The 52,412-nt window shown below is 55.6% G+C and carries 51 protein-coding genes and 1 rRNA gene; 37 read left to right on the top strand and 15 right to left on the bottom strand.

Annotated features, from left to right (window positions below; all coding sequences use genetic code 11):
* The first annotated feature begins 5 nt into the window (after positions 1-5).
* The 3 genes from rrf to DD606_RS12270 all read left to right on the top strand — a co-directional run bounded on the left by rrf (position 6) and on the right by DD606_RS12270 (position 2,161).
* Positions 6-121, top strand: a 5S ribosomal RNA gene (gene rrf / locus DD606_RS12280).
* 128 nt (positions 122-249) lie between these two features.
* Positions 250-702, top strand: a complete 453-nt coding sequence (locus tag DD606_RS12275; protein ID WP_006811623.1) for a DUF4385 domain-containing protein — start codon at positions 250-252, stop codon at positions 700-702.
* A gap of 151 nt (positions 703-853) precedes the next feature.
* Positions 854-2,161, top strand: coding sequence for an MFS family transporter (locus tag DD606_RS12270; RefSeq protein WP_048240394.1), 1,308 nt, complete (start codon positions 854-856; stop codon positions 2,159-2,161).
* Here the strand turns inward: DD606_RS12270 and DD606_RS12265 are convergent.
* The 5 genes from DD606_RS12265 to trxC all read right to left on the bottom strand — a co-directional run bounded on the left by DD606_RS12265 (position 2,158) and on the right by trxC (position 7,880).
* A complete protein-coding gene (locus DD606_RS12265) occupies positions 2,158-2,481 on the bottom strand; it encodes a YfiM family lipoprotein (protein ID WP_003860739.1) in 324 nt (107 codons plus the stop codon). The genes DD606_RS12270 and DD606_RS12265 overlap by 4 nt on opposite strands.
* Positions 2,482-2,527: 46 nt before the next feature.
* A complete protein-coding gene (pssA, locus tag DD606_RS12260; RefSeq protein WP_026094276.1) occupies positions 2,528-3,883 on the bottom strand; it encodes a CDP-diacylglycerol--serine O-phosphatidyltransferase in 1,356 nt (451 codons plus the stop codon).
* Between the two features lie 109 nt (positions 3,884-3,992).
* Positions 3,993-6,656: a protein lysine acetyltransferase gene (gene pat / locus DD606_RS12255; protein WP_048240395.1), complete on the bottom strand. Its 2,664-nt coding sequence runs from the start codon at positions 6,654-6,656 to the stop codon at positions 3,993-3,995.
* 35 nt (positions 6,657-6,691) lie between these two features.
* Positions 6,692-7,390: a tRNA-uridine aminocarboxypropyltransferase gene (gene tapT / locus DD606_RS12250; RefSeq protein WP_045894641.1), complete on the bottom strand. Its 699-nt coding sequence runs from the start codon at positions 7,388-7,390 to the stop codon at positions 6,692-6,694.
* 70 nt (positions 7,391-7,460) lie between these two features.
* Positions 7,461-7,880: a thioredoxin TrxC gene (gene trxC / locus DD606_RS12245; protein WP_003860733.1), complete on the bottom strand. Its 420-nt coding sequence runs from the start codon at positions 7,878-7,880 to the stop codon at positions 7,461-7,463.
* 204 nt (positions 7,881-8,084) lie between these two features.
* Between trxC and DD606_RS12240 the strand changes: the two genes are divergently transcribed.
* The gene (locus DD606_RS12240) at positions 8,085-9,170 is read left to right on the top strand and encodes a tRNA/rRNA methyltransferase (RefSeq protein WP_022651671.1); all 1,086 of its coding nucleotides are present in this window, start codon (positions 8,085-8,087) and stop codon (positions 9,168-9,170) included.
* A gap of 39 nt (positions 9,171-9,209) precedes the next feature.
* On the opposite strand, the gene ung is transcribed toward DD606_RS12240, so the two are convergent.
* Entirely contained in the window at positions 9,210-9,899 is a 690-nt protein-coding gene (gene ung / locus DD606_RS12235; protein WP_003860729.1) for a uracil-DNA glycosylase, read from the bottom strand.
* Between the two features lie 314 nt (positions 9,900-10,213).
* Between ung and grcA the strand changes: the two genes are divergently transcribed.
* Positions 10,214-10,597 carry an autonomous glycyl radical cofactor GrcA gene (grcA, locus tag DD606_RS12230; RefSeq protein WP_129258693.1) on the top strand — a complete coding sequence of 128 codons (384 nt, stop codon included), beginning with the start codon at positions 10,214-10,216 and terminating at the stop codon, positions 10,595-10,597.
* Between the two features lie 52 nt (positions 10,598-10,649).
* Here the strand turns inward: grcA and srmB are convergent, their stop codons facing one another.
* Positions 10,650-11,978 carry an ATP-dependent RNA helicase SrmB gene (gene srmB, locus DD606_RS12225; protein WP_003860725.1) on the bottom strand — a complete coding sequence of 443 codons (1,329 nt, stop codon included), beginning with the start codon at positions 11,976-11,978 and terminating at the stop codon, positions 10,650-10,652.
* Positions 11,979-12,110: 132 nt separating this feature from the next.
* On the opposite strand from srmB, the gene DD606_RS12220 reads away from it, so the two are divergent.
* Positions 12,111-12,848 (top strand): tRNA1(Val) (adenine(37)-N6)-methyltransferase, encoded by a 738-nt coding sequence (locus tag DD606_RS12220; protein ID WP_045894642.1) that lies wholly within the window; start codon positions 12,111-12,113, stop codon positions 12,846-12,848.
* On the opposite strand, the gene nadB is transcribed toward DD606_RS12220, so the two are convergent.
* A complete protein-coding gene (nadB, locus tag DD606_RS12215; RefSeq protein WP_045894643.1) occupies positions 12,833-14,452 on the bottom strand; it encodes an L-aspartate oxidase in 1,620 nt (539 codons plus the stop codon). The genes DD606_RS12220 and nadB overlap by 16 nt on opposite strands.
* Before the next feature lie 425 nt (positions 14,453-14,877).
* Here nadB and rpoE point away from each other — a divergent pair, with 425 nt between their 5' ends.
* From rpoE to acpS, 11 genes are all read left to right on the top strand, one after another.
* Entirely contained in the window at positions 14,878-15,453 is a 576-nt protein-coding gene (gene rpoE, locus DD606_RS12210) for an RNA polymerase sigma factor RpoE (RefSeq protein WP_006176728.1), read from the top strand.
* 31 nt (positions 15,454-15,484) lie between these two features.
* Positions 15,485-16,135, top strand: a complete 651-nt coding sequence (gene rseA, locus DD606_RS12205) for an anti-sigma-E factor RseA (RefSeq protein ID WP_003860719.1) — start codon at positions 15,485-15,487, stop codon at positions 16,133-16,135.
* Positions 16,135-17,088, top strand: a complete 954-nt coding sequence (gene rseB / locus DD606_RS12200) for a sigma-E factor regulatory protein RseB (RefSeq protein ID WP_003860717.1) — start codon at positions 16,135-16,137, stop codon at positions 17,086-17,088. Before rseA ends, rseB begins: the two co-directional genes overlap by 1 nt.
* Positions 17,085-17,561, top strand: a complete 477-nt coding sequence (gene rseC / locus DD606_RS12195; RefSeq protein WP_045894645.1) for a SoxR-reducing system protein RseC — start codon at positions 17,085-17,087, stop codon at positions 17,559-17,561. Before rseB ends, rseC begins: the two co-directional genes overlap by 4 nt.
* Positions 17,562-17,746: 185 nt before the next feature.
* The gene (gene lepA, locus DD606_RS12190; protein WP_003860714.1) at positions 17,747-19,552 is read left to right on the top strand and encodes a translation elongation factor 4; all 1,806 of its coding nucleotides are present in this window, start codon (positions 17,747-17,749) and stop codon (positions 19,550-19,552) included.
* Positions 19,553-19,567: 15 nt separating this feature from the next.
* Positions 19,568-20,542, top strand: a complete 975-nt coding sequence (gene lepB / locus DD606_RS12185) for a signal peptidase I (protein WP_003860712.1) — start codon at positions 19,568-19,570, stop codon at positions 20,540-20,542.
* Positions 20,543-20,765: 223 nt separating this feature from the next.
* Positions 20,766-21,446 carry a ribonuclease III gene (gene rnc, locus DD606_RS12180; protein ID WP_003860711.1) on the top strand — a complete coding sequence of 227 codons (681 nt, stop codon included), beginning with the start codon at positions 20,766-20,768 and terminating at the stop codon, positions 21,444-21,446.
* A complete protein-coding gene (era, locus tag DD606_RS12175; RefSeq protein ID WP_003860709.1) occupies positions 21,443-22,348 on the top strand; it encodes a GTPase Era in 906 nt (301 codons plus the stop codon). The genes rnc and era overlap by 4 nt, the downstream gene beginning before the upstream one ends.
* 17 nt (positions 22,349-22,365) lie before the next feature.
* Positions 22,366-23,073 carry a DNA repair protein RecO gene (gene recO, locus DD606_RS12170; protein WP_045894647.1) on the top strand — a complete coding sequence of 236 codons (708 nt, stop codon included), beginning with the start codon at positions 22,366-22,368 and terminating at the stop codon, positions 23,071-23,073.
* Positions 23,074-23,148: 75 nt separating this feature from the next.
* Positions 23,149-23,880 (top strand): pyridoxine 5'-phosphate synthase, encoded by a 732-nt coding sequence (gene pdxJ, locus DD606_RS12165; RefSeq protein ID WP_023314662.1) that lies wholly within the window; start codon positions 23,149-23,151, stop codon positions 23,878-23,880.
* A complete protein-coding gene (acpS, locus tag DD606_RS12160; RefSeq protein ID WP_003860706.1) occupies positions 23,880-24,260 on the top strand; it encodes a holo-ACP synthase in 381 nt (126 codons plus the stop codon). Before pdxJ ends, acpS begins: the two co-directional genes overlap by 1 nt.
* Here acpS and DD606_RS12155 read toward each other — a convergent pair.
* Together DD606_RS12155 and DD606_RS12150 are read right to left on the bottom strand one after the other, a co-directional pair.
* The gene (locus DD606_RS12155; protein ID WP_003860704.1) at positions 24,257-24,517 is read right to left on the bottom strand and encodes a YfhL family 4Fe-4S dicluster ferredoxin; all 261 of its coding nucleotides are present in this window, start codon (positions 24,515-24,517) and stop codon (positions 24,257-24,259) included. The genes acpS and DD606_RS12155 overlap by 4 nt on opposite strands.
* 56 nt (positions 24,518-24,573) lie before the next feature.
* Positions 24,574-25,422, bottom strand: a complete 849-nt coding sequence (locus DD606_RS12150; protein ID WP_003860702.1) for a MurR/RpiR family transcriptional regulator — start codon at positions 25,420-25,422, stop codon at positions 24,574-24,576.
* A 118-nt stretch (positions 25,423-25,540) separates the two neighbouring features.
* Between DD606_RS12150 and murQ the strand changes: the two genes are divergently transcribed.
* Genes murQ through tadA form a run of 4 tightly spaced genes read left to right on the top strand, consistent with a single transcriptional unit; the run spans position 25,541 to position 29,014 of the window.
* Positions 25,541-26,437 carry an N-acetylmuramic acid 6-phosphate etherase gene (gene murQ, locus DD606_RS12145; RefSeq protein WP_003860700.1) on the top strand — a complete coding sequence of 299 codons (897 nt, stop codon included), beginning with the start codon at positions 25,541-25,543 and terminating at the stop codon, positions 26,435-26,437.
* 9 nt (positions 26,438-26,446) lie between these two features.
* The gene (locus DD606_RS12140; protein WP_023314660.1) at positions 26,447-27,811 is read left to right on the top strand and encodes a PTS transporter subunit EIIC; all 1,365 of its coding nucleotides are present in this window, start codon (positions 26,447-26,449) and stop codon (positions 27,809-27,811) included.
* Positions 27,812-27,814: 3 nt separating this feature from the next.
* On the top strand, positions 27,815-28,450 hold the full coding sequence (gene yfhb, locus DD606_RS12135; protein ID WP_003860696.1) for a phosphatidylglycerophosphatase C: 636 nt from the start codon (positions 27,815-27,817) through the stop codon (positions 28,448-28,450).
* Between the two features lie 24 nt (positions 28,451-28,474).
* Complete coding sequence (tadA, locus tag DD606_RS12130) at positions 28,475-29,014, top strand: tRNA adenosine(34) deaminase TadA (protein ID WP_022651606.1); 540 nt, start codon at positions 28,475-28,477, stop codon at positions 29,012-29,014.
* Here the strand turns inward: tadA and mltF are convergent.
* Positions 28,902-30,452 (bottom strand): membrane-bound lytic murein transglycosylase MltF, encoded by a 1,551-nt coding sequence (gene mltF / locus DD606_RS12125; RefSeq protein WP_022651605.1) that lies wholly within the window; start codon positions 30,450-30,452, stop codon positions 28,902-28,904. The two genes, tadA and mltF, sit on opposite strands and share 113 nt — an antisense overlap.
* 267 nt (positions 30,453-30,719) lie before the next feature.
* Between mltF and purL the strand changes: the two genes are divergently transcribed.
* From purL to glnB, 5 genes are all read left to right on the top strand, one after another.
* Positions 30,720-34,607 carry a phosphoribosylformylglycinamidine synthase gene (gene purL / locus DD606_RS12120; RefSeq protein WP_058659561.1) on the top strand — a complete coding sequence of 1,296 codons (3,888 nt, stop codon included), beginning with the start codon at positions 30,720-30,722 and terminating at the stop codon, positions 34,605-34,607.
* 532 nt (positions 34,608-35,139) lie between these two features.
* On the top strand, positions 35,140-36,573 hold the full coding sequence (gene qseE, locus DD606_RS12115; RefSeq protein WP_003860691.1) for a two component system sensor histidine kinase QseE/GlrK: 1,434 nt from the start codon (positions 35,140-35,142) through the stop codon (positions 36,571-36,573).
* Complete coding sequence (gene qseG, locus DD606_RS12110; protein WP_003860689.1) at positions 36,570-37,322, top strand: two-component system QseEF-associated lipoprotein QseG; 753 nt, start codon at positions 36,570-36,572, stop codon at positions 37,320-37,322. Before qseE ends, qseG begins: the two co-directional genes overlap by 4 nt.
* Positions 37,319-38,656, top strand: coding sequence for a two-component system response regulator GlrR (gene glrR, locus DD606_RS12105; protein ID WP_003860687.1), 1,338 nt, complete (start codon positions 37,319-37,321; stop codon positions 38,654-38,656). The genes qseG and glrR overlap by 4 nt, the downstream gene beginning before the upstream one ends.
* Positions 38,657-38,736: 80 nt before the next feature.
* Positions 38,737-39,075, top strand: a complete 339-nt coding sequence (gene glnB, locus DD606_RS12100; protein WP_003860685.1) for a nitrogen regulatory protein P-II — start codon at positions 38,737-38,739, stop codon at positions 39,073-39,075.
* A gap of 76 nt (positions 39,076-39,151) precedes the next feature.
* Here the strand turns inward: glnB and hmpA are convergent, their stop codons facing one another.
* Positions 39,152-40,342 carry an NO-inducible flavohemoprotein gene (gene hmpA / locus DD606_RS12095; RefSeq protein ID WP_032665849.1) on the bottom strand — a complete coding sequence of 397 codons (1,191 nt, stop codon included), beginning with the start codon at positions 40,340-40,342 and terminating at the stop codon, positions 39,152-39,154.
* A gap of 304 nt (positions 40,343-40,646) precedes the next feature.
* Between hmpA and glyA the strand changes: the two genes are divergently transcribed.
* The gene (gene glyA / locus DD606_RS12090) at positions 40,647-41,900 is read left to right on the top strand and encodes a serine hydroxymethyltransferase (protein ID WP_129258691.1); all 1,254 of its coding nucleotides are present in this window, start codon (positions 40,647-40,649) and stop codon (positions 41,898-41,900) included.
* 53 nt (positions 41,901-41,953) lie between these two features.
* On the opposite strand, the gene DD606_RS12085 is transcribed toward glyA, so the two are convergent.
* Positions 41,954-42,376 carry a DoxX family protein gene (locus DD606_RS12085; protein WP_003860675.1) on the bottom strand — a complete coding sequence of 141 codons (423 nt, stop codon included), beginning with the start codon at positions 42,374-42,376 and terminating at the stop codon, positions 41,954-41,956.
* Positions 42,377-42,548: 172 nt separating this feature from the next.
* Between DD606_RS12085 and DD606_RS12080 the strand changes: the two genes are divergently transcribed.
* Positions 42,549-43,688, top strand: coding sequence for a 3-phenylpropionate MFS transporter (locus tag DD606_RS12080; protein WP_003860673.1), 1,140 nt, complete (start codon positions 42,549-42,551; stop codon positions 43,686-43,688).
* On the opposite strand, the gene csiE is transcribed toward DD606_RS12080, so the two are convergent.
* On the bottom strand, positions 43,689-44,966 hold the full coding sequence (csiE, locus tag DD606_RS12075; protein WP_045345467.1) for a stationary phase inducible protein CsiE: 1,278 nt from the start codon (positions 44,964-44,966) through the stop codon (positions 43,689-43,691). It abuts the gene before it with no gap.
* Positions 44,967-45,091: 125 nt separating this feature from the next.
* Here csiE and DD606_RS12070 point away from each other — a divergent pair, with 125 nt between their 5' ends.
* Positions 45,092-45,730 (top strand): DUF1007 family protein, encoded by a 639-nt coding sequence (locus DD606_RS12070; RefSeq protein ID WP_045345469.1) that lies wholly within the window; start codon positions 45,092-45,094, stop codon positions 45,728-45,730.
* Positions 45,721-46,701, top strand: a complete 981-nt coding sequence (locus tag DD606_RS12065; protein ID WP_129258689.1) for a nickel/cobalt transporter — start codon at positions 45,721-45,723, stop codon at positions 46,699-46,701. Before DD606_RS12070 ends, DD606_RS12065 begins: the two co-directional genes overlap by 10 nt.
* 61 nt (positions 46,702-46,762) lie before the next feature.
* On the opposite strand, the gene suhB is transcribed toward DD606_RS12065, so the two are convergent.
* On the bottom strand, positions 46,763-47,566 hold the full coding sequence (gene suhB / locus DD606_RS12060) for an inositol-1-monophosphatase (RefSeq protein WP_003860668.1): 804 nt from the start codon (positions 47,564-47,566) through the stop codon (positions 46,763-46,765).
* A 132-nt stretch (positions 47,567-47,698) separates the two neighbouring features.
* Here suhB and trmJ point away from each other — a divergent pair, with 132 nt between their 5' ends.
* From trmJ to DD606_RS12025, 7 genes are all read left to right on the top strand, one after another.
* Positions 47,699-48,424: a tRNA (cytosine(32)/uridine(32)-2'-O)-methyltransferase TrmJ gene (gene trmJ / locus DD606_RS12055; protein ID WP_003860666.1), complete on the top strand. Its 726-nt coding sequence runs from the start codon at positions 47,699-47,701 to the stop codon at positions 48,422-48,424.
* A 216-nt stretch (positions 48,425-48,640) separates the two neighbouring features.
* Positions 48,641-49,132, top strand: coding sequence for a Fe-S cluster assembly transcriptional regulator IscR (gene iscR, locus DD606_RS12050; RefSeq protein ID WP_003860665.1), 492 nt, complete (start codon positions 48,641-48,643; stop codon positions 49,130-49,132).
* Positions 49,133-49,249: 117 nt separating this feature from the next.
* Complete coding sequence (gene iscS / locus DD606_RS12045) at positions 49,250-50,464, top strand: cysteine desulfurase (RefSeq protein ID WP_003860663.1); 1,215 nt, start codon at positions 49,250-49,252, stop codon at positions 50,462-50,464.
* A 24-nt stretch (positions 50,465-50,488) separates the two neighbouring features.
* Complete coding sequence (gene iscU, locus DD606_RS12040; protein WP_003860661.1) at positions 50,489-50,875, top strand: Fe-S cluster assembly scaffold IscU; 387 nt, start codon at positions 50,489-50,491, stop codon at positions 50,873-50,875.
* Positions 50,876-50,888: 13 nt separating this feature from the next.
* The gene (iscA, locus tag DD606_RS12035; RefSeq protein WP_003860659.1) at positions 50,889-51,212 is read left to right on the top strand and encodes an iron-sulfur cluster assembly protein IscA; all 324 of its coding nucleotides are present in this window, start codon (positions 50,889-50,891) and stop codon (positions 51,210-51,212) included.
* Positions 51,213-51,288: 76 nt separating this feature from the next.
* Entirely contained in the window at positions 51,289-51,804 is a 516-nt protein-coding gene (hscB, locus tag DD606_RS12030) for a co-chaperone HscB (protein WP_032609855.1), read from the top strand.
* 14 nt (positions 51,805-51,818) lie between these two features.
* On the top strand, positions 51,819-52,412 hold a 594-nt coding region (locus DD606_RS12025; RefSeq protein WP_176691440.1), incomplete at its 3' end, for an Hsp70 family protein.

Here is a 52,412-nt window from a genome sequence, read left to right as displayed (position 1 = left end):
ATTTGCCTGGCGGCTTTAGCGCGGTGGTCCCACCTGACCCCATGCCGAACTCAGAAGTGAAACGCCGTAGCGCCGATGGTAGTGTGGGGTCTCCCCATGTGAGAGTAGGGAACTGCCAGGCATCAAACAAGAAAAACCCCGTACCGTAAGGTACGGGGTTTTTTGCTTTGGGCGCGGAAAACATGCCGGATGGCGGCTTCCCCTTATCCGGCCTACAATTGTTAAAACAATTTTAACAATGGTGCCGCTTTGACTCGTCCCTTTGATTATCAACAAGATTTTGCCAATATTAATTTTCGCGAACATCCCGAACGGTATCAGGTGGGCCGGGGTGAGCAGGGCGTATTGATGGTCGAGCCTTATAAAAGCGAAATCCTTCCACACTGGCGTTATAAAAATGCTGAAGTCGCAGCGCGTTCGGCAGAAGAGATCTACGCCCTCTTTGAAGAGTACCGCAGGAATAACGATTTTGTAGGTATGGATATGGCGCGTAAATTCATACAGATGGGATACACCCGTGCCCGGCGATACGCCAATCATAAAGGCGGAAAAAAGTATGATGAGAAGCGCCAGGTCAAACCCCTCGATCACGATCCAGTAAAAGCAGAGGCCGCTGCGGTATTCAAAACGTGGTGGGATAAAATTCGTGCCGATGAAGATTATTTGCAGCGAAAAAAGGCTCACCAGCAAGCGTGGGGATAATTACTACGTCCGCTAATAATTCGATACCTGATCGAGTTCACAAAATCCAATGAAACATATTGGAAACATTTTATTTACCTAACGATTCGTTTTAAATCCGGTTTTACTGTTTGTGGGCAATGGCCCGCAATGTGAGACAGGGGATTTTAAAATGACAGAAACCGTAGCCAGTGCAGATACGGATAACACAAGTTTAGCAGGCAAGGATACTCGCCGTCGGGTTTGGGCAATTGTTGGAGCCTCATCGGGGAACCTTGTAGAGTGGTTTGATTTTTACGTCTATTCATTCTGTTCACTCTACTTTGCGCATATCTTTTTCCCATCAGGGAACACCACAACGCAGCTTCTGCAAACCGCAGGCGTTTTTGCCGCCGGGTTCCTGATGCGTCCCATTGGCGGATGGCTGTTCGGCAGGATCGCGGACAGGAAAGGGCGCAAGACATCCATGCTCATCTCTGTGTGCCTGATGTGCGTCGGCTCGCTGGTGATTGCCTGCTTGCCCGGATATGACACAATCGGAACATGGGCACCGGCGTTGCTGTTGCTGGCACGTCTGTTCCAGGGGCTGTCAGTGGGTGGCGAATACGGCACCAGCGCGACATACATGAGCGAAGTGGCTGTTGAAGGGCGCAAAGGTTTCTATGCATCATTCCAGTATGTAACCCTCATTGGCGGACAGCTACTGGCGTTACTGGTTGTGGTGATCCTTCAACAAATCCTTAGCGATGAAGATTTACGCGCCTGGGGCTGGCGCATACCGTTTGCCCTGGGGGCCGCCCTGGCGGTTGTGGCGCTGTGGTTACGCCGTCAGCTTGATGAAACCTCCCAGCAGGAGGTCAGGGCGCTGAAAGAAGCCGGTTCGATGAAAGGGTTGTGGCGTAACCGCAAAGCATTTTTGATGGTATTAGGCTTTACCGCCGCAGGCTCGCTAAGCTTCTATACCTTCACCACCTATATGCAAAAATATCTGGTCAACACGACGGGCATGCATGCTAACGTTGCGAGTGTCGTCATGACGGTGGCGTTACTGGTCTTTATGCTCATTCAGCCGATTGTTGGCGCGCTGTCGGACAAAATAGGTCGCCGCACCTCCATGCTGATCTTTGGTGGCATGCTCACCCTGGGGACTGTTCCGCTTTTGACGGCGCTACAGCATACAACCTCTCCGTATGCCGCTTTCGCTTTGATTATGGTGGCACTTATTATTATTAGTTTTTACACGGCAATCAGTGGCATTTTGAAAGCGGAAATGTTTCCCGCACAGGTGAGGGCGCTGGGCGTAGGCCTCTCTTATGCGGTCGCTAACGCCCTGTTTGGCGGATCAGCAGAATATGTCGCGCTATCCCTAAAGTCATGGGGCAGTGAAACGACCTTCTTCTGGTATGTCACCATCATGGGGGCGCTGGCGTTTATTGTCTCCCTGATGCTGCATCGTAAAGGAAAAGGGATCCGCCTTTAATAATGCGCCATCTGCCAGACGGCGTAGCCGGTTGTTGCCCCGGCTACGTCCCAGGCAAAATCTTTCCAGCTCCAGCCGCTTCCCGAGGGGCGGCTATCCCAAAGTTCTTTTGATGCCCCCAGGCTGATGGAGAACATCAGGCCCATTGTGGCACTTCGATCCCGGCTATACCCCTGGTGCAGCGCATACTCATTACCCGCAGCGGACAACATTGCAGACGCCAGAAAGTGTTGAGCTTTATCCTGACCCGACCAGTTATCATTAGCCATATGGCTGCAACCGGTCAGGAAAAGAGGGATTATCAGGAAAGGCGTACGCATTAACAGACTCCATAAAAAAAGCCCCGTCGATGACAGGGCCCGTGTATTACAGAATGCGGCTGATGAGGCGGTCGATACGGATCCGACGTAGACGGCGAATCAGCTTGCGAACTTTCACCGGATAATCAGCGATGCTTTGCAGATCGCGATAATGACGAACCACGGTGGTATGCGTGCGTATAAGCTCCAGCTCACGATCGCGTTTCGCGGCTAACGCATGCTGAGGATCATGAATAAGGATGGCGTTTTCCAGATCCAGACGCCAGGCGCGTGGGTTCAGGTTATTACCGGTCAGCAGCATCCACTCGTCATCCACCCACATCCCTTTGAGGTGATAGCTGTTGTCTTCATCTTTCCAGAGACGCACAACCAGCTGGTCCGTGTTCACATAGTACTGTAAACGGCTCAGGAAGCGGCGCAGGTTAATCTCATAGAGATAAGGCAGTGCGCCGATGATCTTGAAAGGCTGATCTTCCGGAATGAAAAAGTCATTTGCCGTTTTATCCCCGACAATGATTTCCACCTTTTTACCATCACGCAGCAGCTGAATGATATTACGCACCAGAACGGCGGGAAGATTAAAGTACGGGGTGCAGATGGTCAGCTTATGCTCAGCGCACGGCATCAAATGAAAGATGGTCTTGTTCAGCAGGCTGGATTTTCCCAGGCCTACCAGAGGCGTAACGGACAGTTCTTCATTACTGGCATCACCCTGAAAACGATAAACCGCATCGCGCAGTTCCTGGCGGAAGGAGCGAACGTCGTTTTTGATTTCCGGGCTTTTCGGGCGATGAGGATCGTCAAGACGGTGCACACCCCGACCATGAACCAGGTTTTTATCAACCCAGTTGAACATGATGTCAGCCATCTGCGGATTGCGGATCAGATGGTAGCGATCGTAGCGGTATTTATCGAGCTGATGGAGATACACATCATTCAGGCTGGCGCCGCTATAAAGGACGCTGTCATCAATGATAAATCCTTTAAAATGAAGAACGCCAAGCGCTTCACGGGTATTCACCGGTACGCCATACACCGGGATATCAATACCCGGATTTTCCTGGGCCGTGCGGCAATACCAGTCAGCATTGGTATTCGAGGCAGCCGCACCAATACGGCCACGCTGAGCACGGTGCCAGTCAACCAGCACGCGAACATCCAGTTCCGGACGCTGACGTTTCGCTTCATAGAGCGCGTTCAGGATCGCACGCCCACCTTCATCTTGTTCAAGATAGAGCGCCACAATGCAAATACGTCGCGTAGCGCTGGCAATCTTTTCAAGAAGCGTCTCCCGGAAATGAGCGGGAGCATAAAAGAACTCTACATCATCAACTGACTGAGAAATCTTCGGTAGTTGAGCAAGGTGTTGTTGATGTTTATTACGCTTAAATTTTGACAACATCACAGTGCGTTTCTTCTCTGTTCATTGAAGGGTTGTCTGTACCAGGCAAACAACATAAGCGGACAATGATACCCCAGTGCCGGTAAAAGTGGGTAACATTTCCAGCAGCTTACTCTTGTTTATCCGTCGAAGTCAGGCTGAGGGACAGAGAGACAATGCCTTCATCCAGCTGGATATCAACGTCAAAACCGAGCTTCCGCGCCAGGGTCACCATACCCCGATTGTTTGGCATAGTAATGCCATTCAGGCGTGACAATCCGTGATCGCGCGTATAACCAATGAGTTTTTCGAGCAGCCGTCTGCCCAACCCCAAACCCTTAAGATCGGAACGCACCAGTACGGCAAACTCCGCATCCACGTTATCCGGGTCGGAAATAGCGCGCGTCACGCCGAGGATCTCCTCTCCCGCTCCGGAACGGCGGACCGCCACAATCGCCATTTCTCGATCGTAGTCGATCTGGGTCATATTGGCTAAATCGTCGTGGGTAAATTCATTGATTTCGCTGAAATAGCGATAGTACAAATCTTCCTTCGTCACCTGCGAGATGAACGCCCGCAGCAGCGGCTCGTCTTCCGGCAGGATAGGGCGAAACAGCGCCCGCTCCCCATTTTTCATCTCCACCCACTCTTCCAGATGAAGAGGATAAGGACGAATGGCGAGACGGCTTTCCGGGTCACCGATATAGGGCGCAATATCCAGCGTCACGTCCAGGGCGGTAAATTCATTTCCGGAGGCAAGAAGGGGGTGAATATCCAGGCGCTGGATCTCCGCACAGTCAACAATGAGGTTGGAGACCTTCACCAGAAACTGGCTTAACCCGGCGATATCAAGCGGCCGCAGAGCGCTTCTCCCGCGGATTTTTTTGCTTTTGATGGCCTGAATAATTAAATAACGCGCCAGGTTCATGTTCAGAGGGGGAAGCGCGACAACCGCCTGTTCTTCTGGCCGCCACTCAACGCCGCCATCACCCAGCATAATGAGCGGGCCAAAAACCGGATCGTGTTCGACAACCACGCGCAGCTCCTGCGCACCCGCACGGTTGGCCATGCTCTGCACCAGCAGGCCGTGGATCCTGGCCTGTGGCCACGTCATTTTTACGCGATCGATAATGGCATCCGCGGCCTGTTGTACTTCTGTCGCGGTGCGCAGATACAGCATGACGCCCTGCACATCCGATTTGTGCGGAATATCGGGAGAGCGCAGCTTCAGCGCGACCGGATAACCAATCTGCTCAGCAATATGTACCGCCTCAGCGCTGTCGCCGGCAATCCAGGTGGGCAGGGTTTGCATTCCATAACTGCCAAGAATGGGTTGTACCTCATGTGTGTCAAGAGAAGTGGCGCCCTCTTCGATGGCCTGCTGCAAAAGCCTGTGCACATCCACCGAATTTGCGGTGAGATTGCCCGGCAGGGCAGGCGTTTCACGCAGCTGCTTCTGGTTGCGGCGGTATTCAACCATATGCATAAACGCGGTAATGGTGCCCTCTGGGGTACGGTAGGTTGGCAACCCGGCTTCACTAAACAGACGCCGTGCCTCCTGCGAGGAGAATTCGCCGCACCAGTTGGTCAGCAGGGTAACGTATTTACCGCGGGGATGGTTTCGGACCGCCTCAATCAGCGCACGCGCACTTTCGCTGCCTGGCGCAACCGCGCTGGGCGAATGGATAATCATCAGCGCATCAAAGTCCTGGCTATCCAGCAAAATCGTGATCGCCTTAATGTAACGATCGCTGCTGGCATCATCGCGCAAATCGAGGGGATTATCGGGAACAACGCTTCCCGGTAACGCATCCCGCAGGCGCTGGAGCGTCTCTTCACCCAGCGTGGCCAGCTTGCCGTTGCGTAGCCAGAGCTCGTCCAGCGCCAGGGCGGCGGGAGCTGCACCGTTGCTGACAATCATCAGCTTTTCACCGCGCAGGGGGCGCATGTGGCTTAACGTTTCGACGGCGGAAAAAAGCTCGTGCGTATCCTGTACCCGCAGTAAACCGGCGCGCTGGATCGCTGCATCCCATGCGGGATCCATCCCGGAACGGGAATGTAGCAGGCGCTGAGCCGCGGGGCTGCGCCCGCTTTTGATGACCAGAATCGGTTTATTACGTGATGCGCTACGCGACGCCGACACAAAACGACGGGCGTCGCTCAGGTGTTCAAGGTAGAGCAGGATAGCGCTGGTTTTGCTGTCACGCGCCAGGAAATCCAACAGCTCATCGACGTCAATGTCCAGGCTGTCGCCGAGGGCAATGAAATAGGAAAAGCCCATCTCACGCTGCTGCGCCCAGTCGAGGATGGTATTGGATACCGCAGCCGACTGCGAAATAAAGGCCAGTTTGCCTTTACGGATCGGAACCGGGGAAAAACTGGCATTCAGCCCTTGCCAGGGCGCAAGCAGACCGAGGCTATTTGGACCAAGAATGCGCATCTGGTAGCGGCTGGCGCAGGCCAGCAGTTCGGGCTGCTGTTCAGGAGGCGAGGAAAGAATAATGCAGGTTTTACAGCCTTTCTGACCGAGCGACTCAAGCAATTCGAGGTTTCGTTTCGCATGCGTACAGAGCACGGCGAGGTCGGGAACAAACGGTAAACTTTGCACGTCCGGCCACGCCAGCACCCCCTGTACCGCCTTATAAGCGGGCGTAACGGGCATGACCGGGCCGTTAAATCCGCCAGCCAGCAGATTGCGCATCATCAGATACCCTGCGCGGTCCGGTTTCATCGAGGCGCCAATAACGGCAATGGATTTCGGACGGAGTAGCGCTTCTAACCCTCTCTGGCTCATGCAGGCCTCCTGTGAATGCAAGCGACCTGATGATTTTAAACGCTTTCTGCCTCAGTTGCTGTGACGCTACCCTTATGAACGGTTTTTCCCGCAAGATAACGTTCGCGGAAGCAGGAGAAGTGACTGCCCAGCGCGCCGGCCGCCTGGGTATCGCCCGCCAGATCCAGTAGCGCTATGGCGACTTCAGCGGTGCAATATTGACCGTCGGCATGCGCTTCACGCAAGCGATAGGCCGAAACACGCGACAGATCGACGGAAATCACCGGCAGCGCATCAAGATAAGGGCTTTTGCGAAACATTTTTCTTGCTTCGGTCCAGGTGCCGTCGAGCATAATAAACAGCGGCGGCTTACCGGTTGGTGGCGCCGTAAGCACCTGACGTTGTTCGCCTGCATATGATGCCGGGAAAACGACCATGGGCTGATAGTCCGGGCTTGCCACCAGGTCGAGCAGAGCCTGAGGTGGCTCAGTGCGCGACCACTGAAACGCTGCGGTGTTGGGTAGAATATCGGCGATCAAACGCCCTGTGTTGCTGGGCTTCATCGGTTCGGTATCGAACATGACCAGACAAAAGCGGCTTTTCGCCTCGCTCGGCGCAAGCGTTTCGCACAGGCACACTTTCAGCGGTAAAAGGCAGCGCTGGCAGCGGCGAATACGATTGCCTCGGGCCAGAAAAGGGCGGGTGGCGCGCGCAAGGCGCTCGGCGCGTAATTGAAGTACAGCGTTATCAGTCATGGGCGAAAAGGCAGGAAAAACCCCATTTTCGCAGAGGAGAGAACGGGGCACAAGATATGCCCCGCGAATGTTACAGGGATTCGTTTAACCAGCTGTCGAAAGGCGCTTTTGGTACTGCACCATTGAGCATGTCGATCACTTCACCATTTTTGAAAATCATAATGGTTGGAATGCTGCGAATGCGAAAACGGGCGCTGAGTTCACGTTCCGCTTCGGTATTCACTTTGACAAAACGCATTTTCCCGCTGCGCTCTTCAGCCACGTCTTCGAAGATGGGCGCAAAGTTACGGCAGGGGCCGCACCACGGTGCCCAGAAATCGACCACAACAGGCAGATCGTCCTTGAGGAGTTTGTCCAGCGTAGCACCCGTCGCGTTAATGACATCGCCATCAAATAATTCGTGGCCACAACGCCCGCATTTCGCACCGTCATCCATCCGATCGTCCGGAATGCGGTTTAAAGCCTGACAGTTGGCACATACGGTATTCATAACTAACCTCTGATAGAGCCGTGGAACAACGGCAGAACGCCGATAATGTTTCTGATATGTTACATATTATCAGTGAGCCTGTATGAAACGACAACGCGTTTTATTCAATGGGAACAATAGTCACAGGCTTTTGTACGAAATTATGGCTATGAGCTTGCACATCGGGTAATCTGCGCGCTTCGCGCAGCGCTGGTGGAGAAAAGCATGAACGACGAAATGAAAAACAAAAGCGGCAAGGTCAAAGTGATGTATGTCCGCAGTGATGATGACTCTGATAAACGCACCCAAAATCCGCGTACCGGAAAAGGTGGCGGGCGTCCGGCGTCTTCTCGTGCAGACGGTGGCCGTCGCCCCGCCCGCGATGACAGAAATAACCGCGGCGATGACCGCAAACGTGATGACCGTAAGCGTGACGATCGCAAACGCGATGATTTTGTCCGCGACGGTGGATCGCCATGGCGTACCGTTTCTCGCGCGCCCGGTGAAGAGACTACCGAAAAAGCCGATCACGGCGGTATCAGCGGAAAAAGCTTTATCGATCCGGAAGTGCTGCGTCGTCAGCGTGCGGAAGAGACCCGTGTCTACGGTGAGAACGCCTGTCAGGCCCTGTTCCAGAGCCGCCCGGAGTGTATCGTTCGTGCATGGTTTATCCAGAGCGTGACCCCGCGCTTTAAAGAAGCGCTGCGCTGGATGGCGGCGAACCGCAAAGCCTACCACGTGGTTGACGATGCCGAGCTGACAAAAGCGTCCGGTACAGAACACCACGGCGGCGTCTGCTTCCTGATCAAAAAACGTAACGGCACTACCGTGCAGCAGTGGGTTAGCCAGGCGGATGCCGATGACTGCGTACTGGCGCTGGAAGATGTAGGTAATCCGCATAACCTGGGCGCTATGATGCGTAGCTGCGCGCACTTTGGCGTGAAAGGCGTTCTGTTGCAGGATGCCGCGCTGCTGGAATCCGGTGCGGCGATTCGTACTGCGGAAGGTGGTGCAGAGCACGTTCAGCCGATCACCGGCGACAGCGTGCTGGAAGCCCTGGAGCAATTCCGTAAAGCGGGCTACACCATTGTCACCACCTCAAGCCGTGCCGCTACGCCGTTGTTTAAAGCGACGTTGCCGCGCAAAATGGTGCTGGTGTTAGGTCAGGAGCGCGATGGTCTGTCTGATGCGGCACTCTCCAGCGCTGACCTGAGCGTCTCTATCGACGGCACTGGCAACGTTGAAAGCCTGAACGTATCCGTTGCGACCGGCGTGCTGCTGGCGGAATGGTGGCGTCAGAACAAGGCATAAGCCTTTTATGTGCCGGGCCTGACCCGGCACATTCAAACCCTACTCGCTCTCTGCCGGTAACACTGGCATCCAGTCAATCGGCTTTTCGCCACGCTTTTCCAGCCACTCATTCGTCAGAACAAAATGATTACTGCCAAAGAAACCACGATGCGCAGACAGCGGCGACGGGTGCGGCGCCTTCAGCACGTGATGACGCTGACGATCGATAATCGCCCCTTTCTTTTGGGCATGCGAACCCCAGAGTAAAAACACGACGCCTTCACGATGCTCATTGATCAGGCTGATAACCTTATCGGTAAAGGTTTCCCATCCCAGACTGGCGTGGGAGTGTGCCTGACCCGCCCGGACAGTTAATACGGTATTCAGCAACAGCACGCCCTGGCGCGCCCAGCTTTCCAGATAACCGTGATTAGGGCGGGTGAAACCCGGAATCGTTCCTTCCAGCTCTTTATACATATTCAGCAGAGAAGGTGGGATGGCCACGCCCGGACGCACGGAAAATGCCAGTCCGTGAGCCTGCCCGGGGCCGTGGTACGGATCCTGCCCCAGGATAACCACCTTTACATCGCTCAGTTCGGTGTAGCGGAAGGCGTTAAACACATCTTTCTGCGGCGGATAAATTGTCTGGCCGGCCTGCCGTTCAGCCGCAACGGTACTGAGGGTATTTATAAAATAGGGCTGCTGCTTCTCTTCAGCCAGCACGTCATGCCAGGTTAAAGGTGTTGTCATCTCGCTCTCCTGCGAATCTCATTCTGTGTCTAGCTTACCTGTTAAACCCCAACGAGCAAAATTACCCGCGGAAAAGCAGGCTAAGTGACTCAATTTATGTTGAAACCAGGCAGGATAAGTTGAATTAGTAACCCTTTAAAATTGATCTAAAACAAAAAATACAGACCACACTCTTTGTGTGGTTGGTGGTTTTGTTGATTTAAATCAATAAATCACCCGGGTCTGAATGTTATATATACACACAACAAACAATGGTTTTACCAATTGGCCGCAAAAGGCCAGCATCAGTTAATGTAGCCTAAGGGAGGCAACACATGATTACAGGTATCCAGATTACTAAAGCTGCAAATGACGATCTGCTGAACTCTTTCTGGCTGCTGGACAGCGAGAAAAACGAAGCGCGCTGTGTAGTAGCGAAAGCAGGTTTTGCGGAAGACGAAATCGTTCCGGTGAGCAAACTGGGCGAAATTGAATACCGTGAAATTCCAATGCAAGTGCAGCCAGAAGTACGCGTGGAAGGTGGTCAGCACCTGAACGTTAACGTCCTGCGTCGCGAAACGCTGATGGATGCCGTTGAGCACCCGGAAAAATACCCGCAGCTGACCATCCGTGTGTCTGGCTATGCGGTGCGTTTCAACTCTCTGACCCCGGAACAGCAGCGCGACGTTATCTCGCGTACCTTTACTGAAAGCCTGTAAGGTTTCAGCTTTGGGGGTGGAATAAAAAAGCCGGGAATGTCCCGGCTTTTTTTTACTCTTCCGTTTTTGTCTCTGACGCAGCAGAGCTTGGCTTACGGCGCTTACCAATATTTTTGGTATCGCGGTGGCGCTGTTTAACGCGTGGCTTCTCTTTTTCTTTCTCTTTTCTCTCAGCACGTTTCGCGAGCGCTTTCTTGGACGGTTTACCCGTCATTTTTTCACTCGGCGCACGTGTGGTCGGACGAAGTCCGTCAATCACGCGAGCTTTCAGCGGCTCCTCAACGTAGCGGCCAATTTTCTGTAGCAGCAAATGGTCGTGCGCTTCTACCAGAGAGATAGCAATACCTTTGCGGCCCGCACGGCCGGTACGACCAATACGGTGCAGGTAAGTATCACCGCTGCGCGGCATATCAAAGTTGATCACGTGGCTCACGTCCGGGATGTCGATCCCGCGCGCGGCAACGTCGGTGGCAACCAGCACATTCACGCGGCCATCGGTCAGGCGCTTAATCCCTTCGGTACGCTTAACCTGCGCCATTTCACCTTCGAGATAGCAGTTGTTGATACCGGCATTGCGCAGCATTTCTGCCAGTTCATGCACGCGCTCACGTTTGCGTACGAATACGATGGTACGGGTTGCCTCTTCCTGCTTCAGCAGGTGTTTCAACAACTCAACCTTATGCTCAAGGTTATCTGCGCGGTAGTACCACTGGTGGATCTTCTTACGCTCACGGGTCGATGGCGTAGCGGACACTTCCACCGGATCTTCCAGCAGACGTTCGGCGAAATCTTTAATGGCATCCCCTTCAAGGGTTGCCGAGAACAGCATTGTCTGGTTACGCCAGCGCGTTTCACCCGCGATGTGTTCGATATCCTGGGCAAAGCCCATGTCCAGCATGCGGTCAGCTTCATCGAGAATCAGCGTTTCCACTGCGCGGCAGTCGAAGTTCTCTTCTTTTATGTATTGCAGCAGACGGCCTGTCGTCGCGACAACGATATCCTGGTTTTCGCTGAACACTTCGGCGTGGTTCATATACGCTACGCCGCCGGTGATGGTCGCGATATCCAGATGGGTGTTCGCCGCCAGCTCACGCGCGTGTTCGGCAACCTGCATCGCCAGTTCACGGGTCGGGGTCAGGATCAAAATGCGCGGCGGGCCTGATTTTTTACGCGGAAAGTCGAGCAAATGCTGCAACACAGGCAGCAAGTAGGCTGCTGTCTTCCCCGTGCCGGTTGGCGCAGAACCGAGCACATCGCGGCCCTCAAGCGCAGGCGGAATGGCCGCGGCCTGAATGGCGGTCGGGCGTGTAAAGCCTTTGCTCTCAAGGGCATTGAGCAGGCTTTCATCGAGTTCAAGTTCGGAAAAAGTCGTTACAGTCATGTTCTACCTCTGTGTGGGGCGCTGATTATAGACGTTACGGCTGTAATCTTCATCTGTTTGTATGGATATCGCTTTTCGACCACTTCGCTTTCCCCTATGCTACTCCAGTTTCACTCAGAAGGTTGCCCTGACATGTCTCAACTCAAAGCGCAGTTGCGCCGCGATGGTTTTACGTTTAAACAGTTTTTTGTGGCGCACGATCGTTGTGCGATGAAAGTCGGTACAGACGGTATTTTACTGGGGGCATGGGCTCCTGTCGCAGGTGTAAAACGCATTCTGGATATTGGTACGGGCAGCGGACTTCAGGCGCTGATGCTGGCGCAGCGAACGGAAGAACACGTCACGATCGATGCCGTTGAGCTTGATCCTCAGGCGGCCCGGCAGGCAAGTGAAAACGCTGCCGACTCTCCGTGGGCAGAACGCATCAGGGTAGAATGCGCCGATGTCCTGACCTGGGCGCCGGAGCAGACCGCGCGTTACGATTTGATTGTCAGCAATCCGCCATATTTCACGCCAGGCGTGGAATGTGGCACGCCGGAACGCGAGCAGGCACGTTACACCGGCTCGCTCGATCACAAGGCGCTACTGACCAGTTCGGCGGAGCTCATCTCGGAAGAGGGATTTTTCTGCGTGGTCTTGCCTGTAAGCACGGGTAATACCTTCATTGAGATCGCACATGAGATCGGCTGGAATCTGCGTCTTCGTACCGATATTTCGGATACGGAAGGACGCTTACCGCACCGCGTGTTGCTGGCACTCTCGCCGAAAGAGGGCGAGTGCTTTATCGACAGGATGGTCATTCGTGGGCCAGACCAGCGTTATTCCGAAGATTACACAGCTCTGACCCAGGCCTTTTATCTGTTTATGTGAACCTGCGGCGTCAACACCGACGGCCCGGACGTTTCAAGCGGTTCGGGATAGTCCAGCGTATAATGCAGGCCACGGCTCTCTTTGCGCATCATTGCACAGCGCACAATCAGCTCGGCAACCTGCACAAGGTTGCGCAGCTCCAGCAGATTATTAGAAACGCGGAAGTTGGCGTAATATTCATCGATTTCCTGCTGCAACATCATGATGCGGCGTAACGCGCGTTCCAGACGCTTCGTTGTACGTACAATCCCGACATAATCCCACATGAAAAGCCGCAGCTCGTGCCAGTTATGCTGGATTACCACCAGTTCGTCCGGGTTTTCTACCCGACTTTCATCCCATGCCGGCAAGTGTGTTGTCGGACGTGCATAGGGCATGCGTTTGGTAATATCTTCCGCAGCCGACCACCCATACACCAGACACTCCAGCAGCGAGTTTGAGGCCATGCGATTCGCACCATGCAGGCCGGTATAGCTGACCTCGCCGATCGCATACAAACCATCCACGTCGGTACGACCATGATCGTCAACCATCACCCCGCCACAGGTATAGTGGGCGGCAGGTACAATCGGCACCGGATCGCGGGTTAGATCAATACCCAGACTCAGCAGCTTTTCATAAATCATCGGGAAGTGCTGGCGAATAAAGTCTGCCGGTTTATGGCTAATGTCCAGATACATACAGTCCACGCCAAGCCGCTTCATCTCGTGGTCAATGGCGCGGGCCACGATATCCCGCGGTGCCAGTTCACCTCGGGGGTCGAAGTCCGGCATAAACCTGGAACCGTCCGGACGCTTCAGATACGCGCCTTCGCCACGCAACGCTTCAGTTAACAGGAAGTTACGCGCCTGCGGGTGGAACAGGGCGGTAGGATGGAACTGGTTAAACTCCAGATTCGCCACGCGGCAACCTGCGCGCCAGGCCATGGCGATACCGTCTCCGGAGGCGATATCCGGGTTAGTCGTGTACTGGTAAACCTTGGAGGCGCCGCCGGTGGCCAGCACAACGGCTTTTGCCTGGCAGGTTTCCACCTTCTCTTTATTCCGATTCCACACCCATGCGCCGACAACACGGCGCGTGCCGGGCAGGCCAATTTTATCGGAAATAATCAGGTCGACGGCGTTGCTGCGCTCCAGTACCCGAATATTGGGATGGCTGAGGGCTTTGCTGACCAGCGTGGTTTCAACCGCTTTTCCGGTTGCATCAGCAGCGTGCAGAATACGGCGGTGGCTGTGCCCGCCTTCACGGGTCAGGTGATAGCTCTCTTCACCATTAGGCTGAACCTGCGTATCAAACAGCACGCCCTGATCGATAAGCCATTGCACGCAGTGGCGGGCATTGCTGGCGACAAACTCTGCGGCATGCTTATCCACAATCCCGGCGCCGGCAATCAGGGTGTCTTCTACATGCGAGGCAATGCTATCCGTTTCATCAAACACCGCGGCAATACCGCCTTGTGCATAGAAGGTGGAACCTTCGCTCATCGGCCCTTTACTCAGCACGATTACGTTCTGATGTTCCGCCAGGCGCAGTGCGAGGGAGAGGCCAGCAGCACCGCTGCCAATGATCAGTACATCACAATGAAGTTCAGGCGTCGTGTTCATGATGTTTGTTTAATTTACTAAACATGGTGTGGGGAGAATAGCATTGCGATGCGAGATATCGCACGTTTTTTTTGAGGTGTGTTGCAATGACTAAACGGAATCCCGGAGGTTAAATCTGCGCTAAATGGCCGGAAATATTTTGCGAAGCAGATCGTTAGCTTCAGATTTTGTGGTGAAATAAAGCCTGTGTTGCGTTACTCTTCTGACGATAAAGTTAATGATTCTTGTCAGAAAGCGGGTGCGTATCGTGAACAGACTTATAATGAGAGAAAATGAATGGTCTGCGGCGCGATGAACAAAAACAAAGGCGTTACGGAACTTATTGAAGAACAGACACTCTAATTCGGTGCTTGCTCAAAGTGCAATGTTGTTAGAGTGGCGTTTCGATAACGCGTGGAATTTGGTTTGGGGAGACATTACCTCGGATGAGCGAGCAGTTAACGGACCAGGTCCTGGTTGAACGGGTCCAGAAGGGAGATCAGAAAGCTTTTAACCTACTGGTGGTGCGCTACCAGCATAAGGTAGCGAGTCTGGTTTCCCGCTATGTACCGTCAGGCGATGTTCCTGATGTTGTACAAGAGTCTTTTATTAAGGCCTATCGCGCGCTGGATTCATTCCGGGGGGATAGTGCTTTTTATACCTGGCTGTATCGTATTGCAGTCAATACGGCTAAGAATTATTTGGTTGCTCAGGGCCGGCGTCCGCCTTCAAGTGATGTTGACGCTATCGACGCAGAAAACTTCGAAAGTGGCGGCGCGCTGAAAGAAATTTCGAACCCTGAGAACTTAATGTTGTCAGAAGAACTGAGACAAATCGTTTTTCGCACGATCGAGTCGCTCCCGGAAGATTTACGCATGGCAATTACGTTACGGGAGCTGGATGGCCTAAGCTATGAAGAGATAGCCGCCATCATGGATTGTCCGGTCGGCACGGTTCGTTCACGAATTTTCCGTGCGCGAGAAGCCATTGATAATAAAGTTCAACCGCTTATCAGGCGTTGACGATAGCGGGATACTGGAAAAGGTATTAGGCATGCAGAAAGAAAAACTTTCCGCTTTAATGGATGGTGAAACGCTGGATAATGAGCTGCTCGATGAGTTGTCTCATTCTCCCGAAATGCAACAGACCTGGGAGAGCTATCATCTTATCCGCGACACGCTGCGCGGTGATACCAGTGAGGTTCTCCATTTCGATATCTCAGCACGCGTTATGGCGGCCATTGAGAACGAACCTGTTCATCAGACCACGCCGCTGATTCCTGAAGCGCAGCCTGCACCTCACCAGTGGCAGAAAATGCCGTTCTGGCACAAGGTGCGTCCATGGGCCAGCCAGCTCACCCAGATGGGGGTCGCTGCGTGCGTATCGCTTGCAGTTATCGTTGGGGTCCAGCACTATAACACTCAGTCTGAAGCCAATCAGCAACCTGAAGCGCCAGTGTTTAATACGCTGCCGATGATGGGTAAAGCCAGCCCGGTTAGCCTGGGCGTACCGGCAGATGCCTCCGCAAGCGGCGGACAGCAACAGCAGGTACAGGAGCAGCGCCGTCGCATTAATGCGATGTTGCAGGATTACGAGTTGCAGCGCCGTCTGCACTCCGAGCAGCTTCAGTTTGAGCAGGCCCAAACCCAGCAGGCTGCTGTGCAGGTGCCAGGAAACCAAACTTTAGGAACGCAATCGCAGTAATGAAGCAACTTTGGTTCGCCATGTCTTTGATGGCGGGTAGCCTGTTCTTCTCTGCTAACGCCTCGGCTGATGTTTCATCCGGGGCGTTGTTGCAGCAAATGAATCTGGCCAGCCAGTCACTCAATTACGAGTTGGCATTTATCAGCATCAATAAGCAGGGTGTCGAATCGTTACGCTATCGCCACGCCCGCCTTGATAACCAGCCGCTCGCCCAGCTTTTACAGATGGATGGCCCGCGTCGGGAAGTGGTCCAGCGTGGGAACGAAATCAGCTATTTCGAGCCTGGCCTTGAGCCGTTTACGCTCAATGGTGACTACATCGTTGACTCCCTGCCGTCGCTCATTTACACCGATTTTAAACGTCTCGCCCCCTACTATGATTTTATCTCGGTGGGGCGAACGCGTATTGCCGACAGGCTGTGCGAAGTGATCCGCGTTGTTGCGCGGGATGGGACGCGTTACAGCTATATCGTCTGGATTGACGCAGAGACGAAGCTGCCGATGCGCGTTGATCTGCTCGATCGCGACGGTGAAACGCTGGAGCAGTTCCGTGTGATCTCCTTTGACGTAAACAGTCAGGTCGGCAACAGCATGCAGAATCTGGCCAAAGCCAGCCTGCCGCCTTTGCTTTCCGTGCCTGCCGGCGATTCTGTCAATTTTAACTGGGTACCATCCTGGATCCCGCAAGGGTTCAGCGAAGTTTCCAGCAGTCGTCGCCAGCTGCCTACTATCGAAACTCCGGTTGAGTCGCGACTCTATTCCGATGGGCTGTTTAGCTTCTCGGTGAATATTAATCGCGCTACGGCGAACAGTTCCGAACAGATGCTCCGTACCGGTCGCCGGACGGTCAGCACGACGGTGCGCGATAATGCGGAAATTACCATTGTCGGTGAATTACCGCCGCCAACGGCAAAACGTATTTCAGACAGCATTAAATTCAGGGCTGCGCAATGATTAAAGAGTGGGCCACGGTCGTATCCTGGCAGGATGGCGTAGCGCTTGTTAGCTGTGACGTTAAAGCATCATGCAGCAGTTGCGCTTCGCGAGCCGGTTGCGGCAGCCGCGTGTTGAATAAGCTGGGGCCGCAAACGTCGCACACTATTACTGTGCCGAGCGCTCAGCCGCTGGTGGCAGGGCAAAAAGTGGAGCTCGGCATCGCTGAAGGTAGCCTGCTCACTTCCGCCATGCTGGTTTACCTTTCTCCGCTCGCAGGCCTGTTCGTGATGGGCGGGGTTTTCCAGATGCTGTTCGGCACAGATTTGGCCGCCATGTGCGGGGCCGCGTTGGGCGGCGTGGGCGGGTTCTGGCTTGCTAAAGGCGTTTCCCCAAGGCTTGCCACCCGGGAAGCGTGGCAGCCCGTTATCCTCAGCGTTGCACTGGCACCCGACCAACTTCGTGTTGAGACGCTCTCTTCTGAGGCCCGGTGATCTGCCGGGCTTTATTATTATTTACATCGCAATAAAGAAAACGCCGTCTCTTCGCGCTATACCTGGCTCTAAGTGCAGTTCCAGCTGACGAGGATGTAGTGTAGAATGCTGCGTTTTCGCACTGAAAAACGTCAGGCTAAGAACAGCGGCCTCCAGGAATTCGTAAGGCATAATTATTTAACTATATGAAGAACATACGTAACTTTTCGATCATTGCTCACATTGACCACGGTAAGTCGACGCTGTCTGACCGTATTATCCAGATTTGCGGTGGCCTGTCTGATCGTGAAATGGCAGCCCAGGTTCTGGACTCCATGGACCTGGAACGCGAACGCGGTATTACCATCAAAGCGCAGAGCGTGACGCTCGACTATAAAGCTTCCGATGGTGAAACCTATCAGCTGAACTTTATCGACACCCCAGGGCACGTTGACTTCTCTTATGAAGTGTCACGCTCGCTGGCGGCCTGCGAAGGCGCGCTGCTGGTGGTGGATGCCGGACAGGGCGTAGAGGCCCAGACGCTGGCAAACTGCTACACCGCCATGGAAATGGATCTCGAAGTGGTGCCGGTTCTGAATAAAATCGACCTGCCAGCCGCCGATCCTGAGCGCGTAGCGGAAGAGATTGAAGACATCGTCGGTATTGATGCGACCGATGCTGTGCGCTGCTCGGCGAAAACCGGCGTCGGCGTTCCGGATGTACTGGAACGTCTGGTGCGTGATATTCCGCCGCCGGAAGGTGACCCGGATGCGCCGCTACAGGCGCTGATCATCGACTCCTGGTTTGATAACTACCTCGGCGTTGTTTCGCTGGTGCGTATTAAAAACGGCACCATGCGTAAAGGCGACAAAATCAAGGTCATGAGCACCGGCCAGGTCTACAACGCTGACCGTCTGGGCATCTTCACGCCAAAACAGGTTGACCGTACCGAGCTGAAATGCGGCGAAGTGGGCTGGCTGGTCTGTGCCATTAAAGACATCCTCGGCGCGCCGGTGGGTGATACCCTGACCGGTGCACGTAACCCGGCAGATAAAGCGCTGCCAGGCTTCAAAAAGGTGAAACCGCAGGTTTATGCGGGTCTGTTCCCGGTCAGCTCTGACGATTACGAAAACTTCCGCGATGCGCTCGGAAAGCTGAGCCTCAACGATGCCTCCCTGTTCTACGAGCCAGAAAGCTCAACGGCGCTGGGCTTCGGCTTCCGCTGTGGCTTCCTCGGTCTGCTGCACATGGAGATCATTCAGGAACGTCTGGAGCGTGAATACGATCTGGATCTGATCACCACCGCCCCGACGGTTGTCTACGAAGTAGAAACCACGTCGAAAGAGGTGATCTACGTCGACAGCCCGTCCAAGCTCCCGCCGCTGAATAATATTCAGGAACTGCGCGAGCCTATCGCAGAGTGTCACATGCTGCTGCCGCAGGAGTTCCTCGGCAACGTTATCACCCTGTGTATTGAGAAGCGTGGCGTGCAGACCAACATGGTTTACCACGGTAACCAGGTGGCGCTGACCTATGAAATTCCGATGGCGGAAGTAGTGCTCGACTTCTTCGACCGTCTGAAGTCTACCTCCCGTGGCTATGCGTCGCTGGACTACAACTTCAAACGCTTCCAGGCCTCGAACATGGTTCGCGTGGATGTACTGATCAACGGCGAGCGTGTTGATGCCCTGGCGCTGATCACCCACAACGATAACGCACCGTACCGTGGTCGTGAGCTGGTTGAGAAGATGAAAGATCTCATCCCGCGTCAGCAGTTTGACATTGCGATTCAGGCGGCCATTGGTAACCACATCATTGCCCGTTCAACCGTGAAGCAGCTGCGTAAAAACGTTCTGGCTAAGTGCTATGGCGGCGACGTCAGCCGTAAGAAAAAGCTGTTGCAGAAGCAGAAAGAAGGTAAGAAGCGTATGAAGCAGGTCGGTAACGTTGAGCTGCCGCAGGAAGCATTCCTTGCCATCCTTCATGTTGGTAAAGACGGTAACGGTAAATAACCTTAAGGAGTTGGCATGGCGAACATGTTTGCCCTGATCCTGGTCATCGCTACCCTGGTGACAGGTCTGTTGTGGTGCCTGGATAAGTTTATCTTCGCCCCAAAACGCCGTGAACGTCAGGCTGCCGCGCAGGCAGCCACGGGCGATGCGCTGGACGCGAAAACCCTGAAAAAAGTCGGCCCAAAACCGGGCTGGCTGGAAACAGGGGCATCGGTATTCCCGGTGCTGGCGATTGTGCTGGTGGTGCGTTCTTTTATCTATGAACCGTTCCAGATCCCGTCAGGATCGATGATGCCAACGCTGCTGATCGGTGATTTCATTCTGGTTGAGAAGTTTGCCTATGGCATCAAAGATCCGATCTACCAGAAAACGCTGATCGAAACGGGTCATCCGAAACGTGGCGACATCGTGGTGTTTAAATATCCGGAAGATCCACGGCTGGATTATATTAAACGCGCGGTAGGTCTGCCGGGCGATAAAGTAACCTACGATCCGGTGGCGAAAGAGGTGACCATTCAGCCAGGCTGTAGCTCTGGAACTGCATGTGAAAATGCGCTGCCAGTCACTTACTCCAACGTTGAGCCAAGTGATTTTGTGCAGACCTTTGCCCGCCGTAACGGCGGTGAAGCGACCAGCGGATTCTTCCAGGTGCCCAAAGGTGAAACCAAAGAGAACGGTATTCGTCTGGTTGAACGGAAAGAGACGCTGGGCGATGTCACTCACCGCATTCTGACCGTGCCAATCGCACAGGATCAACTGGCAATGTACTACCAGCAGCCAGGCCAACAGCTGGCGACCTGGATTGTGCCACCGGGACACTACTTCATGATGGGTGACAACCGCGATAACTCTGCGGACAGCCGTTACTGGGGCTTTGTGCCGGAAGCGAATCTGGTCGGTAAAGCAACCGCTATCTGGATGAGTTTTGAGAAGCAGGAAGGCGAGTGGCCGACCGGCGTTCGCCTGAATCGTATTGGCGGAATTCATTAATTTTCGTCAAAAATAACACGTAGCGGCTTTTATTCGCCGCTACGTGAATTATTTCAGCGATAAATCTCTTTGAACTAACGACATCCCCTGTCGTTGTGTATAGAATATTCCCCCGAAGTTTAAGGTTGGCCCTGCAAGGGTGCCACGGCACACGAAACCGCGTTGGTTTTCTCAGGTCGGTTTCGTGTGCTGCATTTTTGACGCATTCATTTATTGGTATCGCATGAACCCCATCGTAATTAATCGGCTTCAACGGAAGCTGGGCTACACTTTTCATCATCAGGAGTTGTTGCAACAGGCATTAACCCATCGCAGTGCCAGCAGCAAACATAATGAGCGTCTCGAGTTTTTAGGCGACTCTATTTTAAGTTTCGTGATTGCAAATGCGCTTTATCATCGTTTTCCGCGTGTGGACGAAGGTGATATGAGCCGCATGCGCGCCACGCTGGTGCGCGGCAATACCCTCGCTGAAATCGCACGCGAGTTTGAGCTGGGTGAATGTCTGCGTCTGGGGCCAGGTGAGCTGAAAAGTGGTGGTTTCCGTCGTGAATCCATCCTTGCCGATACGGTCGAGGCATTGATCGGTGGCGTGTTCCTGGACAGCGATATCCAGACCGTAGAAAAGCTGATCCTGAACTGGTATCAGACCCGCCTGGACGAAATCAGCCCGGGCGATAAACAAAAAGATCCTAAAACGCGTCTGCAAGAATATTTGCAGGGTCGTCATCTGCCGCTGCCATCCTATCTGGTGGTGCAGGTACGTGGCGAAGCGCACGATCAGGAATTTACCATCCATTGCCAGGTCAGTGGCCTGAGTGAACCGGTGGTCGGCACGGGTTCAAGCCGTCGTAAGGCTGAACAGGCTGCCGCCGAACAGGCGTTAAAAATGCTGGAGCTGGAATGAGCATCGACAAAACCTATTGCGGATTTATTGCCATCGTCGGACGTCCGAACGTTGGCAAATCCACCCTGCTGAATAATCTGCTTGGGCAGAAGATTTCTATCACCTCGCGTAAGGCGCAGACCACGCGTCACCGCATCGTCGGTATCCATACTGAAGGCGCGTATCAGGCGATTTACGTCGATACCCCGGGCCTGCACATGGAAGAGAAGCGCGCCATCAACCGTCTGATGAACAAGGCGGCGAGCAGCTCCATTGGCGACGTAGAGCTGGTGATTTTCGTTGTGGAAGGCACCCGCTGGACGCCGGACGACGAAATGGTCCTGAACAAGCTGCGCGACGGCAAAACGCCGGTGATCCTTGCGGTCAATAAAGTGGACAATGTGCAGGAAAAAGCCGATCTGCTGCCGCACCTGCAATGGCTGGGCAGCCAGATGAACTTCCTGGACATCGTCCCGCTGTCTGCGGAGACGGGTCTGAACGTTGATACCATCGCGGGCATCGTGCGCAAGCATCTGCCGGAAGCGACTCATCACTTCCCTGAGGACTACATCACCGATCGCTCTCAGCGTTTTATGGCGTCTGAAATCATCCGTGAGAAGCTGATGCGTTTCCTGGGCGCTGAACTGCCGTACTCTGTGACGGTGGAGATCGAGCGTTTCCAGAGTAACGAGCGCGGCGGTTACGATATTAACGGTCTGATCCTCGTTGAGCGTGAAGGGCAGAAGAAGATGGTGATCGGTAATAAAGGCGCCAAGATCAAAACTATCGGAATCGAAGCCCGTAAAGACATGCAGGACATGTTTGAAGCACCGGTTCACCTGGAACTGTGGGTGAAAGTGAAATCTGGCTGGGCCGATGATGAGCGTGCGCTGCGCAGCCTCGGTTACGGCGAAGATCAGTAACCTAAGACGACGAGCATATGGATGGATGGCAGCGCGCCTTTGTCCTGCATAGTCGTCCCTGGAGCGAAACCAGCCTGATGCTGGACGTCTTCACGGAAGAGTCCGGTCGCGTGCGCCTTGTTGCCAAAGGCGCACGATCCAGACGTTCTAATCTCAAAGGTGCCTTGCAGCCTTTCACCCCACTGCTGGTCCGCTTTGGCGGGCGAGGGGAAGTCAAAACCCTGCGCAGTGCTGAAGCCGTTTCCCTCGCGCTTCCTCTTTCTGGTATCACGCTCTACAGCGGTTTGTACGTCAACGAACTCATCTCACGGGTGCTTGAACATGAGACCCGCTTCTCTGAACTTTTCTTTGATTACCTGCACTGTATCCAGTCGCTCGCTGGCGCAACCGGCACTCCTGAGCCTGTGCTGCGTCGTTTCGAGCTGGCGCTGCTCGGTCACCTTGGATACGGTGTTGATTTTCTGCACTGCGCGGGGAGTGGGGACGAGGTAGAAGATACCATGACCTATCGCTATCGTGAGGAAAAGGGCTTTATTGCCAGTGTCGTCGTCGATAACAGCACCTTTACCGGGCGCCAGCTCAGAGCACTGTATGAACGCGAGTTCCCGGACGCCGACACCCTGCGTGCGGCAAAACGCTTTACCCGAATTGCGCTCAAGCCGTATCTTGGGGGCAAACCTTTAAAGAGCCGCGAATTATTCAGGCAGTTAATGCCGAAAAGCTAATGTTTTACCCCTCACCCCAGCCCTCTCCCGGAGGGAGAGGGAGAAGGTAAATGAACAAAAATACCGAGGATTGTCATGGCTGAATTACTGTTAGGCGTCAACATCGACCACATTGCCACCCTGCGCAACGCGCGCGGCACGGCGTATCCGGATCCGGTTCAGGCGGCGTTTATCGCCGAGCAGGCTGGGGCGGACGGCATTACCGTCCATCTGCGTGAAGACCGTCGCCACATCACCGATCGCGACGTGCGTATCCTGCGCCAGACGCTGGATACCCGCATGAATCTGGAGATGGCAGTAACGGAAGAGATGCTGACGATTGCCTGCGATACGAAGCCGCATTTCTGCTGCCTGGTGCCGGAAAAACGACAGGAAGTGACCACCGAAGGCGGTCTGGATGTGGCCGGGCAGCTCGACAAAATGCGCGATGCCTGCAAACGCCTGGCGGATGCCGGTATCCTGGTTTCACTGTTTATCGACGCCGATTTCACCCAGATTAAAGCCGCTGCCGGCGTGGGCGCGCCGTATATTGAAATTCACACCGGCTGCTATGCCGATGCTGAAAACGACGCAGCGCAGGCGAAAGAGCTGGAGCGGATCGCCAAAGCGGCAACCTACGCCGCGAGCCTGGGACTGAAGGTTAACGCCGGTCACGGCCTGACCTATCACAACGTAAAAGCCATCGCTGCCCTGCCGGAAATGCACGAGCTGAACATCGGCCACGCCATTATTGGTCGTGCGGTGATGAGCGGCCTGAAAGAAGCGGTTTCCGAGATGAAGCGCCTGATGCTGGAAGCGCGTCAGTAATGGCTATTCTGGGCTTAGGCACCGACATCGTTGAAATAGCCCGCATTGAAGCGGTGATCGCCCGGAGCGGCGATCGCCTCGCAAGACGCGTGCTGAGCGATAACGAATGGGCTATCTGGGAGGCGCATCAGCAGCCGGTGCGCTTTCTGGCAAAGCGTTTCGCGGTAAAAGAGGCGGCGGCGAAAGCGTTCGGCACGGGCATTCGTAACGGCCTGGCGTTTAACCAGTTTGAAGTGTTTAACGATGAGCTGGGTAAGCCACGTCTGCGTTTATGGGGCGAGGCGCTTAAGCTGGCGGAGAAGCTGGGCGTGGCGCACATGCACGTAACGCTTGCAGATGAACGCCACTACGCCTGTGCGACGGTGATTATCGAAGGTTAAATTTTGTCCGCATGGTGCATCAGGACAAACTTATCCCACAGCTGTTCTTCGTTCTCGACATGTGCCGGATCTTTTAAGATCGTATTGGGAATGGGGCACACCTTCTGGCAGGTCGGCGTCTCATAGTGGCCAATGCACTCGGTGCAGCGGTCGCTGTTAATCTCATAAATGCTGTCGCCCATCGAAATCGCCTCGTTCGGGCATTCGGGTTCGCACATATCGCAGTTGATGCATTTTTTGGTGATTAACAGCGCCATCAGGAAATTCTCAGAAACATCACAAACAGGGCGGGCATTATACGCTCATTCGTTGTTCAAACCAGTTTTTTTACCAGCTCTTCGCTGTGACGAATACGCTCTGGCGCACGCTCCAGATCCTGCTGAACCAGCGCCATAAACAGCAGGTCCGTCAGCATCATCTGCGCACTCGTCGACGAAATCGCCGCGCTGCGAGTGGCCTGTTCCTCGGCGATGGTATACAGACAGCGGGTGGCCCGCTGCTGGAGCGCATTCGGGCTGAAGCCAGTAATGGCCAGAATTTTTCCTCCTACGCGCAGGGCTTCGTCGGTAGCCATATTAATTTCACGGCGCTCGCCGGAATAGGAGATGGCCAGCAGTAAATCGTCAGGATCCATGGCCTGCACGGTCGCCAGCAGCGCGTGCATATCCTGTTCAACGATGGCGTTATAGCCGATTTTTGTCAGCTTCCAGCCAAAGTTACGCGCAACCAGTCCGGAGGCGCCGATCCCGGTCAATACAATACGCCGCGCGTCGCGAAGCATGGCTACGCTTTCCAGCAGCTTCTCTTCCGTGTTCACATCCAGCGTGGCATGCATTGCCGCCACGTTCTCTTTGATCAGCTTTTCGCCGACCAGACGCATCGGATCGTCGCCGCGGATCTGGTTATGCACCGGCATTGACTGCGGATTAGGGTTGCTTACCAGTGCTTCACTGATCGCCAGTTTTAGCGCCGGAAAGCCTTTATAGCCTATCTTTTGGGCAAATTTCACCACGCTCGACTGGCTCACCCCGGCTTCGCCTGCCAGCTGCTGGGAGCTGAGGTGTCGCGCGCGATCGGGCTGGGAAAGTAAATAATCCGCCAGCTTTTTGTCACTCTGGGCAAACCCTGCGTAGCGCTGGCGAATACGAATTAAACAGTTCATACGGTCTCCTGGCGAAAATGTGATTACCCGCGCAAATACGAATTATGCTCGCCTGAATGAATTTTATATTCCATTATAGTGCGTTTATTATGAATTAAAAATTCCAGAGGTAAATAACATGAATCTAGGCTCTCTTGTTTCTGAAACGCGTAACCCGCAAACCATGGATCTTGATGCACTGTCCACGCTGGAGCTGGTAAACCGCTTTAATCAACAGGATACCCTCGTCGCGCTGGCAGTCAAAGAGACATTGCCCGAGGTGGCGAAAGCCGTAGACGCCGCTGCCGACGCTCTGAAAGCAGGAGGACGCATTATTTATATGGGGGCGGGTACCAGTGGGCGCCTCGGTGTGCTGGATGCCTCAGAATGTCCCCCGACGTTTGGCGTTCCGCACGGTCTGGTCGTTGGCCTGATTGCCGGTGGCCCCGGCGCGCTGCTGAAAGCGGTGGAAGGGGCAGAAGATAATAAACAGCTTGGGGAGGACGATCTCAGGGCGCTGAACCTGACCGCGCAGGATCTGGTCGTCGGGCTGGCGGCTTCTGGTCGTACGCCGTACGTCATTGGTGGGCTGGAATACGCCAGACAGACGGGATGTACCACGGTGGCCATCTCCTGTAACCCGGGTTCGCCGATTGCGCAGGTGGCCGCCATTGCCATCTCTCCGGTCGTCGGGCCGGAAGCGCTCACCGGCTCCACGCGCCTGAAATCCGGAACCGCACAGAAGCTGGTGCTCAATATGATCTCCACCGGCGCGATGGTGAAATTTGGCAAGGTCTACCAAAACCTGATGGTGGATATGCAGGCCACCAACGTCAAGCTGGTGGACAGAGCCTGCCGCATGGTGATGGAAGCGACAGGCGCCAGTCGTGAAGAGGCGGAAAAGGTGCTTCAGCAGACCGATCACGATGTAAAACCCGCCATTCTGATGATATTAACCGGGCTGGATGCAGCCGCGGCCAGAGCCAGGCTTGAAGCCCATCACGGGTTTTTACGGGCGGCATTAGAACATCAATAAGAGGCGTTTATGGACAAAACAGCAGCGCTCGCCAGCGACATCCTGCTTGGGATCGGTGGGGAAAAAAATATTCAGCGTCTGGAAAACTGCATGACGCGTGTACGCGTCGAGGTGTACAACGACGAAAAGCTTGATTTAACGCGCCTGAAGCAGCTCCCCGGCGTGAGCGGGTACGTTAAACAGGGGCAACAGCACCAGCTGATTGTCGGTCCGGGCAAAGCGGCGCAGGTGGTTGATGCCATGCGCGCCCTGATGACGGGCGGTGAAACGGCTCCCGCCTTTGACGACGCGGAACGCACCAAAGCGCAGGCGAAAGCCAAATACAAAGCCCCCATGAGCGATGCGCTGCGCCAGCTGGCAAACGTCTTTATTCCTCTTATCCCGGCGTTTATCGCGTCGGGGCTGATCACCGGGATTATCAATATCCTCAAGCGTCCGGATATTGTCGGGAATTTCGCCACCCAGTATCCGAACCTGCTGGGTATTCTGGCGATTTTCGGCAGCGCGGTGTTTGCCATCATGAATATTCTGGTGGGGGTGAACACGGCCAAAGTGTTCGGCGGCTCGCTGGCGATGGGCGGCGTAATGGCGGGTATCCTCTCCAGCCCGCAGCTGGCGCAGATTACGCTGTTTGGCGAGGCGCTTCAGCCTGGCCGCGGTGGGGTGATTGCCGTGCTGCTGGTGGTCATTCTGATGTGCTGGATTGAGAAAAAGCTACGCGCGTTGCTGCCAGGCTCGATTGAACTGATCCTCAACCCGCTGCTGACCACATTGATTACCGGGAGCGTGGCGATTGTGGCGCTGCAACCGTTAGGCGGCGCGATCTCTGAAGCCATCGCCCACGGCGCGTCTCTGGCGATCGATCGCGGCGGGCTGCTGGTGGGGGCCGTGCTGTCCGGGACCTTCCTGCCGTTAGTGCTGACCGGTCTGCATCAGGGGCTGGTGCCGATTCACGTCGAACTGGTACAGGCGCACGGCTATAACGCCCTGCTGCCGATCCTGTCGATGGCGGGCGTTGGGCAGGTCGGCGCGGCCATCGCGGTGCTGATGAAAACCCGCAACGCGCGTCTGAAAAAGGTCATTAAAGGGGCGCTGCCGGTCGGGTTACTCGGTATCGGCGAACCGTTGATTTTCGGCGTGACCTTGCCGCTGGGTAAGCCGTTCCTGGCCGCCTGTCTCGGTGGCGCGGTGGGCGGGGCGTTAATCAGCTACTGGAAAGTGGCGACCGTCATTACCTTCGGGATCTCCGGTTTACCGCTGGCATTAACCATCGTGACCGGAAAAGTGATGCTCTATCTGTTAGGCTATCTGGTAGCGGTGATCGCCGGGTTCCTGTTTACCTGGCTGTTAGGATTCAACGACCCAGAGGAGTAAGGTTTGGCCAGTCACGAGCGTCGCGTTGTCTTTTTTGATCTGGATGGAACGCTGCATCAGCAGGATATGTTCGGCACCTTTATGCGCTACCTGCTGCGGCGCCAGCCCCTTAACGCGTTGCTGGTATTACCCCTGTTACCCGTTATTGGCATCGCGCTGCTGGTGAAAGGCCGTGCAGCGCGCTGGCCGATGAGCCTGCTGCTCTGGGGATGCACGTTTGGTCATAGCGAAGCGCGCCTCAAGCAGCTCGAACAGGATTTTGCGCACTGGTTTCGCGGGCACGTCGCCGCGTTTCCCGTGGTACAGGCGCGCCTGACCAGCTATCTCGACGCCAATGATGCCGATATCTGGCTGATTACTGGCTCCCCGCAGACGCTGGTGGAGCAAGTCTATTTTGATACGCCCTGGCTGCCGCGCGTAAATCTTATCGCCACGCAGATCGCGCGCGGCTACGGCGGCTGGGTGCTCACCCTGCGCTGCCTCGGACATGAAAAAGTGGTGCAGCTGGAGAAACGCATCGGTACGCCGCTGCGTCTGTACAGCGGCTACAGCGACAGCAAGCAGGACAACCCGCTGCTCTATTTTTGCCAGCATCGCTGGCGCGTCACGCCTCTGGGCGAACTTCAGCAACTCGAATAGTCTTATCTGTACCGGCTGTGTATAATGCCGCCCGCTTTTCGACTGGAGTATCAGCCCTTGTCCAACCCTGAACACAATCATGAATACTGGATGCGTCATGCGCTGGCGCTGGCTCAGCGCGCCTGGGAAGAGGGCGAAGTGCCCGTGGGCGCGGTTCTGGTCCATAACAATCAGGTGATTGGGGAAGGGTGGAACCGTCCGATTGGCCGTCACGATCCTACCGCGCATGCTGAAATTATGGCGCTGCGTCAGGGCGGACTGGTGCTGCAAAACTATCGTCTGCTTGATACCACCCTGTATGTCACCCTTGAGCCGTGCGTAATGTGCTCCGGGGCGATGGTGCACAGCCGAATCGGTACGCTGGTGTTTGGCGCGCGGGATGAAAAGACGGGCGCTGCTGGTTCACTGATGGACGTACTTGGGCATCCGGGGATGAACCACCAGGTGAAAACTATCGGCGGGGTACTTGCACCAGAATGTTCGGGTCTGTTAAGTGACTTTTTTCGAATGCGTCGGCAGCAGAAAAAGCAACAAAAGGCAGAATTGAAACCGCAGGGTGATTAAGCTCTTCCGGTGCGACCACCGGATAGCTTTCAGCCAGCTGTTGCGCCTCGGCCGCCTCTTTTTCTTTCTCCAGCAGATATCCCACCAGGCTTATCTGATACTTACGAATATTTTCCACGTAGGCATACGCTTCATGGCCGCGCGCATAGCCATACGTCAGCTTCTGGTACCACTGTTTCTGGCTAAGCAGCGGCAGGCGCTGTTTTACATCTGACCAACTGTCCGGGTTACCTTTGGTTTTCGCCGTCAGCGCCCGCGCGTCGAGCATATGCGCATACCCCATGTTATAGGCGGCCAGCGCAAACCAGATCCGCTCCCCTTCCGGGACCGTCTCCGGCACTTTCGCCATCATATCCTGTAAATACTGCGCGCCGCCGCTGATGCTCTGTTCCGCATCGGTCCGGTCGCTGATGCCGAGGCTCTGGGCGGTATTTTTGGTGAGCATCATCAACCCGCGCACGCCCGTGGGGGAGGTGGCCTGAGCATCCCAGTGCGATTCCTGGTAGGAAATTGCCGCCAGCAGCTTCCAGTCAATCTCCTGGGCGTACTTCTCAAACAGCGGTTGCAGGTCCGGCAGCACGCTGTCCACCGCGCGCAGGAAGGTGCGGGTGTCAACGTAATCAAAATCGTCCCCGTGACCGAGATATTTCTCTTCCAGACGCGCCAGGGTGCCGTCTTCATTGATGGAATTAAAGAAATCGAGCATGGCCGCAGAGACGGTTTGATCGTCGTCCAGCTGGGTAAACCAGGTCACCGGCTGTTCGTCGGTCACATCCAGCGCCACGGCGATTTCAGGATGAACGCGCTGGAAAAGACTGATCGCCACCGAATCAGCAATGGTATAGGCCAGCTTTTTATCTTTTACCTGCTCCAGCAATTCGGTCGTGCCGAGTTTAGGATCGACCGTCCAGCTGAGGTTAGGGTATTTTTTCTCTTTCAACGCCCGCAGATCGTCAATCACCACATGGCCTGGCGCAATGGTCAATTGCTGGTCGGTGATGTCGGCCAGTGAGCGCGGGCGCAGGCTACCCACACGATAAACCACCTGCTGCGACACGGAGTAGTAGGTCGGGCCCGGCTGATAGTTTTTGCTGCGTTCGCTGTTGTACACCAGACCTGCGGCGAGAATATCGGCACGGTCATGGTCCAAATCATCAAACAGCTGGTTGATGTTCTGCCGCACGGTAACTTTCAGCTTCACGCCCAGATAGTCCGCAAACAGCTGTGCCAGTTCGTAATCAAGACCGATGGTTTTACCGTTGATATCGTCGTAAATAAGCGGGGAGGAGAGGGTACTGACGCGCAACTCCCCCCGCTCCTGAATGGCGGCGATACGGTTTTCGGCCTTGCCGAACCAGGGGATAGACGGCCAGAGGGCCACTGCCAGCAGCAACGTAACAATGCCGATGAGCAGATAATTAATCTTTAATTTTTTCAATTAGTTAATTCTCTGCGACGCCGGTTGCCTCAGTGTGCTGTAGTCATGTTAAGAGTAGAGTTTGCCATTGATTGAGCGGCATTTTGCGCAAAGTAGCGCCAGTTGGCAACCAATTAGAGAGACAGGTCACATCTATTGTTAAACATAAAGGTTGATTTTATTTCGACGCAAACGGTTTCGTCGGCGCTCAGGATTCTCTATAATGACGCCCGTTTTCCCCCCTTGCGCACACTGTAAGCGCCCCGGCGCTTCGAAGACGAGAGACTTATGATGGAAATTCTGCGTGGTTCGCCTGCACTGTCTGCCTTCCGTATTACCAAACTGCTGGCACGTTTTCAGGCGGCCGACCTTCCGGTAAGCAATATTTACGCTGAGTATGTCCATTTTGCTGACCTGAATGCCCCCCTGAATGCAGAGGAGCGCGTACAGCTGGAACGTCTGCTTAAATATGGCCCAAGCCTGAGCAGCCATACGCCGACCGGCAAATTAATCCTCGCCACGCCACGCCCTGGCACCATCTCCCCCTGGTCTTCCAAAGCAACCGACATCGCCCACAACTGCGGCCTGAACCAGATTAACCGTCTGGAGCGCGGTGTGGCGTACTACGTGGAAGCCTCTACCCTGAGCGACGCGCAGTGGCAGGCGGTTGCGGCTGAACTGCACGACCGCATGATGGAGAGCGTGTTTGACTCTCTGGATGATGCGCAGAAACTGTTCTCCCACCATCAGCCTGCGCCGGTACAGAGCGTGGATCTGCTGGGGCAGGGCCGTCAGGCGCTGATTGACGCAAACCTGCGTCTTGGTCTGGCACTCGCAGAGGATGAAATCGACTACCTTCAGGATGCATTCGTTAAGCTGAATCGCAACCCGAACGACATCGAACTGTATATGTTCGCGCAGGCCAACTCCGAGCACTGCCGCCACAAGATTTTCAACGCCGACTGGATTATCGACGGCGAACAGCAGCCGAAGTCGCTGTTCAAAATGATCAAAAACACCATGGAGCAAACCCCTGATCACGTGCTGTCTGCCTATAAAGACAACGCCGCGGTGATGGAAGGTTCCGAGGTGGGCCGCTTCTTCGCCGATCGCGAAGCAGGGCGCTATGACTTCCATCAGGAGCCCGCGCATATCCTGATGAAAGTGGAAACCCACAACCACCCGACGGCGATCTCCCCATGGCCGGGTGCGGCGACCGGCTCCGGCGGTGAAATCCGTGACGAAGGGGCGACCGGTCGCGGCGCGAAACCAAAAGCGGGTCTGGTCGGTTTCTCCGTCTCCAACCTGCGTATCCCGGGCTTTGAACAGCCGTGGGAAGAAGATTTCGGCAAGCCAGAGCGCATCGTGACCGCGCTGGATATCATGACCGAAGGCCCGCTGGGCGGCGCGGCGTTTAACAACGAATTTGGTCGTCCGGCGCTGAACGGTTACTTCCGTACCTATGAAGAGAAAGTGGACAGCCACAACGGCGAAGAGCTGCGCGGCTACCACAAACCGATCATGCTGGCGGGCGGGATCGGCAACATCCGTGCCGATCACGTGCAGAAAGGCGAGATCGTCGTCGGCGCGAAGCTGATCGTGCTCGGCGGCCCGGCGATGAACATCGGTCTGGGCGGCGGTGCGGCCTCTTCGATGGCCTCCGGCCAGTCTGATGCGGATCTCGATTTCGCCTCCGTGCAGCGTGACAACCCTGAGATGGAGCGTCGCTGCCAGGAAGTGATCGACCGCTGCTGGCAGCTGGGCGATGCTAACCCGATTCTCTTTATCCACGACGTGGGAGCGGGCGGCCTGTCCAACGCTATGCCTGAGCTGGTGAGCGACGGCGGTCGCGGCGGACGCTTCAACCTGCGCGATATCCTGAGCGATGAGCCGGGTATGAGCCCGCTGGAAATCTGGTGTAACGAATCCCAGGAGCGCTACGTGCTGGCGGTTGCCGCCGATCAGCTGCCGCTGTTTGACGAGCTGTGCCGCCGCGAGCGCGCGCCGTATGCGGTCATCGGTGAAGCGACCGAAGAGCAGCACCTTTCCTTAAGCGACACCCACTTTGACAACCAGCCGATCGATCTGCCGCTGGACGTGCTGCTCGGCAAAACGCCGAAGATGACCCGCGACGTGCAGACTCGCAAAGCGGCGGGCAAAGCGCTGGATCGCCAGGGCATCACCGTGGCAGAAGCGGTTAACCGCGTGCTGCACCTGCCTGCTGTGGCAGAGAAAACCTTCCTGGTGACCATCGGCGACCGCACCGTGACCGGTATGGTATCCCGCGATCAGATGGTTGGCCCGTGGCAGATCCCGGTCGCTAACTGCGCCGTGACCACCGCGAGCCTCGACAGCTACTACGGCGAAGCGATGGCGCTGGGCGAACGCACCCCAGTGGCGCTGCTGGACTTCGCCGCCTCTGCACGACTGGCGGTTGGTGAAGCGCTGACCAACATCGCGGCGACGCAGATTGGCGACATCAAACGTATCAAACTTTCCGCGAACTGGATGGCCGCCGCCGGTCACCCTGGTGAAGACGCCGGCCTGTATGAAGCCGTGAAAGCGGTGGGTGAGGAACTGTGCCCAGCCCTCGGCCTGACCATTCCGGTGGGTAAAGACTCCATGTCGATGAAAACCCGCTGGCAGGAGGGTAACGAGCAGCGCGAGATGACCTCTCCGCTGTCGCTGGTGATAACCGCGTTTGCGCGCGTGGAAGACGTACGTCATACCGTTACGCCGCAGCTTTCCACTGAAGATAACGCCCTGCTGTTGATTGACCTCGGCAAAGGCCATAACGCCCTGGGCGCCACCGCGCTGGCGCAGGTTTACCGCCAGCTCGGCGATAAGCCAGCCGACGTGCGCGACGTCGCCCAGCTGAAAGGCTTTTACGACGCAATTCAGGCGCTGGTGGCGCAGCGTAAGCTGCTGGCCTATCACGACCGTTCCGATGGTGGCCTGCTGGTGACGCTGGCAGAGATGGCCTTCACCGGTCACTGCGGCGTTGAAGCAAACATTGCTACGCTTGGCGAAGACCGCCTGGCGGCGCTGTTTAACGAAGAGCTTGGCGCGGTCATTCAGGTACGCGCCGCAGATCGCGACGCGGTAGAAGCGATTCTGGCGCAGCACGGTCTGGCAGACTGCGTACACTATCTCGGTAAAGCGGTGCAGGGCGACCGTTTCGTGATTGAAGCCGACGGCCACGCGGTGTTCAGCGAAAGCCGCACCACGCTGCGTATGTGGTGGGCGGAAACCACCTGGCAGATGCAGCGCCTGCGTGACAACCCGGAATGCGCCGATCAGGAACACAACGCGAAGGCGAACGACAACGATCCTGGCCTGAACGTGAAGCTCAGCTTCGACATAAACGAAGACATTGCCGCGCCGTACATTGCGACCGGTGCGCGTCCGAAAGTGGCCGTGCTGCGCGAGCAGGGCGTTAACTCCCACGTTGAGATGGCGGCGGCCTTCCACCGGGCGGGCTTTGACGCCATCGACGTCCACATGAGCGACCTGCTGGCCGGGCGTACCGGGCTGGATGATTTCCAGGCGCTGGTTGCCTGCGGAGGGTTCTCCTACGGTGACGTGCTGGGCGCGGGCGAAGGCTGGGCGAAGTCTATTCTGTTCAACAGCCGCGTGCGTGACGAGTTCGAAACCTTCTTCCATCGTCCGCAGACGCTGGCGCTGGGTGTGTGTAACGGCTGTCAGATGATGTCTAACCTGCGCGAGCTGATCCCGGGCAGCGAAGCCTGGCCGCGCTTTGTGCGTAACCAGTCTGACCGCTTCGAAGCGCGCTTCAGCCTGGTAGAAGTAACCCAAAGCCCGTCTCTGCTGTTGCAGGGAATGGTGGGTTCGCAGATGCCAATCGCGGTTTCGCACGGCGAAGGTCAGGTTGAAATGCGTGATGCGGCGCACCTGGCTCAGCTTGAAAGCAAAGGACTGGTAGCGCTGCGCTTTGTTGATAACTTCGGCAAGGTCACCGAAACCTATCCGGCTAACCCGAACGGTTCGGCAAATGGCATTACCGCGGTCACCAGCGAAAGCGGTCGGGTGACCATCATGATGCCGCACCCGGAGCGTGTCTTCCGCACCGTGAGCAACTCCTGGCACCCGGAAAACTGGGGCGAGGACAGCCCGTGGATGCGCATTTTCCGCAACGCGCGTAAACAACTGGGTTAAGTTTCAACGCCCTGACTGTAGGCCCGGTAAGCGCGAGCGCCACCGGGCTTTTTTGTACCTGTCGCAAAATTGCGACAATCCTCTGGATTGAGTGTCTCCAATAAGAGACATTTAACCTGTTGATTTATCTATGGCAGGACAGGTTTCCATTAAGGTGTTGCTTAATAGCGACACTTAGCCTGGAAATCATTCACCTGACAATCAATGCATTTTAATAATAAAACGATTATTAATCATAAGGATAGTATCAATTTTTGCAATCTGGCACGCGCGTTGCATAATAGTAGCCAGTGGCTCATTCACCTTCTTATGTCAGCCCCTTCGGGACGTGCTACATAAACTTCGAATGACGCACAAAAAGGTGCCTGCCGTCCAACTACTGATTATTGCAATGCTTTATCAGGCCAGGGCGAAACGTCGAGTTAGGCACCGCCTTATTCCATGACAAAGCCGGGTTTTTACCCGGCTTTGTTGTATCTGAAGGGCAGACTCAGTTACGCTCTCCTCAAACCCGGATGATGAGAGTAATGTGTTGAAACGCTGGCCCGCTTTCCCTCGCTCCCTGCGACAGCTCGTTATGATGGCCTTCCTGCTGATCCTGCTACCTTTGCTGGTTCTGGCGTGGCAGGCATGGCAAAGCCTGAATGCGTTAAGTGCCCAGGCGGCCCTGACTAACCGCACCACGCTTATTGATGCCCGCCGTAGCGAGGCAATGACCAACGCCGCGCTGGAGATGGAGCGTAGCTATCGCCAGTACTGCGTGCTGGACGACCGTACGCTGGAGAGGGTCTATCAGAACCAGCGTAAACGCTACAGCGAAATGCTGGATGCCCATGCCGGGGTCTTGCCGGATGACAAACTCTATCAGGCGCTGCGTCAGGATCTGAACGATCTGGCGCAGCTCCAGTGCAAAAACAGCGGTCCTGATGCCGCCGCCGCCGCCCGACTTGAAGCCTTCGCGAACGCCAATACGGAGATGGTGCAGTCCACCCGTACGGTTATCTTTTCCCGTGGTCAACAACTCCAGCAGGAGATTGCCGAGCGCGGCCAGTTCTTCGGCTGGCAGGCGCTGGTGCTGTTCCTCGTCAGCCTTGGGCTGGTACTGCTCTTTACCCGCATGATCATCGGCCCCGTAAAGGGGATCCAGCGGATGATTAACCGCCTGGGGGAGGGCAAATCTCTCGGGGATACGGTTGTTTTTAAAGGCCCGCGCGAGCTGCGCTCGGTCGGTCAGCGCATCATCTGGCTTTCTGAACGCCTGGCGTGGCTGGAATCGCAGCGTCATCAGTTCCTGCGCCATATCTCACACGAACTCAAAACACCGCTGGCCAGTATGCGTGAAGGCACGGAGCTGCTGGCAGACGAAGTAGCGGGACCGTTAACCCCTGAGCAAAAAGAGATCGTGGCGATTCTGGATGCCAGTAGCCGCAATTTACAAAAACTTATTGAACAACTGCTGGACTATAACCGCAAGCTGGCGGATGGTGCTGTGGTGCTTGAAAGCGTTGAGATTGAACCGCTGGTGGACATGGTGATCTCCGCCCATAGCCTGCCAGCAAGAGCTAAAATGATGCATACCCAGGTGGATCTCAATGCGCCATCCTGCCTGGCAGAGCCGATGCTCCTAATGAGCGTACTGGATAATCTTTATTCCAATGCGGTGCACTATGGTACTGAATCCGGTACCATTTATATCAGAAGCAATAACAACGGTTCGCGGGTATTTATTGACGTAGCGAATACGGGAAGCCCGATTCCGGATGATGAAAAAACGATGATCTTTGAGCCCTTCTTCCAGGGGAGTCATCAGCGAAAAGGTGCGGTAAAAGGAAGTGGTCTGGGGCTGAGTATTGCCCGCGACTGCATACGACGCATGCAGGGTGAGCTTAACATCGTGAGTGATGAACGCGCCGATGTCTGTTTTCGTATCGAACTGCCTCTTGAGCCGGAAAAATCAATGAAATGAATAACAACCTGGTGAGTATGTCACACGTCTTTTACCGCGCACTGCGCGCGGTGTTTTCCAGCAAAAATGTGCGCCTCAGCCTGCCCTGCTTACTGCTGGCTGGCTGTGTAACCCATGCACCAAAAAGTGCGATTAGCCACAAACAGGAAGATAAATGGCCGCAAAAACAGCTGGCCGATTTCCTTTCAACACGTTGCGATGATATCTGGAGCCTGTCGGGGCGTGATGTTGAATCCAATCCGCTGTTCTGGCTGCGCGGAATAGACTGCGCCCAGCGACTGGCGCCCGCCGAGGCCCGTGCCCAGGCGGCGATGCTGATGGACGATACCTGGCAGGACGCGTTTAAACGCGGGATCGTGATGGCGGATGCCAGAATCACGCCTGTCGAACGCCGCGCCAACGTGACGCGGCTGGATACTTACGTGATCAATATTCCCCCCCAGGTGCGCCCGGTTTATCAGCTCTGGCGGGACGGACAAACCCTGCAATTACAGCTGTCCGAAGAGCGTTTCCGCTACAGCAAATTGCAGCAGTCAAGCGACAGCGAGCTTGATGCGCTTCGCCAGCAGCAGGAGTCGCTGCGCGAGCAGCTGGAAACCACCACCCGCAAGCTCGAAAATCTGACCGATATCGAAAGACAGCTCTCGACGCGTAAGCCGGCAGGCAGCTATCTGCCCGATGGGTCGAAAGGCAACTCTGCCACGACGCCAGACAGTGAGACGCCGAAACAAGAGGATGTGAAGCCATGACAAGCCGTAAACCTGCCCATCTGTTACTGGTGGATGACGATCCCGGGCTGTTAAAGCTGCTGGGGATGCGTCTGGTCAGCGAAGGCTACAGCGTGGTCACCGCTGAAAGCGGGCAGGAGGGGCTGAAAGTGCTCAGCCGCGAGAAAATCGATCTGGTGATCAGCGATTTGCGCATGGATGAAATGGATGGCCTGCAACTGTTCACGGAGATCCAGAAGCAGCAGCCCGGGATGCCGGTGATTATCCTCACCGCTCACGGATCTATTCCTGATGCGGTGGCCGCGACGCAGCAGGGGGTATTCAGCTTCCTCACCAAACCGGTGGATAAAGACGCCCTCTATAAAGCGATCGACAGCGCTCTTGAGCACGCGGCGCCATCCGGCGACGACGGCTGGCGTGAATCCATCGTGACGCGTAGCCCTGTGATGCTGCGCCTGCTGGAACAGGCGCGGATGGTGGCGCAATCCGACGTTAGCGTGCTGATCAACGGCCAGAGCGGGACCGGGAAAGAGATCCTGGCCCAGGCGATCCACAACGCCAGCCCACGCAGTAAAAATGCCTTTATTGCCATCAACTGTGGCGCGCTGCCGGAACAACTGCTTGAGTCTGAGCTCTTCGGCCATGCCCGCGGCGCCTTTACCGGCGCGGTGAGCAGCCGTGAAGGGCTGTTCCAGGCGGCTGAGGGGGGCACGCTGTTCCTTGATGAAATTGGCGATATGCCCGCGCCGTTGCAGGTCAAACTGCTGCGCGTGTTGCAGGAGCGGAAAGTGCGTCCGCTTGGCAGCAACCGCGATATCGATATCAACGTGCGCATTATTTCCGCTACCCATCGCGATTTGCCCAAGGTGATGGCGCGCAACGAGTTCCGCGAAGATCTCTACTATCGACTGAATGTCGTCAACCTGAAAATCCCGGCGCTGGCCGAGCGTGCGGAAGATATCCCGCTGCTGGCAAATCACCTTTTGCGCCAGGCCGCTGACCGCCACAAACCATTCGTGCGCGCGTTCTCCACCGATGCGATGAAACGCCTGATGACAGCAAGCTGGCCGGGCAACGTACGCCAGCTGGTGAACGTGATTGAGCAGTGCGTGGCGCTGACGTCATCGCCGGTGATCAGCGATGCGCTGGTGGAGCAGGCGCTCGAGGGGGAAAACACGGCCTTACCGACGTTTGCGGAAGCGCGAAACCAGTTCGAGCTGAACTATCTGCGCAAGCTGCTGCAAATCACCAAAGGCAACGTGACCCACGCGGCGCGCATGGCCGGGCGTAACCGTACCGAGTTTTATAAATTGCTCTCACGCCATGAGCTGGAAGCGAACGATTTTAAAGAGTAATACCGCAAAATTCGCCTGAATATGATACTGTGAGCAACCGATTACGAGGCTGCTTACTGGCAAGAGTTTAAGGACCCACCATGAAAAAGATTGATGCGATTATTAAACCTTTCAAACTGGATGATGTACGTGAAGCGCTGGCAGAAGTAGGCATCACCGGGATGACCGTAACTGAAGTGAAAGGTTTTGGTCGTCAGAAGGGCCACACCGAGCTATACCGTGGCGCAGAGTACATGGTGGACTTTCTGCCGAAAGTGAAAATCGAGATCGTGGTAAGCGATGATATCGTCGATACCTGTGTGGATACCATCATCCGCACGGCGCAGACCGGTAAAATTGGCGACGGGAAAATCTTCGTCTTTGACGTGGCGCGCGTGATCCGTATCCGTACCGGCGAAGAAGACGACGCGGCGATTTAAAAAAGATTTGGTAGGCCGGGTAAGGCGCAGCTGCCACCCGGCGAAAAAAAAGCCCCACGTTGAGGGGCTTTTTGCATTACAGCACTTTATGCGGGCCGAAACATTCGTAATGAATGTTGTCTTTATTAACGCCCAGGTCTACCAGCTGCTTCGCGGCATACTGCATAAACGCTACCGGCCCACAAACGTAGAACTGCATCCCCGGTGCGCTGAACGCCCCTTCATGCTGCCCTAAATTCATCAGGCCTTCGCTGTCGAAACGAGCCGCTGCGCGGTCGGCTTCCGTGGGTAAACGATACCAGGTATGCGCGGTAAAGTGTGGCAGACCCGCTCCCAGCGCTTTCACCTCGTCCGCGAAGGCGTGAACATCACCGTTCTCCGCCGCGTGGAACCAGTTAACCTGCGCGCTGTGGTTTGCTTTCGCCAGCGTATCCAGCATCGCCAGCATTGGCGTCTGCCCCACGCCTGCGGAGATCAGCGTCACCGGGGTATTCGTTTCAACGGCCATAAAGAAATCGCCCGCCGGTGCCGCCAGATGGACCACGTCGCCCACGCTGGCTTCGTTATGCAGCCAGTTGGATACCTGACCGCCTTCCTCACGTTTAACCGCAATGCGATAGCCTTTGCCGTCTGGCTTGCGGGTCAGGGAGTACTGGCGAATCTCCTGATGCGGGAAGCCTTCAGGCTTCAGCCAGACGCCCAGATACTGGCCCGGCTGGTAATCGGCAACTGGCTGACCGTCAACTGGCTCAAACTCAAAGCTGGTGATCAGTGCGCTGCGCGGGGTTTTCTCAACGATGCGGAAGGCGCGCGTGCCTTCCCAGCCGCCAATCTTGCTGGCGTTTTCGCTGTAGATCTGTGCTTCACGGTTGATGAATACGTTTGCAAGTACGCCATAGGCCTTCCCCCAGGCATCCAGTACTTCCTGGCCCGGGCTGAACATTTCGTCCAGGGTCGCCAGCAGGTGACTGCCGACGATGTTGTACTGCTCAGGTTTGATCTGGAAGCTGGTGTGCTTCTGCGCGATTTTTTCCACCGCAGGCAGCAGAGCCGGCAGGTTTTCGATGTTGCTGGCATAGGCGGCAATAGCATTAAACAGCGCTTCGCGCTGATCGCCGTTACGCTGGTTGCTCATGTTGAAAATCTCTTTGAGCTCCGGGTTATGCGCGAACATGCGATCGTAGAAATGGGCGGTCAGTTTAGGACCCGTTTCAACCAGCAGGGGGATTGTGGCTTTCACGGTAGCGATGGTTTGGGCGTCGAGCATAGCAGCTTCCTTCTGATGTTACTTTAATGATGTATTTTATATGCATCTTATAAAAATACCCCTGCAATGTAAATGGTTCTTTGCATCGTGAAAAATATGCATCACAAAGCTGAAAAGAAATCCGTTGAAAATGGTGAGAGCTTTATTGCTCAAACCCTTGCGTGGCGTGGAGGTAAACGTTTGCGTAAAATCGTTTGTCAAGACCTGTTATCGCAGAACTATTCAGTTATACTGTTGCCCGTCGTCCAACAGGACTGCCTTTTCAGGCCAAAAATTTACTTGTTAGCTGAGTCAGGAGATGCGGATGTTAAAGCGTGAAATGAACATTGCCGATTATGATGCCGAACTGTGGCAGGCTATGGAGCAGGAAAAAGTACGTCAGGAAGAGCACATCGAACTGATCGCCTCCGAAAACTACACCAGCCCGCGCGTGATGCAGGCGCAGGGTTCTCAGCTGACCAACAAATATGCTGAAGGTTATCCGGGCAAGCGCTACTACGGCGGTTGCGAATACGTTGATATCGTTGAGCAGCTGGCTATTGACCGTGCGAAAGAACTCTTTGGCGCTGACTACGCGAACGTCCAGCCGCACTCTGGCTCTCAGGCTAACTTCGCTGTTTATACCGCGCTGTTGCAGCCGGGCGATACCGTTCTGGGTATGAACCTGGCGCAGGGCGGCCACCTGACTCACGGCTCCCCGGTTAACTTCTCTGGCAAACTGTACAACATCATCCCTTACGGTATTGATGAGTCCGGTAAAATTGACTACGAAGACATGGCGAAGCAGGCCAAAGAGCACAAGCCGAAGATGATCATCGGTGGCTTCTCTGCTTACTCCGGCATCGTTGACTGGGCAAAAATGCGTGAAATCGCTGACAGCATCGGCGCGTACCTGTTCGTCGACATGGCGCACGTTGCCGGTCTGATTGCCGCTGGCGTTTACCCGAACCCGGTTCCACATGCGCACGTTGTGACCACCACCACCCACAAAACCCTGGCGGGTCCACGCGGTGGGCTGATCCTGGCGAAAGGCGGTGACGAAGAGCTGTACAAAAAGCTGAACTCCGCCGTATTCCCAAGCGCCCAGGGCGGCCCGCTGATGCACGTTATCGCCGCGAAAGCCGTCGCGCTGAAAGAAGCGATGGAGCCAGAGTTCAAGGTTTATCAGCAGCAGGTTGCTAAAAACGCCAAAGCGATGGTGGAAGTGTTCCTGAATCGTGGCTACAAAGTGGTCTCTGGCGGGACTGAAAACCACCTGTTCCTGCTGGACCTGGTTGATAAGAACCTGACCGGTAAAGAAGCTGACGCAGCCCTCGGCCGCGCCAACATCACCGTGAACAAAAACAGCGTGCCAAACGATCCGAAGAGCCCGTTCGTGACCTCCGGTATCCGTATCGGTTCTCCGGCCGTAACTCGTCGTGGCTTTAAAGAAGCGGAAGTAAAAGAGCTGGCGGGCTGGATGTGTGACGTTCTGGACAACACCAATGACGACGCGGTTATCGAGCGCGTTAAAGGTAAAGTGCTGGACATCTGCGCACGCTTCCCGGTGTACGCATAATTCTCTGCGTTGCAGAACTGAAAAAGGCCGCTCATGCGGCCTTTTTTTATGGGCTAACGTCGATCGAGGGAGATGGCCCCCGGCCCGGTAATCGCCAGCAAAATAAATGCGCCAGCGATACTCACATTTTTGTAGAAGTTAATCATATTTGGCAGGACCGCATCGCCCGTCATATCCCAGTAGTGGTGACCAATCACCGCCGTTCCCAGCGTATAGAAGACAAAGATCACCGCGAGAGGGCGGGTGAAAAAGCCCAGCACGATTAGAATCGCGGCGGGGACTTCCATCACCACCGCAATAATCGCGGCCAGCATGGGCATGGGGGCGCCGAGCGACGTCATATACTGAACGGTGCCGCTAAACCCCGTCAGCTTGGGATAACCGAAAATAATAAACAGGACCACGATAGCAATGCGGGCAATTAAAAGCAGGAGAGAACGAGAGGAGCCGAAATCGAAATAACGTAAGCTGTTCATGGCAAACGACCTCTTCAGGCGATGTCTTATAAACGTAATACAGTTTTACCGCTCTCGCCATACGCTGTCCGGCTGGTGATGATGTTAATTTTTAGTTAATTTATAGCGCGCTAACGACTTGCTAAAGTCAGGGATTAACGCCAGACTATCGCCTCCATTTCGGGAGGGATTCATGGTCTTGCATTCCACGCGCTGGCTGGCGCTCAGCTATTTCACCTATTTCTTTAGTTACGGTATTTTTCTGCCTTTCTGGAGCGTCTGGCTCAAGGGAATTGGTCTGACGCCTGAGACCATTGGCATCCTGTTGGGCGCGGGGCTGGTGGCACGTTTCCTGGGTAGTCTGCTGATTGCGCCCCGCGTCAGCGATCCCTCCTTACTGATTAAAGCGGTGCGAATTCTGGCCCTGCTGACGCTGGTCTTTGCCGCCTGCTTCTGGGTTAGCCACCAGTTTGCCTGGCTGATGGTGGTAATGGTTGGCTTTAATCTGTTCTTCTCCCCGCTGGTGCCGCTGACGGATGCCCTGGCGAACACCTGGCAAAAGCAGATCACCATGGACTATGGCCGCGTGCGCCTGTGGGGATCGATTGCCTTCGTGATCGGCTCTGCGCTGGTCGGGAAACTGGTCAGCCTCTATGACTATCGTGCCATTCTGGCGCTGCTAACGCTCGGCATCGCCTCAATGCTGCTCGGTATGTTGCTGCGTCCGTCGGTGATGCCGCAGGGCGAAAGCCGCCATCAGGAGAGCGCCGGCTGGCCCGCCTGGCGCTCGCTGGTGGCGCAAAGCTGGCGTTTCCTGGCCTGCGTCTGTCTGCTTCAGGGGGCGCATGCGGCCTATTATGGCTTCAGCGCCATCTACTGGCAGGGGGCGGGTTACTCGGCTTCTGCGGTAGGCTACCTGTGGTCGCTCGGCGTGGTGGCGGAGGTTATTATCTTCGCGCTGAGCCAAAAACTGTTCCGTCGTTTCGGGGCGCGTGACCTGCTGCTGCTTTCCGCCGTGTGCGGCGTGGCGCGCTGGGGCATCATGGGCTGGACGACGGAGCTGCCGTGGCTGATTGTGGCGCAAATTCTGCACTGCGGAACCTTCACCGTCTGCCATCTGGCGGCGATGCGCTACATCGCGGCGCGAGAGGGTGGGGACGTTATTCGTCTTCAGGCGGTCTATTCAGCGGTGGCGATGGGCGGCAGTATTGCGGTGATGACCGTATTTGCCGGTTTCCTCTATCAGCACCTGGGGCACGGTGTGTTCTGGGTGATGGCGCTGGTCGCTTTACCGGCCATCGTTATTCGCCCTAAAGTCGCTGCTCGCACGTAACTACGATTCGAGCATTACGCGAATGTGTTCCTGCTGCTGCGTGTTCAGGGTCTCAACGGCATGAATGAGCGGCGGCGAGAACAGCGGCAGGGCGGTTGGATAAGGCGTAATAACCAGCGCCGCCTCGCGGGGCGCGCCCTCCTTCTTAAACGCCTCCAGGCTAAGATAACGAATATTGAGCGGCAGCAGCGTCAGCTCGCGAAGCTGCTGCTCAATTAACTCTTCACAGGCTTTATCTTCCCCCGTTAACAGGACCACCTGTTTTTCATGCAGATCGGTCTCCTGCATCAGCCAGGCACCAAAAATCACCGCCACCAGAGCCATCTCTTCACCGGAGAATCTCAGACCAAATTCGGCTTCCAGCTCAGACAGCGCCTCTTTAGTGGTGCGCAGCAGCCGGGGGTATAAACGGTGGATCTCTTCCGGCAGACTGTTGTCGATGCCGATGTCAAATAAGGAGCGGTCCAGCGCCTGAGCCAGATGGATATAAAGCTGATCGGTCAGACCTTGCTCATCGCTGAAGTTCATCCCGGTTTGTGCCCGGAAGCGGGCAATCATACGCACGATGGCGCGACGCAGGCGCTGATCCTGCTGGTGTTTATCCATCACCGGGTCGGGTGTGCGAAGCATCATAAACAGCAGCGCCAGGAACAGCTGTTCATCGCTGTGCGTTCCCTGCGGGACGCGCCGTTTCCAGTGGCGGACAATTTCCTGCGCCGTAAAGTATTCCCCTCGGGACTGCGTCCAGCTGCGCTGAACGGGCGAAAACTCCGGCGTATTGCCCAGATGATGCTGAATCAGACAATATTGCAGATAGAGCTGTAAAAATTGTACGTCGCGGGACTCAAACTGGCGCTGAAGCTTGCGCGCACAAAAGTTGATAAGCGCCCGAAGGTTCGCATCGTCATAAAGCGGGCGGGCAATGCCGTGCTGTTTGAGCGCGGTTTTTAAGGCAGGAGTAAACTGTTGGGCGACAAAATGTGGACACAGCCGAAGCGCCCTGCGCAGCCAGTGCAGCAGGCACAAACGTTGATTCAGGGCGGTACCCTCAATTCGGTAGCAGCCATCATGGTGCGTGACGATATCAAGCCGATGATAGCGCTGGATTTCATCGCGCGTCTCGGCTATATCTTGCCGTGCCATGACGTCGTCCACGCCGTTGGCAGCGATTATGCTCTGTGCGGTGACGGCAGCATCGGGCAGGTAAAGCATCAAAAGCACCTGGCAGCGGCGCTGCGAACTGGAAAGCACAGATGGAATTTCAAGCGTCGTCATCATCTGTCGGGTATCCAGTGTGAATGTTTGATAAGAATAGCTAAAGGATGGGCGCTGAAAAGCGCACCGGCAGGCCTTTCACTCAGGATTGCTGGCGAACATCACAGAATTTTTGACGTGAGGAACAGATGCAAATAGTTAAACAAAGCGCGGTAGCGTTATTTTTGGCGGTTTTCACTTTCGCCGCCGGCGCACATCCTCACAGTTTTATCAGCCTGAAAACCGAACTGGTGACGGACGGCACGCAGCTCAGTGGCCTGAAGATGCACTGGACGATGGATGAAATCACCTCCGCCGACCTGCTGTACGATGCCGGAAACGCAAAGCCCGGCGATGAGATCTGGAAAAAGCTGGCGGCGGAGGTGATGGCCAACGTGCTGGGTCAGCACTACTTCACCGAGTTCTGGCACAACGGACAAAAGGTCAAATTTCTTAACCGTCCCACGGAGTACGACATGACCCGCGAAGGTCATCAGGCGGTGCTGACGTTCGTGCTTCCGCTGGCGCATCCTCAGCCGCTGGCCGGGCAGAAGTACACGTTTTCCACGTTTGACCCTACCTATTATGTCGACATGCGCTATGACAATGACAGCGACGTACGGCTGCCGGACGCGCTGCAAAAAAGCTGCAAAATTGGCGTGCACACCCCTAAACCCAGCGAAGAGACGCTGAACTTTGCGATCTCGCTGGATAAAGCAGATGCCCCGCCTGAGGACATGGAGCTGGGTAAACAGTTCGCGCAGGAGGTGACGTTACAATGTCAGTGATCTCCTCTCCCGTCAGTAAGCCGCGTCGCTGGCTGCACCTCTGGCCTCTGGCGCTCTTTTTGTTGTTAGCGGTTGGCGGCGCGCTCTGGCTGTGGCAGGCATGGCCGCAGGTGATGGTGAAAAGCGTCCTCTGGCAGCGGGAAGTTAATCAGCAGATGAGCGTGCTGCTGAAAGCCGTGGCGGATAATCCGACCAAAGCGGGCGGCGCTCTTCTGGCGTTCAGCTTTATCTATGGCGTGCTGCATGCCCTGGGACCGGGGCACGGCAAAATTGTCATCACGACCTGGCTTGCTACGCATCCGTCGAAGCTGAAATCGAGTATCGGCCTGACGCTGGCTTCTTCTTTACTTCAGGGCGGTGTGGCGATTGCGCTGGTCGTGGTCGTCCTCTCGCTGCTACAGCTGCCGGCTCGCCAGCTGCATATGAGCAGCTTCTGGCTGGAGAAGGGGAGTTACGCGCTGGTAGGCGTGCTGGGGTTGATCCTCTGCTGGCGGGCGCTGAAAAAATTGCGCGCGTTGCTGCAAGAACCAAAATTCAAAGCTTTTACGCCGCATAACGTTCACCATGAAAACTGCGGGTGCGGGCATCAGCATCTGCCGACGCAGGAACAATTACAGAATGGTGACGGCTGGCGTGCGCGTCTGATGATTGTGCTCTCAATGGGGATGCGTCCGTGCTCGGGCGCAATCATGGTGCTGTTGTTCAGCAAAGTGACAGGCGTATTTGGCTGGGGCATGCTCTCGGCGCTGGCGATGGCGGCGGGAACGTCTCTGACGATCTCTTCGTTAGCCTTGCTGGTGCACAGCTTCCGTCAGCTGGCGGTAAAACTCAGCGGCAATAAAACGCCGGTATTGTGGCGACAGGTTGGCTGGACGACGCTTGCGTTGGCAGGCGGGGTGATTCTGCTGGTGGCTGCGGTCACGATGTGGATGAGCGCGGTGCCGGTGGGAAGGGGGTTGCGGCCTTTCTAGCCGTATCTGAGGCGTGTTGTAGGCCCGGTAAGCGTAGCGCCACCGGGCTTAACAGACTGAATTAACGCTTCAGCGCATCGCTCAGTTCATCACGCATGTTTGCCAGCATGGCTTTAACAACGCGCGGGTTACCAGCAACGATGTTGCCGGTAGACATATAGTTATGGCCGCCGGTGAAGTCGCAAACAATCGCGCCAGCTTCACGTGCGATCAGCTCGCCCGCCGCAAAGTCCCACGGTTTCAGTGACAGCTCAAAGTAACCGTCAACGCGGCCGGTCGCCACGTAGGCCAGATCCAGTGCAGCAGAGCCGGTGCGACGGAAGTCCGCGCATTCGGTGAACAGCTTGCCCAGGATATTCATATAGGTGGTTGCGTGCTGCTTCGCCTTGAACGGGAAGCCGGTCGCCAGAATCGTGCCGTCCAGATCGCGTGCATTGCTGCAACGCAGACGGTAGCCGTTCAGCTGCGCGCCCTGACCGCGGGTCGCGGTGAACAGTTCGTTACGCATTGGATCGTAAACAACGGCGACTTCAGTACGGCCTTTGATGCGTACTGCGATAGACACAGAGAAGTGTGGCAGGCGTTTGACGAAGTTGGTGGTGCCATCCAGTGGATCGATAACCCATTGAACATCCTGATCGGTACCTTCATGTTCACCGCTTTCTTCGGTGATGATGGTGTGCTGCGGGTAAGATTTGCGGATCGTTTCGATAATAATCGCTTCTGCGGCTTTATCGACGTTCGTCACGAAATCATTGCTGCCTTTCTGGCTGGTTTCTACGGAGTCTGGGGTTTCGTAGTGTTTGGCAATTACATTACCCGCCTTGCGCGCTGCGCGCACGGCGATGGTCAGCATCGGATGCATCGGTCTCTCTCACTGGATGTTAAAGAACAGGAAAATCGGCGCAGAGTATAGCAGCGGGATCGGATTATGTCTCTCGTTTATGATAATATGCCCGAATATTCTTCAGACACTGAATCCAGACATCTAAAAATTATGCTGCAAAACATTCGAATCGTGCTGGTCGAAACATCGCACACCGGCAACATGGGCTCTGTGGCCCGCGCTATGAAAACCATGGGCTTAACGAACCTGTGGCTGGTTAATCCGCTGGTGAAACCAGACTCTCAGGCTATTGCTCTGGCGGCCGGCGCCAGCGACGTGATCGGGAATGCGCAGATCGTGGACACCCTGGACGAAGCCCTGGCCGGTTGCAGTCTGGTGGTGGGGACCAGCGCGCGCTCCCGTACGCTGCCCTGGCCGATGCTGGACCCGCGCGAATGCGGCCTGAAAAGTATCTCAGAAGCGGAACAGGCGCCGGTTGCGCTGGTGTTTGGTCGTGAACGCGTTGGCCTGACCAACGAGGAACTACAGAAGTGTCACTACCACGTGGCGATTGCCGCCAATCCGGAATACAGCTCGCTGAACCTGGCGATGGCGGTGCAGGTCATTGCCTACGAAGTGCGCATGGCATGGCTGGCGACGCAGGAGAAACCGGTCGAACCTAAAGAAGAGACGGCCTACCCGCTGGTGGACGATCTGGAGCGCTTCTACGGTCATCTGGAGCAGACGCTGCTCTCAACCGGCTTTATCCGTGAAGGCCACCCGGGTCAGGTGATGAACAAGCTGCGCCGTATGTTCACCCGCGCCCGCCCGGAAAGCCAGGAGCTGAACATTCTGCGCGGGATTCTGGCGTCGATTGAGCAGAAGAACAAAGCGTAGTGTCGATTTCCCCCTTTCCCCGTGGGAGAGGGCTGGGGTGAGGGCATCAGGCCGCACCTATATTATGAAGGCACAGAAGGTTAAATACCTGACTAAAACAGTCAAGTAAATAGTTGACCAATTTAGTCAGGAATGTCAGACTTGGCCCTGCTATGCAATACCCCCATTTTACAATAAAAAACCCCGGGCAGGGGCGAGTTTGAGGTTAAGTAAGACATGAGACTGACATCTAAAGGGCGTTATGCCGTGACCGCGATGCTGGACGTTGCGCTCAACTCCGAAGCGGGCCCGGTTCCGTTGGCTGATATTTCTGAACGACAAGGGATCTCCCTCTCTTACCTGGAACAGCTGTTCTCCAGACTGCGTAAAAATGGACTGGTGTCCAGCGTTCGTGGCCCGGGCGGCGGTTATCTGCTGGGTAAAGACGCGGGCAGTATTGCGGTTGGCGAAGTGATTAGCGCGGTTGACGAATCCGTTGACGCGACCCGTTGCCAGGGTAAAGGCGGCTGTCAGGGCGGCGATAAATGCCTGACCCACGCGCTGTGGCGCGATCTGAGCGACCGTCTGACCGGCTTCCTGAACAACATCACCCTCGGTGAGCTGGTGAATAACCAGGAAGTTCTGGATGTCTCTGGTCGTCAGCATAGTCAGGATTCACAGCGCAGCACCCGCACGCAGGACGCCATCGACGTTAAACTGCGCGCGTAATTAAAAAGATAAGTATTCAGAATCAGGCCGGGGTGGTCACACCCCGCGTACTCGGTCGTACATCCAGCCGGTTGCCTGATTCCTTGCATTGAAGCGATGTACGGAGTTTATAGAGCAATGAAATTACCGATTTATCTCGATTACTCCGCAACCACGCCGGTGGACCCGCGTGTTGCCGAGAAAATGATGCAGTGTCTGACCCTGGACGGAAACTTTGGTAACCCAGCTTCCCGTTCACACCGTTTTGGCTGGCATGCTGAAGAGGCGGTTGATATCGCCCGTAATCAGATTGCTGACCTGGTCGGTGCCGACCCGCGTGAAATTGTTTTCACCTCCGGTGCGACCGAATCCGACAACCTGGCGATCAAGGGTGCAGCCAACTTTTATCAGAAAAAAGGCAAGCACATCATCACCAGCAAAACCGAACACAAAGCCGTGCTGGACACCTGCCGTCAGCTGGAGCGTGAAGGGTTCGAAGTCACCTATCTGGCGCCACAGAGCAACGGCATTATCGATCTGAAAGAGCTCGAAGCGGCGATGCGTGATGACACCATTCTGGTCTCCATCATGCACGTCAACAACGAAATCGGCGTGGTACAAGACATCGCGACCATCGGCGAAATGTGCCGCGCGCGCGGTATCATCTACCACGTGGACGCGACCCAGAGCGTGGGCAAACTGCCTATCGACCTGAGCCAGCTGAAAGTGGACCTGATGTCCTTCTCCGGTCACAAAATCTATGGTCCGAAAGGTATCGGCGCGCTGTACGTTCGTCGTAAGCCACGTATCCGCATCGAAGCACAGATGCACGGCGGCGGTCACGAGCGCGGCATGCGTTCCGGTACGCTGCCTGTTCACCAGATCGTGGGCATGGGCGAAGCCTACCGCATTGCAAAAGAAGAGATGGAAACCGAGATGGCACGCCTGCGCACGCTGCGTAACCGTCTGTGGGACGGCGTGAAAGATATGGAAGAAGTGTATCTGAACGGCGATCTCGAGCAGGGCGCGCCGAACATCCTCAACGTCAGCTTCAACTATGTTGAAGGCGAGTCGCTGATCATGGCGCTGAAAGACCTGGCCGTTTCTTCCGGCTCTGCCTGTACCTCTGCAAGCCTGGAGCCATCCTACGTACTGCGCGCGCTGGGTATGACTGACGAGCTGGCACACAGCTCTATCCGTTTCTCTTTAGGTCGTTTTACTACCGAAGAAGAGATTGACTACACCATCAAGCTGGTTCGTAACTCCATCGGCCGTCTGCGCGACCTTTCTCCACTGTGGGAAATGTTCAAGCAGGGCGTGGATCTGAACAGCATTGAATGGTCACATCACTAATCGGTACATAAGGAGAATTCAATCATGGCATACAGCGAAAAAGTCATCGATCATTACGAAAACCCGCGCAACGTTGGCTCTTTTGACAACAGCGACGAATCTGTTGGTAGCGGCATGGTCGGTGCGCCAGCATGTGGCGACGTGATGAAGTTGCAGATCAAAGTCAACAATGAAGGTATCATTGAAGACGCGCGCTTCAAGACCTACGGCTGCGGTTCTGCTATCGCGTCCAGCTCCTTGGTCACCGAATGGGTGAAGGGCAAGTCTCTGGACGAAGCACAGGCAATCAAGAACACGGATATTGCTGAAGAACTCGAACTGCCGCCGGTGAAAATTCACTGCTCAATTCTGGCAGAAGACGCGATCAAAGCCGCCATTGCGGATTACAAAAGCAAACGTGAAGCAAAATAATTGAGGTTTGAGTATGTCGATTACCCTTAGCGACAGCGCTGCCGCGCGAGTAAGCTCTTTTCTGGCGAACCGTGGTAAAGGCTTTGGCCTGCGACTGGGCGTACGTACCTCCGGCTGTTCTGGTATGGCTTACGTACTGGAGTTTGTTGACGAACCGGCGTCTGATGACACCGTGTTTGAAGACAAGGGCGTGAAGGTGGTGGTCGATGGCAAAAGCCTGCAATTCCTCAACGGCACTCAGCTGGACTTCGTAAAAGAAGGCCTGAACGAAGGGTTCAAATTCACGAACCCGAACGTCAAAGACGAGTGTGGTTGCGGCGAAAGCTTCCACGTTTAACCGCGCGTCATCCGAAACCCCACCGTGGCTTTGCTACGCGTGGGGTTTGTTCTAACAGGCTACCCCTGAGATTGTTATGGATTACTTCACTCTCTTCGGACTACCCGCTCAATACCCGATCGATCTCCAGGCGCTGACGGTCCGTTTTCAGGATCTCCAGCGTCAGTACCATCCGGATAAATTCGCCAGCGGGACGCAGGCAGAGCAACTGGCTGCGGTATCACACTCCGCCACCATCAACCAGGCCTGGCAAACGCTGCGTCATCCGCTGGCGCGTGCAGAATATCTGCTCTCGCTTCACGGTTTCGATCTGGCGAGCGAACAGCATACCGTGCGCGACGCCGCCTTTCTGATGGAACAGCTGGAGCTGCGCGAAGAGCTGGATGAAATTGAACAGGCTAAAGACGAAGCGCGCCTGGAAAGCTTTATCACGCGCGTAAAGGGTATGTTCGATACCCGCCATCAGCAGATGGTGGAGCAACTGAACAACGAGACCTGGGACGTGGCGGCAGACACTGTGCGCAAACTCCGTTTTCTCGATAAACTGCGAAGCAGTGCTGAACAACTCGAAGAAAAGCTGCTCGATTTTTAATTTCGGAAGCAATTATGGCCTTATTACAAATTAGTGAGCCTGGCTTAAGTGCCGCACCGCACCAGCGTCGTCTGGCGGTCGGTATTGACCTGGGCACCACCAATTCCCTCGTGGCGACCGTGCGCAGCGGCCAGGCGGAAACGCTGGCTGACGAGCAGGGGCGCCATCTGCTGCCTTCTGTAGTCCACTACCAACAGCAGGGTCACGCGGTCGGGGTTGATGCCCGCGCTAACGCCGCGCGCGATCCGGCCAATACCATCAGCTCGGTTAAGCGCATGATGGGCCGCTCGCTGGCTGATATCCAGACCCGTTACCCGCATCTGCCGTATCAGCTACAGGCCAGCGAAAACGGCCTGCCGATGATTGCGACCGCGGCCGGTCTGCTGAACCCGATTCGTGTTTCTGCTGACATCCTCAAAGCGCTGGCGGAGCGTGCTACGGCCACGCTCGGCGGCGATCTGGACGGCGTGGTGATCACCGTTCCTGCCTACTTTGATGATGCACAGCGTCAGGGCACCAAAGACGCCGCGCGTCTGGCGGGCCTGCACGTGCTGCGTCTGCTGAACGAACCGACGGCGGCGGCGATTGCCTACGGCCTCGACTCCGGT

The organism is Enterobacter cloacae complex sp. GF14B, assembly GCF_004136805.1.
Lineage (GTDB): Bacteria > Pseudomonadota > Gammaproteobacteria > Enterobacterales > Enterobacteriaceae > Enterobacter > Enterobacter hormaechei_C.
Note: the sequence above shows the minus strand (reverse complement) of the source record. Positions and strands in the feature narration are given on the sequence as shown.

Excerpts from the sequence above, each read along its gene's own strand:
- DD606_RS12270 (WP_048240394.1), top strand. The coding sequence starts at position 854 with ATGACAGAAACCGTAGCCAGTGCAGATACGGATAACACAAGTTTAGCA.
- DD606_RS12265 (WP_003860739.1), bottom strand. The coding sequence starts at position 2,481 with ATGCGTACGCCTTTCCTGATAATCCCTCTTTTCCTGACCGGTTGCAGC.
- pssA (WP_026094276.1), bottom strand. The coding sequence starts at position 3,883 with ATGTTGTCAAAATTTAAGCGTAATAAACATCAACAACACCTTGCTCAA.
- pat (WP_048240395.1), bottom strand. The coding sequence starts at position 6,656 with ATGAGCCAGAGAGGGTTAGAAGCGCTACTCCGTCCGAAATCCATTGCC.
- tapT (WP_045894641.1), bottom strand. The coding sequence starts at position 7,390 with ATGACTGATAACGCTGTACTTCAATTACGCGCCGAGCGCCTTGCGCGC.
- trxC (WP_003860733.1), bottom strand. The coding sequence starts at position 7,880 with ATGAATACCGTATGTGCCAACTGTCAGGCTTTAAACCGCATTCCGGAC.
- DD606_RS12240 (WP_022651671.1), top strand. The coding sequence starts at position 8,085 with ATGAACGACGAAATGAAAAACAAAAGCGGCAAGGTCAAAGTGATGTAT.
- ung (WP_003860729.1), bottom strand. The coding sequence starts at position 9,899 with ATGACAACACCTTTAACCTGGCATGACGTGCTGGCTGAAGAGAAGCAG.
- grcA (WP_129258693.1), top strand. The coding sequence starts at position 10,214 with ATGATTACAGGTATCCAGATTACTAAAGCTGCAAATGACGATCTGCTG.
- srmB (WP_003860725.1), bottom strand. The coding sequence starts at position 11,978 with ATGACTGTAACGACTTTTTCCGAACTTGAACTCGATGAAAGCCTGCTC.
- DD606_RS12220 (WP_045894642.1), top strand. The coding sequence starts at position 12,111 with ATGTCTCAACTCAAAGCGCAGTTGCGCCGCGATGGTTTTACGTTTAAA.
- nadB (WP_045894643.1), bottom strand. The coding sequence starts at position 14,452 with ATGAACACGACGCCTGAACTTCATTGTGATGTACTGATCATTGGCAGC.
- rpoE (WP_006176728.1), top strand. The coding sequence starts at position 14,878 with ATGAGCGAGCAGTTAACGGACCAGGTCCTGGTTGAACGGGTCCAGAAG.
- rseA (WP_003860719.1), top strand. The coding sequence starts at position 15,485 with ATGCAGAAAGAAAAACTTTCCGCTTTAATGGATGGTGAAACGCTGGAT.
- rseB (WP_003860717.1), top strand. The coding sequence starts at position 16,135 with ATGAAGCAACTTTGGTTCGCCATGTCTTTGATGGCGGGTAGCCTGTTC.
- rseC (WP_045894645.1), top strand. The coding sequence starts at position 17,085 with ATGATTAAAGAGTGGGCCACGGTCGTATCCTGGCAGGATGGCGTAGCG.
- lepA (WP_003860714.1), top strand. The coding sequence starts at position 17,747 with ATGAAGAACATACGTAACTTTTCGATCATTGCTCACATTGACCACGGT.
- lepB (WP_003860712.1), top strand. The coding sequence starts at position 19,568 with ATGGCGAACATGTTTGCCCTGATCCTGGTCATCGCTACCCTGGTGACA.
- rnc (WP_003860711.1), top strand. The coding sequence starts at position 20,766 with ATGAACCCCATCGTAATTAATCGGCTTCAACGGAAGCTGGGCTACACT.
- era (WP_003860709.1), top strand. The coding sequence starts at position 21,443 with ATGAGCATCGACAAAACCTATTGCGGATTTATTGCCATCGTCGGACGT.
- recO (WP_045894647.1), top strand. The coding sequence starts at position 22,366 with ATGGATGGATGGCAGCGCGCCTTTGTCCTGCATAGTCGTCCCTGGAGC.
- pdxJ (WP_023314662.1), top strand. The coding sequence starts at position 23,149 with ATGGCTGAATTACTGTTAGGCGTCAACATCGACCACATTGCCACCCTG.
- acpS (WP_003860706.1), top strand. The coding sequence starts at position 23,880 with ATGGCTATTCTGGGCTTAGGCACCGACATCGTTGAAATAGCCCGCATT.
- DD606_RS12155 (WP_003860704.1), bottom strand. The coding sequence starts at position 24,517 with ATGGCGCTGTTAATCACCAAAAAATGCATCAACTGCGATATGTGCGAA.
- DD606_RS12150 (WP_003860702.1), bottom strand. The coding sequence starts at position 25,422 with ATGAACTGTTTAATTCGTATTCGCCAGCGCTACGCAGGGTTTGCCCAG.
- murQ (WP_003860700.1), top strand. The coding sequence starts at position 25,541 with ATGAATCTAGGCTCTCTTGTTTCTGAAACGCGTAACCCGCAAACCATG.
- DD606_RS12140 (WP_023314660.1), top strand. The coding sequence starts at position 26,447 with ATGGACAAAACAGCAGCGCTCGCCAGCGACATCCTGCTTGGGATCGGT.
- tadA (WP_022651606.1), top strand. The coding sequence starts at position 28,475 with ATGCCGCCCGCTTTTCGACTGGAGTATCAGCCCTTGTCCAACCCTGAA.
- purL (WP_058659561.1), top strand. The coding sequence starts at position 30,720 with ATGATGGAAATTCTGCGTGGTTCGCCTGCACTGTCTGCCTTCCGTATT.
- qseG (WP_003860689.1), top strand. The coding sequence starts at position 36,570 with ATGAATAACAACCTGGTGAGTATGTCACACGTCTTTTACCGCGCACTG.
- glrR (WP_003860687.1), top strand. The coding sequence starts at position 37,319 with ATGACAAGCCGTAAACCTGCCCATCTGTTACTGGTGGATGACGATCCC.
- glnB (WP_003860685.1), top strand. The coding sequence starts at position 38,737 with ATGAAAAAGATTGATGCGATTATTAAACCTTTCAAACTGGATGATGTA.
- hmpA (WP_032665849.1), bottom strand. The coding sequence starts at position 40,342 with ATGCTCGACGCCCAAACCATCGCTACCGTGAAAGCCACAATCCCCCTG.
- glyA (WP_129258691.1), top strand. The coding sequence starts at position 40,647 with ATGTTAAAGCGTGAAATGAACATTGCCGATTATGATGCCGAACTGTGG.
- DD606_RS12085 (WP_003860675.1), bottom strand. The coding sequence starts at position 42,376 with ATGAACAGCTTACGTTATTTCGATTTCGGCTCCTCTCGTTCTCTCCTG.
- DD606_RS12080 (WP_003860673.1), top strand. The coding sequence starts at position 42,549 with ATGGTCTTGCATTCCACGCGCTGGCTGGCGCTCAGCTATTTCACCTAT.
- csiE (WP_045345467.1), bottom strand. The coding sequence starts at position 44,966 with ATGATGACGACGCTTGAAATTCCATCTGTGCTTTCCAGTTCGCAGCGC.
- DD606_RS12070 (WP_045345469.1), top strand. The coding sequence starts at position 45,092 with ATGCAAATAGTTAAACAAAGCGCGGTAGCGTTATTTTTGGCGGTTTTC.
- DD606_RS12065 (WP_129258689.1), top strand. The coding sequence starts at position 45,721 with ATGTCAGTGATCTCCTCTCCCGTCAGTAAGCCGCGTCGCTGGCTGCAC.
- suhB (WP_003860668.1), bottom strand. The coding sequence starts at position 47,566 with ATGCATCCGATGCTGACCATCGCCGTGCGCGCAGCGCGCAAGGCGGGT.
- trmJ (WP_003860666.1), top strand. The coding sequence starts at position 47,699 with ATGCTGCAAAACATTCGAATCGTGCTGGTCGAAACATCGCACACCGGC.
- iscR (WP_003860665.1), top strand. The coding sequence starts at position 48,641 with ATGAGACTGACATCTAAAGGGCGTTATGCCGTGACCGCGATGCTGGAC.
- iscS (WP_003860663.1), top strand. The coding sequence starts at position 49,250 with ATGAAATTACCGATTTATCTCGATTACTCCGCAACCACGCCGGTGGAC.
- iscU (WP_003860661.1), top strand. The coding sequence starts at position 50,489 with ATGGCATACAGCGAAAAAGTCATCGATCATTACGAAAACCCGCGCAAC.
- iscA (WP_003860659.1), top strand. The coding sequence starts at position 50,889 with ATGTCGATTACCCTTAGCGACAGCGCTGCCGCGCGAGTAAGCTCTTTT.
- hscB (WP_032609855.1), top strand. The coding sequence starts at position 51,289 with ATGGATTACTTCACTCTCTTCGGACTACCCGCTCAATACCCGATCGAT.